Source organism: Nocardioides lianchengensis, assembly GCF_900101465.1.
GTDB classification, from domain to species: Bacteria; Actinomycetota; Actinomycetes; order Propionibacteriales; family Nocardioidaceae; genus Nocardioides; species Nocardioides lianchengensis.
Genome location: NZ_FMZM01000016.1, coordinates 1 through 56,008 on the forward strand (window position 1 = coordinate 1; position 56,008 = coordinate 56,008).

Sequence of the window (56,008 nt, forward strand, 5' to 3'; positions counted from 1 at the left end):
GCTGACGGTGACGGCGACCGGGACGGTCTCCTCACCCGGCGGGTTCAACCGGTGGTCCCGGTTCGACACGTAGACCCGCTGCCGCTCCTCGTCCACCGCGATCCCGTAGCCGTCCTTGCCGAACTGCGGACCCGGCTTGTCCACCAGCAGCTCACCCTTGGCCGCGTCGTAGACCGAGAACCCACCCGAGGACGCCGACACCCCGGTGAAGCCGACGTACAGCAGCCCGTTCGTCGAGTCGAAGTCCACCTGCCGGGCCGAGGCCCGCGTCGGCGACTCCCACACCTGCTTGAAGTTCGCGCCCGCATCGAAGACCTCGACGTTCTTCACGTCCGTCAGCTCCTCGAAGTACGCCACCGCCACGTGCCCACCGACCTCGTCGGCCGCCACGTAGTACGCACCCGTCGTGCCGTTGATCGTGCCCAACGACTCACCCGTCACCGCGTTGAACACCTCCACCCCACGCGCCGGGATCGCCGCATAGACATAACCCAGCTTCGGGTCCACATCGATCGACCGGTTCGACTCACTGATCGGGAACGGACCCCGCACCACCTCACCGAACGACCCGGCCGCGATCGACACCACGACCCAGTTCTTGTTCTGCTGCCCCACGTACAGCAGCTTCCTCGCATCATCGATGCCCAGGTCCCGGATGTTCTCCGGCAACGTCATCGACCGCAGCACCTTGTCCGTCACCGGATCGATCTCCCAGATCGTCCGACCGTTCTGATCACCCAGGAACAACGTGTCCCGCTCCTGCGAGAACACCACCCCCGCCGGCAGCTGCGCCGTCACGTCATCCACCGACACGAGGGACTTCTCGAAGGCGTAGTCGAGGTCACCGACCGGGTCGGTCGGGTCGGTGGGGTCCGTCGGGTCCGTGGGGTCCGTCGGGTTCTCGCAGCCCAGGCACGGGCCGGGGTCGGTCGGGTCGATGACGTCCGGGGCCTCGTCGTCGGTGACGGCCTTGCCGTGCTCGTTCTTCACGATGGTGAAGCCGTCGTAGTACTGACCGTCGGCCGTGCGCGACTCGTAGCGCAGCCGACCGCTGGAGACGTCGATGGCCTGGTAGAGCTGGAGGCCGCCGCCCATCCGGCGCAGGTGCGCGTCGTTGTCGTTCCAGACCCGCGGGCCGGCGCGGTACTGCTTGTCACCCACGACCGAGACCGCGAAGACCGGCCCGGAGTAGCTCCGCTCCTTGTCCCAGCTCGCGGGGTTGCCCACCTCCGCGGCGTCGGTGTTGCCGCGGCCGTAGCCGTGGTCGTGGCCCTGCAGGACCAGGTCGACGTCGTACTTCTCCATCAGCGGCAGCCAGGACTGGCGCAGCGCCCGGTTGTTGCGGCCCTCGTCGAGGGAGAACAGCGGGTGGTGGAAGTAGACGACCGTCCACTGGTTGGGGTTGTCCTTCAGGACGCCGTCGAGCCACGCGGTCTGGATCGCGAGCGGCTCGGCCGAGCTCAGGTTGCTGTTGAGCGAGATGAACCGGACGCCCTGGTAGTCGGTGTAGTGGACCGTCCCCTCCATCGCGTCGTACGCCGGCCCCTGACCCTGCGGCCCGGTGTCGGGGTAGGTGAACTGGGCCTGGAACTGGTCCGAGATCGCCTCCCCCTCGTACTCGTGGTTGCCGGGTGCCATCAGGAAGTTGGTGGTGCCGAGCACGTAGTCGGTGGCGTCGTACACCTCGCCCCACTGCTGGTCGCTCATCGCGTCGTTGACCAGGTCGCCGACCTGCACGACCAGGTCGGCGTCCGGCCGGTCCCGGAAGGCGTTGCGCATGACCCGCGAGGCCTGGGACTTGATGCCGGTCTGCACGTCGCCGAAGTAGAGGAACGAGAACGGGTCGGCGGTGGCCGACTCGGTGGTGAAGTGCTGCCACTCGCTGAAGTTGGTGCGGTCACCGACCCGGTACTGGTACATCGTGCCGGGCTCGAGGCCGGTGAGCCGCGCGCCGTGGAAGGTCTGCCGATAGCCCAGGTCGGCCGTCATCTCGGTCGACCGCTCGGCCGCGAACGTCGTGTTGTCGTTGCGGTAGGTCAGGCTCGAGGCCTCCCGCAGCTCGACGACGGGCTCGGCCACGCCGGTCGAGGTGCGCCAGGTGACGTACTGGCTCGTCGACGGGTCGGCCGTCGGCGTCAGCGTGATCCGGTCCGGGACCCGGGAGGGCGCGTAGAACGCCGCGGCGTCCACCGGGGCCGCCGAGGCGGGAGCCGGTACGACGGCGCCGACGCCGGCCAGCAGCGTGCCGGCCGCGAGGGCCGCGGCGAAGCCGGCGCGGAGCCGGGACCGGCGACCGGACGGGTGGTCGGACGGGTGGTCGGACTGCATGGAGGTCCCTCTCGGGTCGCGGGGGCGGTCGGGGCGGGGAGCGGTCGTCATCGGACCCTCACCACCCGGGCGGCCGAGGTGGAGCCGGCGACGTTCGCGGTCCCGGCGTAGGCGACCGTGATCCGGTGCTTGCCCGGGGCCAGGCGCGGCAGCCGCACCGTGGCCTTCCCGGCCTTCAGCACGACCCGGGCCACGACCCGCTTGCCGTCGCGGACCACCAGGGCGGCGTTCGGGGCGGCGATGCCGGGCACGGAGACCCGGACGGTGAGCCGCCCGCGCTGGCCGGGCCGGACCCGCGCCGGAGCGGTGACCCGGGTGGTCGACCGCGCCTTGGTCACGTTGACCAGGACGGGCGCCGACGTACCACCGCGGACGGCGGTGCCGCGAGGCACGAAGGTCACGGTCAGCGCGTGCCGACCCGCGGACAGGGTGCGCGGGAGCACGGCGGTGGCGACCCCGGAGGCGTTGACGCCGACCCCGGTGGCCACGACGGTGCGGCCGTCGCGGACGACGACGCTGCCGGCCGGGACGACGCCCGCGACCGGGGCGACCCGGGCGGTGACGCGGACCGGCGTCGAGGTGCCGTAGACCTGGCGTGCGGCCCGGTCGGCGGTGACCGTCGGCGTCACGAGCGTCGGCGTCGGGGTGGTCGGCTCCTCGGGCTCCTCCGTCGGCTCGTCGGTCGGTACGGCGCCCGGGACGGCCGGCTCGGGCAGGCTCGGCCGGCCGATGTCGCCACGCGTCGAGCCGGGCCCGGAGGCCCGCGCGGTCGTCTCGGTGGTGACCAGCTTCTTCCCGGCCGACTTGGCGATCGTGAACGCGTCGACCAGGTTGCCGGCGACGTCCCAGGTCTCGACGTGCATCTCGCCGGCCTTCACGTCGACGAGCTGGTAGAGCTGGGTGTCGCGGCCGACCACGCGCAGGTGGGCGCCGTTGGTGACCCAGTTGTTGGAGTCCGCCGGGTCCGGGACGTAGTACTTCGGTCCGGCCACGGAGACCAGGTAGACCGGGCCGGTGTGGCTCTTGTCCTTGGTCGCGCCGGCCGGGAGCCCGGCCTCGTTGGCGAGCAGGTTGCCGCGCCCGTAGGCGTGGTCGTGACCCTGCATGACGATGTCGACGTCGTACTTCTCGAAGAGCGGGAGCCAGGCCTGGCGCAGCGCGGCGTTGTCGCGGCCCGAGGTCACCGAGAAGACCGGGTGGTGGAAGGTGGCGACGGTCCACTGGTTCGGGTTGTTCTTCAGCACGTCCTCCAGCCACGCGGTCTGCGCGGCCATCGCGGCGGTGTCGCCGGGGAAGTTGCTGTTCAGGGCGATGAATCGGACGCCCTGGTAGTCGGTGTAGTAGACGTTCTCGTCGTAGAGCTGGGTGACCCGCTCGTCGGTCGCGGGACCGTTGCCCGGGTACTCGAACTGCGCGCCCCAGTGCCGCGACAGCGTCGGGCCCGGGTAGTACTCGTGGTTGCCCGCCGCGGCGATCACGTTCATCCCGCCGTTGGCGTAGCCGGCGGCCTCGAACCACTGGCCCCACTCGGCGTCGGAGATGTCGGTGTCGATGAGGTCGCCGGCGTGCAGGACGGCCCGGGCGTACGGCCGCGCCTCGGTCGCCGCGCGGAAGGTGCGCGACACGTACGACTTGATGTCGTTCTGCGCGTCGCCCTGCATGATGAACGAGAACGGCTCCGCGGTCGCGGCGGCCGTCGTGAACTCGGCCCACTCGCTCCAGGTGTCGCCGTCGCCCACGCGGTAGACGTAGGTGGTCGCGGCCTTCAGGTCCGTGATCGTCGCCGAGTGGTGCGCGACGTCGTACCCGAGGTCGGTGCGGAAGGTCGTGGTGGTCGCCTCGACCGTGCGCTCGGCCGTGACGACGCCCGGGACGGCGACCGCGAGCTGCAGGCGCGGGGCGCCGGCGGACGTCGAGGTCCGCCAGGACACGCTCTGGGAGACGGCGGGCGTGGCGGTCGGGGTGAGGATCACCCGGTCCGGCACGACCTGCGGGTCGTAGATGGTCGCCGGGTTGACGGCCGGCGGCGCGAGCCCGCCGCCTGCGGCCAGGGAGACGACGCCGGTCGTGGCCACGAGCCCGAGGGCCAGGCTGCCGACGACGAGGCCGGCCCGGGTCGGGCGCCAGCGCGACCGTCCGGGAGTGCGGCCTGGGTCTGCGGGACGGGTGCTGCTGCTTCCGGGGGTGCCGGTGGACATGCCGGGAGGGGCCTCTCGTTCGGGACAGGACGCCGCCCGTCACCGGGCAGCGGGGAGCCTCGGCACCTGCCCGAGAGGTGCCGCTCCGGAGCGGACGCTAGGGGAGCCCGGACCCCCTGCCGGACCACGTGGACGAGCCCGTTCCGCGTCCCGACGGCATCTCGTCCTCGCCCGTCGCCGGCTCTTCACCGAGCGTTGTCCGAGCCGTGGGTGAGGCGTCTAGACCGAGCGGCGCGAAGACGTCACCGGTCCGACGCGGCGTGTTCATCCGCCGGCAGCCCACCCGGCCCCGGACGCGGCGCGACGTCGCGCGGGTCGGTGACCCGGTGCCCGTGCTCGCAGACCAGCGCGGCGTGCACGACGCCCCCGCAGTCGCGGTGGGCGACCTCGACCGGCGGACCGCCGGGGTCGGCGAGGTAACGGTCGCCCCAATCGGCGATCGCCACCAGGACGGGGTAGAGGTCGAAGCCCTTCGGGGTCAGCCGGTACTCGTGCCGCTCGCGCGCCCCGTCGTCGCGGTACGGCGCCCGCCGCAGGATCTCCTGGTCGACCAGGAGGGCCAGCCGGTTGCTGAGCACCTGGCGCGGGATGCCGCTGTGGCGGCGGATGTCGTCGAAGCGGCGCACCCCGTTGAACACCTCGCGCAGCACGACGAACGTCCACCGCTCCCCCAGCACGGCCATCGAGCGACCGACGGTGCAGTTGGCGGTCGACCAGTCGAGAGCGGGCGGGTAGCTCGTGGCCATCCTCACAGCCTACCGCTGCTGAGTCTCGTTGACAGACCCAGCGCGAGTGCGCTTCCCTGAGTCCATGACCGAGACCCAGACTCCGGCGCCCGAGCTCGACCTGGCCGCGATGAGCGGCCTGGAGGTGCTGATGGCGATGCGCGACGGGCTGCTGCCGGCGGCTCCGATCGCCCAGACCCTCGGGATGGTGAACTTCGACGGCGAGCACGGCTCCATCTCGGTCGAGCTCGACCCCGAGCACCGCCACTACAACCCGCTCGGCACGGTCCACGGCGGGGTCATCTCGACCCTGCTCGACACCGCCGCGGGCTGCTCGGTCCACTCCACGCTCGGCCCCGGCGAGGGCTACACCTCGCTCGACCTGACGGTGAAGTTCCTGCGGCCCGCGACGGTCGACTCCGGGCGGCTGCGCGCGGTCGGCCGGGTCATCCAGCGCGGTCGTCGTACGGCGCTGGCGGAGGCGCAGCTGTTCGACGGCCGCGGCAAGCTGGTCGCGCACGCCACGTCGTCCTGCATGATCTTCGCCTGACGCCCCTCTACGGTGGGCGCGTGAGCGCACTCGCGGGACTGGTCGACCAGGGTCTGATGGCGCCGGACTGGGCCGAGGCCCTGGCGCCGGTGGACGAGCAGGTCGCGGCGATGGGGCGGTTCCTGCGCGAGGAGATCGCGGCGCACCGGCCCTACCTGCCGACCGGCGAGAACGTCTTCCGCGCCTTCCGCCGCCCGCTCGCGGACGTGCGGGTGCTGATCGTGGGCCAGGACCCGTACCCGACGCCCGGCCACCCGATCGGCCTGAGCTTCGCGGTCGAGGCGCACGTGCGGCCGATCCCCCGGAGCCTGGCCAACATCTACACCGAGCTCGGCGACGACCTGAACCTCGAGATGCCCGCCCACGGCGACCTGACCGCGTGGGCCGACGCGGGCGTGATGCTGCTCAACCGGGTCCTCACGGTGCAGCCCGGCGCCTCGGCGTCGCACCGCGGCAAGGGCTGGGAGCAGGTGACCCAGCAGGCCATCGAGGCCCTGGTCGCACGGGGCGGTCCGCTCGCCGCGATCCTCTGGGGCCGCGACGCCCAGAGCCTCAAGCCGATGCTCGGCAGCACGCCGTACGTCGAGTCGGTGCACCCGTCCCCGCTCTCCGCCAGCCGGGGATTCTTCGGCTCGCGGCCCTTCAGCCGGGTCAACGCCCTGCTGGTCGAGCAGGGCGGCGAGCCGGTCGACTGGCGGGTGCCCGCGTGAGCCGGCGTCGCCGCCTCGCGGTCGTCGCGGGCGTCCTGGTGGTCCTGGCCGGCGCCCTCGTCGGTACGGCGAACGCGGTCGTGCTCGCCCGCACCGACGACCTGGTCCTGACCGACCCCGACGACGTCCCCCACGCCCAGGTGGCGATCGTGCCGGGCTCGATGGTGCGCCCCGACGGCACCCTCGGGACGATCGTGCAGGCCCGGGTCGACGCGGCGGTGGCGCTGCACGACGCCGGCACGGTCGACAAGATCCTGCTCTCCGGCGACAACGGCACCCGCGCGTACAACGAGCCCGACACCATGCGCGACGCCGTGCTCGCGGCCGGCGTACCGCCCGAGGACGTGTTCACCGACTACGCCGGCTTCAACACCTGGTACACCATGCGCCGCGCGCGACTGGTCTTCGAGGTCGACTCGGCGGTCGTGGTGACCCAGGCCTTCCACGTCGCCCGCGCGGTCGACCTCGGCCGGGCCGCCGGGCTCGACGTCCACGGCCTCGCGGTCGACAGCGCCGGGCGGCTGCGGGTGCGGGCGCGGGAGGTGCTCGCGCGGGTGCGCGGCTTCGGCGAGGCGACGGTCCGTCCCGACGTCACCCTGGGCCCGACGCTGCCCATCACCGGCGACGGCCGGAGCTCGTGGGCGGAGCCGAAGCCCTGACAGGCCGGCCTCCGATGGAATAAAGTTGAAAGTGAAACCATTGGAGGAGACATGGCCGCTGTCGACACCCGCATGCCCGCGCTCTACATCGGGCACGGCGCTCCCCCGCTCCTCGACGACGCCCTCTGGTCCGGGCAGCTCGCCGAGCTGTCCGCGGACCTCCCGCGGCCGACGGCGATCCTGATCGTCAGCGCGCACTGGGAGTCGGCACCGATCAGCCTGAGCGCCAGCGGGGCGCCGCTCGTCTACGACTTCGGCGGCTTCGACCCGAAGTACTACGAGATGACCTACCGCACCCCGGACGCCTCCGACCTCGCACGCAAGGTGGCGGCCCTGATGCCGGCCACCCAGCCGGTCCACCAGCACGCGACCCGCGGTCTGGACCACGGAGCGTGGGTGCCGCTGACGATCATGTACCCGGCGGCCGACGTACCCGTCCTGCAGATGTCGCTGCCCACCGAGGACCCCGGCACCCTGCTCGAGATCGGCCGGCGGCTCCGGCCGCTGCGCGACGAGGGCGTGCTGATCATCGGCTCGGGCTTCCTCACCCACGGCCTGCGCTACCTGCGCGAGTTCCGCATCGACGCGCCCGCGCCGGGCTGGTCCACCGAGTTCGACCACTGGGCGTCGGAGGCGATCGCCCGCGGCGACGTCGACGCCCTCGCCAACTTCCGCGAGCTGGCGCCCGGCATGCCCTACGCGCACCCCACGGTCGAGCACTACACGCCGCTCTTCGTCACCCTCGGCGCCTCCGTCGACCCCAGCACCCCTGCCGAGCAGATCATCGACGGGTTCTGGATGGGGCTGTCGAAGCGGTCGTTGCTCGTGGCGTGAGGTGCTGGCGGGCCGATTGCATGATTCACCGGCCGGCCGGTGACGTTGGCACTGGACGGCCGAGCCATCCACGGGGTCGGCGCCGCACGCGGAGGAGTGGGAAAGGAGACGCGCCAGCACCGGCCCGCGGCCCGGCCGATCCCTCCGGCCCGTCACTTTCCTCCTCGCCCGTGACCCGGCCCGTCACTTTTCTCACGACCCCGCCCGGCAGCACCCAGCTCCTCAGGTACGACGCCCCGCGTCCGATGTGAACGGCACACCGGACGCGGACGCCGTCGCCATGGGGCGGCGGCGTACGCGCACGTCGACCACTCGCGTCAGCCGGCGGTGATCTCGTCCAGCTCGACCAGGTCGGCCTCGGTCGGGTCCCAGCGCAGCGCGGCGGCGTTGCGGCGCACCTGGTCGCCGGAGGTCGCACCCGAGATCACCGAGGCGACCGCCGGCTGCGCGGCGAGGCCGGCGATGGCCACGTCGAGGATCTCCAGGTCGCGGGCGGCGGCGTACGCCTCGAGGGCCTCGATCCGGTCCCAGTCGGCGCCGTCGAGCCAGCCGGACCGAGTGGGGTCGAGCGCGGCCCGGGAGCCCTCGGGGGCGCCGGCGCCGCGGCGGTACTTGCCGGTCAGCAGGCCGTACTCCAGCGGGAAGAACGGCAGGACGCCGAGGCCGTAGGTCTCGCACGCGGGCACCACCTCGTCCTCGATGGACCGGTCGAGCAGCGAGTAGCGGTTCTGCACGGAGACGAAGCGCTCCAGGCCGGCCGAGCGGGAGGTCCAGTCGGCATCGGCGACCTGCCAGCCCGCGAAGTTGGAGCAGCCCAGGTAGCCGATCTTGCCCTCGTGGACCAGGTCGGTCAGCACGGCCAGGGTCTCCTCGACCGGCGTGACCTCGTCCGGGGTGTGCAGCTGGTAGAGGTCGATGTGGTCGGTCCGCAACCGGCGCAGCGACGCCTCGACGGCACGCCGTACGTAGCGGCGCGACGCGCGTACGCCGTGGTCCGCCCCAAGGGCGCCACCCATGTCCATGCCGAACTTGGTGGCCAGCACGAACTCGTCGCGCCGGCCCTGCAGCGCCTCGCCGAGCAGCTCCTCGCTGCCGCCGGCCGGGGCACCATAGATGTCGGCGGTGTCGAGCAGCGTCACGCCGGTGTCGCTCGCCGCGTCCAGGATCCCCCGGACGCCGTCGAGGTCGACGCGGCGGCTGAACGCGTTGCAGCCGATCCCGACCGCGCTCACCATCAGGCCCGAGTCGCCCAGCGGGCGGTAGGTCATCTCGCTCATCCGTACGACGCTATCCGCCAGTGGGTCAGCGCATCCGGGTCTTCCGCATCATCTTCAGGCCGGACAGCATCGACTTCACGTAGGCGTCGTAGTCCTGGCCGGGCCGCGCGCCCATCACCTGCTTCTTCAGCACCGCGAGGTTCTGGACGTCGGTGTACTTCAGCAGGCCGTAGTCGCCGTGCCGGGCACCGACGCCGGACTGCTTCACCCCGCCGGACGGCGTGCCCTTGGAGGCGAAGGCGGTGGCCAGGATGTCGTTGACGTTGACGTTGCCGGACTCGATGCGGCGCGCGACGGCGCCGGCGGCCTCGACGTCACCACCCCACACGGAGGCGTTGAGGCCGTAGTCGGTGTCGTTGGCCAGCGCGACGGCCTCGTCGACGGTGCGGTAGCGGTGCAGCGCGACCACCGGCCCGAAGGTCTCGGTGACGCCGCAGAGCATGTCCTTCGTGACGCCCTCGAGGATGGTCGGCTCGAAGAACGCGGGCCCGAGGTCGGGACGGGCCTTGCCGCCGGTCACCACGGTCGCGCCCTTGGCGATCGCGTCGTCGACGTGGGCCTGGACGCGCTCCTTGTGGTCGGGCGAGACCAGCGAGCCCATCTCGGGCCCGAAGTCGTACGACGCCCCGACCCGCAGCCTCTCCGCAGCCGCCACGAAGCGGGTCTTGAAGTCGTCGTAGCGCGACTCGGGCAGGTAGATCCGCTCGATGTGCATGCAGATCTGGCCGGTGTTGCCGAACACCCCGAAGACCGCGCCCTGCACGGCCTCGTCTAGGTCGGCGTCCTCGAGCACGATCATCGGGTTCTTGCCGCCGAGCTCGAGGCAGCAGCCGATCAGGTTGCGCCCGGCGCGCTCGCCGATCACCCGCCCGGTGTTCGTCGAGCCGGTGAACATGACGTAGTTGGCGTTGTCGATCAGGGTCGGTCCGACGTCCGGCCCTTCGCCGCAGACGACCTGGAACAGGCCCTTCGGCAGGCCCGCCTCCTCCAGCATCGAGATGCCCCACAGCGGCGACAGCGCGGTCTTGTTGTCGGGCTTGAGGACGATCGCATTGCCGGCCATCAGCGCCGAGATGGCATCCGAGATGCCGGTGGCGAAGGGGAAGTTCCAGGGCGCGATGATGCCGACGACGCCCTTGGGCTGGCGGATCTCCGTCGACGTGGTCAGGAACGGGACCGGGCCGCCGCGCTTCACCGGGGCGAGCAGCTTGGGCGCCCGCTTGAGGTAGTGGCTCATCACCATCGGCGGGTCGCAGGTCTCCTCGATCGCCATCCGCCGGTTCTTGCCGCTCTCGACCTGGATCAGGTCGGCGGTCTTCGCGGCGTTGTCGACGAAGAGGGTGTGCGCCTTCTTGAAGACCTTCAGCCGCTTGGCCAGCGGCCAGGCGGCCCACTCCTGCTGGGCGGCCCGGGCCGCGGCGAAGGCCCGCTCGATGTCGGCCGGCGTCGACTGTGGGAGCTCGACCAGCACCTCGCCGGTGTAGACCTCGGTCAGCTTCCAGCTGCCGCCGCCGGTCGACGGCACCCGCGCGACCAGGCGCTGCAGGAAGGCGTCGGTGACCGACGCGGGGCGGGCGATCCGCTGCGGGGTGAGGGTCATGACTCAGCCCCGCCCCAGGACCAGGTCCGCGCCGCGCTCGCCGATCATGATCGCCGGCGCGTTCGTGTTGCCGCCGGTGATCGACGGCATGATCGAGGCGTCGCAGACCCGCAGGCCCTCGATGCCGCGGACCTTCAGGTCCGGCCCGACGACCGCGAGCTCGTCGACGCCCATCCGGCAGGTGCCGACCCCGTGGTAGACCGACGTCGCACGGTTGAGGATCGCGTCGCGGAGCGCCTGGCCCTTCAGGTTGGTGCCGGGGTGGATCTCCTCCTTGACCGCGCCGCCGAAGGCCCCGCCGGCCATGATCTCGCGGACCATCTCCGAGCCCTCGCCGAGCAGCTCGACGTCGGCCGGGTCGGCGAGGTACTGGAAGTCGATCAGCGGCGCGGCGGTCGGGTCCGACGAGGCGAGCCGCAGAGTGCCTCGGCTGCGCGGGTAGATGAGGGTCGTCAGCACCGTGAGCGACGGCCGCGGGTCGACGTCGTGGCGGATCGGTGCGTCCTGGTTCGGCGAGACGTACGACCAGGGCAGCAGGTGCAGCTGCAGGTCGGGTACGTCGGTCGCCTGCGAGGTCCGGACGAAGCCGACGGCCTCGAAGACCGAGTTGGCCAGGAACGTCGTACCGGGACGGAGGACCTCCTTGGCGATCCCCTTGGCGAAGAAGAAGGCGTTGCCGCGCATCTTCGAGGTCGTCGTGTGGAAGGTCATCGCGTGGAACATGTGGTCGTGCAGGTTGTCGCCGACCGGCAGGTCCGCGACGACGTCGATGCCGTGGTCCTTGAGGTGCTGCGCGTGGCCGATGCCCGACAGCATCAGGATCTGGGCCGAGCCGACGAACCCCGCCGAGAGGATGACCTCCTTGCCGGCGCGGATGGTGCGCTGCGAGCCGTCCTTGTCCGTGACCTCGACCCCGGTCGCGCGGCCGTTCTGCAGGACCACCTTGCGGACCAGCACCTCCGACTGCAGCTGCAGGGTCGGCGGCGCGAGGTGGTGGATGTAGCCGCGCGAGGCGCTGTAGCGCAGGCCCTCCGCCGCGTTCTGCTGCATCCGGCTGACGCCCTCCTGCGACTCGCCGTTGTAGTCGTCGAGCACCTTGACCCCGAGGGTGTCGGAGGCGGCCTGGAGGAACTGGAGCGTGCCCTCCTGCGGGGTGGCGTTGCGGGTGACCCGGATCGGCCCGCCGGCGCCGCGGAAGGCGTTCTCGCCGTCCTCGAAGTCCTCCATCCGCTTGTAGGCCGCGTTGACGGTGTCGGCGTCCCAGCCGGCGTTGCCCTCGGCGGCCCAGGAGTCGAAGTTGGCCCGGTTGCCGCGCACGTAGACCATGCCGTTGATCGAGCTCGACCCGCCGACGACCTTGCCGCGCGGGACCGGCATCTTGCGGTCGAGGAGGTGCTTCTGCGGGGTGGAGTAGTAGCCCCAATCGACCCGCTTCTTGATCTCGGGGACCGCGTGCATCGGCCCGATCATCCCGGGCTTCTTCACCAGGAACTGATCGTCGCTCTTGCCCGCCTCGAGGACGATGACGCTCGCCCCCGACTCGGCCAGGCGGCCGGCGATCGCGGCGCCGGAGCTCCCGGATCCGACGACCACGTAGTCGGCTTCGCTGCGGTAGGGGGTCTTGGCCATGTCTCAACCTCGGCGTTCACATACTCCGGGAATGTGTCAGCGCTCACCCTACGACATCAACTGCAACCTGTTCTAGTTCTGTCGGGGTCCATGATGGGGCCGTGCAGATCCTGTCCATCCAGTCCTCGGTGGCCTACGGCCACGTCGGCAACTCCGCCGCCACCTTCCCGCTGCAGCGGATCGGCCACGAGGTCTGGCCGGTCCTGACCGTCCACTTCTCCAACCACACCGGGTACGGCGCCTGGCGCGGCCCGCTCCTCGCGCCCGCCGACGTGGCCGACGTGATCGCCGGCATCGAGGACCGGGGGGTCCTCGGCCAGGCCGACGCGGTGCTGTCCGGCTACCAGGGCGACCCGGCGGTCGGGGCGGTGATCCTGGACGCGGTCGCCCGCGTGAAGGCGCTCAACCCGTCGGCCGTCTACTGCTGCGACCCGGTGATGGGCGACGTCGGCCGCGGCATGTTCGTGCGTCCCGGGATCCCCGAGTTCATGCGGGACACGGTCGTCCCGCAGGCCGACATCGTGACGCCGAACCACTTCGAGCTCGACTTCCTGGCCGGCCGCACGACCACCACGCTCGACGAGGTCCTGGACGCGGTGGACGCCGTACGGGACCGCGGGCCGCGGGACGTGCTGGTGACCAGCGTGCTGACCACCGAGGGGCTGGCCGACCACCTCGACGTCGTCGCCGTCTCCGACGCCGGCGCCTGGGTCGTCACGACCCCCCTGCTCCCGATCAGCCCCAACGGCTGCGGCGACGTCACCGCCGCGCTCTACCTCGCCCACCTGCGCACGACGGGCTCCCCCGCCACCGCCCTGGAGCGGACCACGTCGTCGGTCTTCGCCATCCTCGAGGCGACCATCGCCGCCGGCACCCGCGAGATCCAGCTGGTCGCCGCCCAGGACGCCATCGCCGACCCGCCGGCGACGTTCACGGCGCGGCAGCTGCGCTGAGGCGGTCGTCCTCCTGACCCGGATCACCGGGGAAGGAGGACGTTCCCGGGCAGAACATCGGCCCAGAACGTCGAGGAAGGGCTGAGAAACCCTCCGTGGAGCCGGTGACAGGAGTCGAACCCGCGACATCCTCTTTACAAGAGAGGCGCTCTACCTACTGAGCTACACCGGCGCGGCCCCGCGGGGCCGGCCGCTCATGCTAGTGGCCGGGCCTCGCCCGCGCCGCAGCCGAGGGGGAGAAGAACTGACGGCCCAGCACTGCTGGACCGGCCTCCCGCGGGCGCCGACGCGTCAGTTTCCCGGGCGACAGCCCGGCCACCGACCACCTCAGCTGAAGAAGCTCCCGCCACCGTCGACGCTCAGCGTCACCCCCGTGACGTACGACGAGTCGGGGCCGGCGAGGTAGACCGCGGCCCGGCCGACGTCGGACTCGGCGTCGCCGAGCCGCGGGACGGAGAGCGACTTCAGCACGATCTTCTCCAGCTCCTCGGGGCGCTCGTCGAAGTAGGACCGGGCGCCGTCGCTCAGCACGAAGGGCGCCAGGTTGTTGACCGTGATGCCGTGGCGACCCCACTCGCGGGCGGCGACCCGGGTGAGGCCGCCGACGGCGGCCTTCGAGGCGACGTACGCGCCGAAGCCGGCCATCCCCTGCGGCTCGGAGCCGGAGCGCAGGTTGATCACCCGACCGCCGCCGGCGGAGTCGCGCAGGTGCGGGAAGCAGGCGCGCATGAAGTAGAGGGTCGCCTTCGGGCCGGTGTCGAGGACCCGGTCCAGCTCGTCGTCCGTGGTGTCCTCGAAGCGCCCGGAGGTCGCGTCGATGGCGTTGTTGACCAGCACGTCGACCGAGCCGAACCGCTCCACGACGGCCGCCACGCAGGCGTCCACCTGGGCGGAGTCGCGGATGTCGCAGGCGTACGACGCGGCCGCGCCGTACGACGACAGCTCGGTGACGACGCGCTCCGCACCCTCGGTGTCGAGGTCGACGACCGCGACGTGCGCGCCCTCCTTGGCGAACGCCCGGGCGATGCCGGCGCCGACGCCGCGGGCCGCGCCGGTGACGATCGCGACGCGCCCCTCCAGGACCCTCCCGACGCCGGCCATGCTCAGCTCATCAGCCCGTCGATGGCCAGCACCGTGCCGGTGACGTACGCCGCGGCCGGCGAGGCGAGGTAGCCGATCGCCGCCGCGATGTCGCCGGGCGGGATCGCGCCGGGCATCTGCATGAACAGCCGCTCGGAGATCCGCGGCTCGAGGTCGGTCGGGTAGGACTCCGCGACCTTCGAGACCATCGGGGTGTCGATGGTGCCCGGGCAGATCGCGTTCACCCGGACCCCGGTCGGCACCAGCTCGAGCGCGAGGTTCTTGGTGAGCTGGGTCAGCCCACCCTTCGAGGCGCCGTACGCCGCGGCGTACGGCTGCGGGACCCGGCCCGCGACCGACGACACGTTCACGACGCAGCCCTTGGCCGCCTTCAGGTGGGGCAGCGCCGCCTGGGTCAGCAGGAACGGGCCCTTCAGGTTCACCGCCAGCACCCGGTCGTACTCGGCCTCGTCGATCTGCTCGAAGCGCCCGAACTGGACGATGCCGGCGACGTTGGCGAGCACGTCGATGCGGCCGTACTGGGCGCAGACCGCGATCGCCGCGTCCACGGACGCCTTGATGGCCACGTTGGTCTCGACGTAGGTGACGCCGTCGGGGACGGTCGGGTTCACGTCGAGGGCGAACACGACATCGCCGGCGTCGCGGAACATCGTGGCGGTCGCGTGACCGACGCCGGAGGCGGCGCCGGTGACGACGACGACGCGCTGGTTCTCACTCGGGGTGCTGGTCATGGCCGGACGCTAGCGCAGAACTAGAACTCGTTCTAGGTCTCGATACACCTCGCTCGTCCCTCGCGAGGCACTCGACCACCGACCCCCACACCTAGCTCGCCCCACGCGAGGCACTCGACCACCGACCCCCACACCTGGCTCGCCCCCACGCGAGGCACTGGACCACCGACCCGGCCTCGTCGGTCGAGTAGCCCGCGAGGAACGAGTGGGCGTATCGCGACCCCCGCAGCACCTGCCCTGTGCGCAAGGTCAACTTGAAGCAGGCTTGAACCTCCGCGAGGCTGGGCGGGTGACCCAGCTGACGATCGGACACCTGGCCGAGCGGGCCGGGGTGGCGACCTCGGCGATCCGGTTCTACGAGTCGCGCGGGCTGATCCACTCGGTGCGCACGGCCGGCAACCAACGGCGCTACGAGCAGCACACCCTGCGCCGGATCGGCTTCATCCGCACCGCCCAGCGGATCGGGCTCACCCTCGACGAGATCGCCGAGGCGCTCGCGACGCTGCCCGACAACCGCACCCCGACGAAGTCCGACTGGCACCGGCTCAGCAAGTCCTGGCGCCCGCGCCTCGACGAGCAGATCCGGCGCATCGAGCTGCTGCGCGACCGGCTCGACGGCTGCATCGGCTGCGGCTGCCTGAGCATGAAGAGCTGTGCCCTGACCAACCCCGGCGACGAGGCCGCGGCGTACGGCACCGGCGCCGTCTGGCTCGACCCACGAGGAGGATCCCGATGACCCACCTGCTGCACGAGCCCCACCACGACGGCTCCCCGACGTACCTCTCCGACGAGGCGCCGGCCCTCGGCTGGCCGGTGAAGGTGCGGCTGCGCACCTGGTCCGGCGACCCGGTCGAGTCGGTCTGGATCCGGACGACGTACGACGCCGAGCCGACCTTCCACGCCTGCGCCGTGGTCGAGCGCGACGAGCACGCGACCTGGTGGGAGGGCGACCTGCCGGTGCACAACCCGGTGACCCACTACCGCTTCCTGCTCGCCGACGCCGCCGGCGACCAGCGCTGGCTGACCGCCGCCGGCGTGGTCGACCACGACGGTCCGGACACCTTCGACTTCCGAGTGACCGTGCACGAGCCGGCGCCGGACTGGGGCCGCGACGGCGTGGTCTATCAGGTGTTCCCCGACCGCTTCGCCCGCTCGGCCGCGGCGGCCGACCGACCCACGCCCGACTGGGCGGTGCCGGCGGAGTGGGACGACGAGGTGGTCTTCGAGGGCAGTGACCCGCGCACGCCGTTGCAGTACTTCGGCGGCGACCTCGACGGCGTCGTCGAGCACCTCGACCACGTCGCCGAGGCGGGCGCGACGATCCTCTACACGACCCCGGTCTTCCCGGGCGAGAGCAACCACCGCTACAACGCGTCCACCTTCCTGCGTGTCGACCCGCTGCTGGGCGGGGACGAGGCGTTCGCGCGACTCAGCACCGCCGTGCACGAGCGCGGCTGGCGGCTGCTCGGCGACCTGACCACCAACCACACCGGCGACACCCACGAGTGGTTCGCCCGGGCCTCCTCGGACCCGGCCTCGCCGACCCGGGGCTGGTACTACTTCAACCACGACGGCAGCTACGAGTGCTGGATGGGCCACGGCACGCTGCCCAAGCTCAACTTGGCCGACGCCTCGCTGCGGGCCGCGATGGTCGAGGGGCCGGACTCGGTGGTGGCCCGCTGGCTGCGGCCGCCGTACGACGTGGACGGCTGGCGCATCGACGTCGCCAACATGACGGGCCGGCTCGGCGCGCTCGACGTCAACCACGACACCGCCCGTGCGGTCCGTCGTACGGCGGCCGCGGAGCGGGCCGACCCGCTGGTCATCGGCGAGCACAACCACGACGCGTCGGGCGACCTCGACGGCGACGGCTGGCACGGGACGATGAACTACTCCGGCTTCTCGTGGCCGGTCTGGTCGTGGCTGCGCGACCCCGCCTCCCCCGCGCGGGCCTTCGGCCGGCCGCTGCCCGTGCCGGTGCGGCCGGGGCCGCTGGTGGTGCAGACCCTGCGGGAGTGGTCGGCGCGCTACGGCTGGCTCGCCGCGGCGACCTCGTGGAACATCCTCGGCTCCCACGACAGCGCGCGCATCCGCACCGTCACCGGGTCCGGCCCGCTCCACCGGGTCGCCGCCGGGCTGCAGTTCACGCTGCCCGGCGTCCCGATGATCTTCGCGGGCGACGAGATCGGCCTCGAGGGTGTGCTCGGCGAGGACTCCCGCCGCCCGATGCCCTGGGACCGCCCGGAGACCTGGGACCGCGCCACCCTCACGGCGTACGGCGCCCTCGCGGCGGCCCGCCGCGACCACGAGGCGCTGCGCCGCGGCGGCCTGCGCTGGGCCCACGTCGACGACGACGCCCTGGTCTTCCTGCGCGAGCACCCGACCGGCTCGGTCCTGGTCGCCGCGCGCCGCGCCGCCGGCCCGGCGATCGACCTGCCCGCCGGCCCGCTGGGCCTCACCGACGGGTCGCTGCTGCTCACCACCGCCGACGGGCGGGTGGGTGAGCTGAAGGAGAAGCGGGGCGTCGTACGGCTGGCCGCCGGCGGGCCGGGGCTGTCGGTCTGGCGGGTGTGAGGGCGGCCGCAAAGGTTCATCGGCCAGCCGATGAAACTCACGCCTGGACGACAAAGGTTCATCGTCCCGCCGGGAGGTTCATCGGCCAGCCGATGAAACTCTCACCGGCCGCCCCGCAGCACCTCCACCAGCATTCACCGCCAGCCCAGCGCCGGCGCGACGTGGGTGAGCAGCGCCTCGAGGACGTGGGCGTTGTAGTCGACGCCCAGCTGGTTGGGCACGGTCAGCAGCAGGGTGTCGGCGGCGGCGATGGCCTCGTCCTCGGCGAGCTGCTGGACGAGCTTGTCCGGCTCGGCGGCGTAGGTCTTGCCGAAGCGGGCGGTGGTGCCGTCGATGATCCCGACCTGGTCCTGACTGCCGCCGTCGCGACCGAAGTACATCCGGTCGCGGTCGTCGACGATCGGGAAGATGCTGCGGCTGACCGACGTGCGCGGCGTCCGCTCGTGGCCGGCGGCCTTCCAGGCCTCGTGGAACAGGGCGATCTGCTCGGCCTGCAGCTGGTGGAAGGGGACGCCGGTGTCCTCGGTGAGCAGGGTCGAGGACATCAGGTTCATGCCCTGCTCGGCGGTCCACTGCGCGGTCGCCCGCGAGCCGGCGCCCCACCAGATCCGGTCGCGCAGTCCCTCCGAGTGGGGCTCGACGCGCAGCAGCCCGGGCGGGTTCGGGAACATCGGGCGCGGGTTGGGCTCGGCGAAGCCCTCGCCCTTCAGCACCTCGAGCAGGACCCGGGTGTGCTCGCGCGCCATGTCGGCGTGATCGGTGCCGGGAGCCGGCTCGTAGCCGAAGTAGCGGTAGCCGTCGATGACCTGCTCCGGTGACCCCCGGCTGATGCCGAGCTGCAGTCGCCCACCGGAGATGAGGTCGGCGGAGCCGGCGTCCTCGGCCATGTAGAGCGGGTTCTCGTAGCGCATGTCGATGATGCCGGTGCCGATCTCGATCCGGCTGGTGCGCGCACCGACGGCGGCGAGCAGCGGGAACGGCGACGCGAGCTGCCGGGCGAAGTGGTGGACGCGGAAGTACGCGCCGTCGACGCCCAGCTCCTCGGCCGCGACCGCGAGGTCGATCGACTGCAGCAGCGCGTCGGACGCGGACCGCGTCGCCGACTGCGGCGACGGCGTCCAGTGCCCGAAGGACAGGAACCCGATGTTCTTCATACCGCCCCAACATTGGTTGAAAGGTGAATCTTCCCGACAGGTCTAGGGTGACACGCATGGCGCTGCGCATCGTCGCCAGCCGACCGGACCCCGCGATCATCACGCTCCCGTGGTCCCAGCCGCTGGAGGAGTGGGACGACCGGTACGTCGTACCCCTGCCGCGTGGCCTCTCGCGCCACGTCGTGCGGATCGTCCGGCTCCGCGAGCGCACCTACGCGGTGAAGGAGACGGTCGAGGAGATCGCCTTCCGCGAGTACCGGCTGCTGCGCGACCTGCAGCGGATGGGCCTGCCGGCCGTCGTCCCGCAGGGGGTCGTGACCGGCCGGGTCGATGCCGACGGGGAGGAGCTGCCGGCGGCGCTGCTCACCCAGCACCTGCAGTTCTCGCTGCCCTACCGCAGCCTCTTCGCCCACGGCATGAGCGCCGAGGCCCTGCCGTCCCTGGTCGACGCGCTGGTCGTGCTGCTGGTGAGGCTGCACCTGGCCGACTTCTACTGGGGCGACGTCTCGCTCTCGAACGTGCTCTTCCGCCGCAACGCGGGCGGCTTCGCGGCGTACCTCGTCGACGCCGAGACCGGGGAGCTGCGCCCAACACTGTCGCGGCAGATGCGCGAGTACGACCTGACCATCGCCACCGAGAACGTCTTCGCCGAGCTGCTCGACCTGCAGGCCAGCCACTCCCTCGACACCGAGGTGCAGGCGCACGCGATCGTGGTCCTCCTCCAGGAGCGGTACGACGCGCTCTGGGCCGAGCTGACCGACGTCGAGGAGTTCTCCGCCGAGGAGATGTGGCGCATCGAGCAGCGCATCGAGCGGCTCAACGACCTCGGCTTCGACGTCGACGAGCTCGACATCGTCACCGACTTCGACGGCGACGAGGTGCGGATCCAGCCCAAGGTCGTCGAGCTCGGCCACCACCGCCGCGAGCTGCAGGCGCTCACCGGGCTCAACGTCGAGGACGGCCAGGCCCGGCGGCTGCTCAACGACATCGCCGCGTTCACCGCCCACCACGACCTGGGCCGCGAGGACCGCAGCCTGGTCGCCAACCGCTGGCTGACCCGGATCTACGAGCCGCTGGTCGAGATGATCCCGCCCGACCTGCGCGGCAAGCTGGAGCCGGCGGAGTTCTTCCACGAGGTGCTGGTGCACCGGTGGTACCTCTCCGAGCGGGCCGGTCACGAGGTCGGCATCTTCGACACCGCCCGCGACTACATCGACACCGTGCTCGTGACCAAGCCGGACGAGGTCGTCGCCGCGAGCGACGACGAGTGACCTCGGCCCGGGCGCGCGGCCCCCGGTCTAGTCCGGCGACCGGGCGCCCGTAACCCCGGGGCTCGGGCCCCCGTTGGTCCCCCATGGCGATCATGCCGATGCCGGGACTGGGGCCGGCGAGGGCGCGGAGCACCCGCCGCGCCTGGCGGCGCGCCAGCTCACGCGCGGAGGCGATCAGCCTCACGCCGACCGAGGAGGCGCAGCTGACGGCGCTCTTCGCCGACGAGCTGGCCCGGGGGTGGATCCCGAAGGAGTCGGACATCCGGGACGCGCTCGGCGCCCTGCGCGCGGCGATCGACGACTGAACCAGCCGGCGACTGAGGCGACCGTCACCGTCGTACGGCGAGCCGGCCGCCCATCGGCCCACCCGCGGTCGTCGTCCGTTCACCGACCGGTGTCGGTCGCTTCCTAGCGTCACCGGCATGACCCCCTCCCCGTCCTGGTCCCGCCGCGCCGTCGTCACGGTCGGCGCCGCGTCCGCGGGCGCGCTGGCCCTCGCCCCCGCGCTCCTCTCCGGCTCCGCCTCGGCCCGGACGGCGCGGGTGCTGTCGACCGCCCGCGCGGGCACCCTCGGCCTGCTGACCGACCCGTTCCTGCAGGCGCCGACCGCCGACGGCGTCTCGGTCGTCTGGATGACCGAGTACGCCGGCGCCCGCCACACGCTGCTCGTGGGCGAGGCCGTCGAGGCCCTCACCGACGCGCAGCTCGTCAGCGCGGCGACCGGCACCCCGCCGGCCGGGATCCGGGCCTTCGCCGCGACCTCGTTCCGGCTCTCCCGGGTGGTCGAGGACGCCGCGTCCAACGTGGCCGACAAGCCGACGACGATGACGCCCCGGGAGGTGCACCGGCACGAGGCGGTCGCGACCGGACTGGGCGCGCGGACGCCGTACCGGATCGTCAGCACCGACGGCGGCGCGTTCGCGGCCTCGGGGACCTTCGAGCTGGCGCCGGCGCCGAAGCCGGGCCAGGACCTCACGATCATGCTGACCAGCGACCACCAGGCGATGGTCAACACCCCGGCCAACCTGGCGCTGGCCAAGGCCACCCTCGGCACCATCGACGCGGTGTTCCTCGCCGGCGACCTGGTCAACGTCCCCGACCGGGCCTCGGAGTGGTTCGACGACACCCGGGGCAGCGGCTTCTTCCCCGCTCTCCAGGGCCGCGGCGGCCGGGTCTCCACCGGCGGCCGCTCGTACGCCGGCGGCGAGATCGTCCAGTCGGCCGTGCTCTACCCCTCGATCGGCAACCACGAGGTCCAGGGCCGGGTCGACGGCCTGACCGCGCTCAACCTCAACAACTGCGTGCCCGTCGAGATCGCCGAGCGCCGCTACGAGCAGGTGAAGGCGAGCGTCAACCCGGGCGGCGACCCCGCGATCAAGGCGCAGTGGCTCGAGGACAACTCGTGGAGCACCACGACGTACGAGGAGATCTTCTCGCTGCCGGAGGACTCGCCGGGCGGCAAGCGCTACTACGCGACCACCGTCGGCGACGTCCGGCTGGTCAGCCTGTTCTCGACCCGGATCTGGCGCGGGACCAACGCCAACACGCTGCCCGCCGACCGCACGGTCGTGAGCCGCTACCAGGAGTCGGCGGCGGCCCTCCCCGACCCGATGGCCCAGGGGTACGGCGAGTTCGTGTTCGAGTCGCTCGCGGCCGGGAGCGAGCAGTACGAGTGGCTGAAGGAGGAGCTCGCGAGCGAGGCCTTCCAGGGCGCCGCGATCAAGGTCGTGGTCCTGCACGAGGGGCCGCAGGGCCTCGGCGACAACGTGATGCCGGTCTTCGCCGAGCCCGACCGGATCGAGACCCGCGACGCCGCCGGCGCGCTCACCTCGGTGCGCTACGAGTACCACCCGCGCGACAACATGCTGCTCCACGACCTGCAGCCGCTGCTGGAGGAGGCCGGCACCGACCTGGTGCTCAACGGCCACAGCCACCTGTGGAACCGGTTCCGCTCCGCGAGCGGCACCAACTGGCTGGAGACGTCGAACACCGGCAACACCTACGGCGCCTTCGACAGCCTCTCGAGCCGGACCCGCCCGCTGCCGCCCGCGCCGTGGAACGCGGACAACTACCTCGCGCTCGGCAACCCCGGCGGACTCGAGCCGATCCTGCCGACCGTCGCCCCGTTCCTGAACCCCGACGGCGTGCCGCTGCCCTTCGTGCAGAGCAACGACCTGTGCGTCTTCACCGCGCTCGACACCGGTACGCGCACCGTCACCAGCTGGGTGTACGACGTCCGCCAGCCCGACACCGCCCCGTGGGTCCTCGACGAGTTCACGATCGGTCGCGGCGCCACCAACCTGACCGCGCACGCCGTGATCACCGGCACCGACGGTGTCCGCATCGCCGGCACGGTGCGCTCCGAGACCGCGGCGACCGGCACCGTCGTCCTCACCGCGGAGGGTCGCGAGCTGGCCCGCGCCACGGTCACCGGCGGCGTCTTCTCGGTCACCCTGCCGGCGGGCCTGCTCGACGTCGGGACGCACGCCGTCGGGCTGGCTTTCCCCCGCACCCGCACCCACCTCGCGACCTCGATGACCCTCGCGGTCACCGTGCCCGACCCCGACGCGGTCGTCGTACCCCCTGCCCCGGCCGCGCCGGCCCGGGCCGTGGTCACCGCGCGCGTGCTGAAGGTGCTACGCTCGCGGGTCCGGGTCGCGATCCGCGTGGACGTGCCGCGCGGGCACGCCACCGGCCGGGTGGAGATCCGGCGCGGCGACGGCACCCTGGTCCGCCGGGCGACGCTGCGGCGCGGCCGGGCCACCGTGAACGTCCCCCGCCGCAAGCTCCGCGCCGCCGGCCAGACCACGCTCCGCGTCGTCTACCCCGGTACGGCGTCGGTCGCGCGCTCGGTGGGGACCGTCACGTTCCGGCTCGGGCGGCGCTGAGGCCGTCGTCCCGCTGATCGGGGACAGCGCCGCCGCGGCCGCGACCTCGTTCTAGATTCGCGCCGTGACCGACAGCGCGCGCGAGATCGAGGACCTGCTGCTCAGCTACGCCGAGCGCATCGACGCGGGTGACTTCGCCGGCGTGGGCGCGCTGTTCGCGCACGGGACGCTCGCCGGCCAGCGCGGCAGCGAGCGGGTGCAGGCGCTCTACGAGGCGACCACGCGGCGCTACGACGACGGCACCCCGTTGACCCACCACGCGGTCACGAACCTGCGCGTGCGGGTCGACGAGGAGGCCGGGACGGCCGTCGCGTCGTCGTACTTCACGGTGACGCAGGCGACCCCCACCCTGCCGCTGCAGGTGGTGGTGACCGGTCGCTACGCCGACACCTTCCGACGCCGGGACGACGGGTGGTGGTTCGACGAGCGGGTCATGCACGTCGACCAGGTCGGCGACGTCTCCCAGCACCTGCTGATCGACCCCGCCCTCCTCCGCGCCTGACCCTGCCCCCGCCCTGCGTCGGCCGGGGAGAGGGGCTCAGGGGCGGCAGACGCGGCAGGGGGTGAGGCTCGGGTTGTCGCCGGCCGGGCGGAGGTCGTCGCGGTGGGCGACCAGGGCGCAGTCACGGCGGTGCAGGGTGGTGCCCTCGCCGGCGGTGACCGGGATGGCGGCGACGTCGACGCCCTGGTCGTTGATCGCGGCCGAGCGCGAGGTCACGTCGGCGAGCACGAGCAGGGTGTCGGCCAGCCGCTTGGAGGACTCGCGGCCGTCGTCGGCGATCCGGGCCAGCCAGGCCCCGAAGTAGAGGAACCCGCCGACGAAGGTCAGGCCGAGGCCGAGCAGGCCGCCGGAGACCAGGTAGGACAGCTGGTCGTACTGGTACGGCGTGTTGGCGGCGCCGTACCAGCCGAGCACGATCACCACGAGCCCGAGCGGCAGCAGGATCGCCCCGGCCCAGAACAGCACGACCTGGAGCAGCTGGTAGTGGTTGTTCTTCAGCGGGGCCGCGCCGCCGGAGGACGGCCGGGCGCCGGCCCGCGGGAGGGCCGCGCGGGTGCCGGGCAGGCTGGTGGGCTGCGAGGTGGGGTGCAGCGTCGTCATGGTCACGCCTTTCGGAGGTCGGGCAGGCCGCTGTCGAGGCCGTGCGAGCAGGAGGCGCCGCCGCCGAGGGCGGCCGCGCCGAGCCGGCGCAGGTAGCTGCCGGCGACGGCGGCCAGGGCGATGCCCCCGAGGAGCAGCAGGCCGGGGATGGAGAAGAGCGGGGGCAGCCCGGCGGCGGCCGGGGCCGAGGGCGGCAGGTCGCCGGCCGCGGACGCGTCGGCGTCGGTCGGGGTCGTCGGCGCCCCCGTCCCACCCGGAGGTACGGCGGACCCGCCGCCGGCTCCGGCTCCCGACCCGGCGCCGGCCGCGGGCTGGTCGGCCCCCTCGCCGCCGGGGGCCGCCGGCGTCTCGGGCGTGGTGGCCGGGACGTCCGGCGGGACGATGCCCTGGACGGTGTCGACCTCGCTCTCGGCCGACCCGAGGGTCAGCACGACGCGCGGCGCCAGGTTGGGCAGGGCACCGAGCAGGCTCTTCAGGACGGCCGCCTCGGGCGGGAACGGCACGTTGGCCAGGATCGTCGCGAGCGGGAGCTGGCGGAGCACCGGCGAGAGGACCGCCGTGTCGATCTCGACCTGCAGGGCGGCCAGCGCGGTGGACGCCTTGTCGCCCTCGACGACCTTCTCGGGCGTCGGCAGGGTGAGGGTGATGCCGAGCATCTTCAGCGCCTTGGCCGCGTCGTCGGGCAGCCCGGGGATCGTCCCCGACCGACCCACCGCGGTGTAGCCGTCGGGACCGAAGGCGAACTCCTGGCCGGCGATCGTGATGGTGCCGAACCGGGCCGCGCCCGCGGGCACGCCCAACTTCCCGTCACTGGAGGACGTCGCGGTGGCGTGGATGCCGGAGATGGTCACGATGCCGCCGAGCAGCCGGACGTCGCCCAGCGAGGCGCGCGACGTGGTGACGACCTGACCGTCGGCGACCTCCGACTTCGAGCTCGAGACGTAGCCGCCGAGGTCGACCAGCGCGCTCAGCGCGGGCGGAATCTGGCAGGCCGCCGTCTCCTCCGCGACCGGCTCGTCGGCCGCGGCCGGCTCGGAGGCCTGCGCCGCGGGCGGCTGGTTGGTGGTGGCGCTGCTGGTGCTCAGGCCGGGCAGCGCCGCGGTCAGGGCGCCGAGACCGCCCGGGAGCTCGGGCAGCGGCAGCGCCGGGAGCCCGGGCAGCGCCGGGAGGCCCGGAAGACCCGGCAGGCCCGGTGCGCCTCCCCCGCCCGATGCCGGCGCCGAGACGTCGCAGTCGGACGAGAACCCGGTGGAGGCGCTGACCGCGCCGTCGCCGGAGGTGGTGCGCATGACGGTGCCGGGGAACGGCTCGTCGGTCTCGCTCTCGGGCCCGGCCGGGAACTGCGAGTTGACCTGCACCGGGTAGCCCTGGGCCGCGATCGGGCCGGCCAGCTCCGGCGGCAGGCCGAGCTGCTCGACGATGGTCTTGAGCCCCTCGCCGACCGGGTCGCCCGGCCAGAGGTAGCTCGACCGGCCCTGCGAGCTGCTCGAGTCGGCCTCGACGGTGCTGTAGCCGAACGACAGCTCCAGCTGGGGCGTGGCCGGCACCGGGATGGTCGGCTCGTAGATCTCGAGCTTCACCGGCGTCGCCTTCGCGGAGGTGCTGTAGCCGCTGAACGGCTTCTTCTCCTCGGCGGCCGCGGGACCGGCGCCCCACGGGAGAACGGCGGCCACGAGGCCGGCGGCCAGGAACGGTACGACGAACGGCTTCATGCCGCGCCTCCCAGGATGACGTCGGACATGGTCTCGAGGATCTCGGCGGGCTCGCCGGTGGCGACCACGCGGCCGCCGGACATGACGGCGGCGTAGTCGGAGACCCGCAGCGCGGTGCGGGCGAACTGCTCGATGCAGAGGATGGAGACGCCCGACGCGGCGATCTGGGCGACGGTCTCGTAGAGCTCGTCGACGATCAGCGGCGCCAGGCCCATCGACAGCTCGTCGAGCAGGAGCAGCGCCGGGTCGGAGGCCAGCGCGCGGGCCATCGCCAGCATCTGCTGCTCGCCGCCCGACATGGTGCCGGCCAGCTGGCCGCGGCGCTCGAGCAGGCGGGGGAAGTAGGCGAACGCCGTCTCGAGGACCGCCTCGGCCGGGACGCCGGCGTACGACATCAGGGTGAGGTTCTCCTGCACGGTCAGGTTGGGGAAGACCGAGCGCCCCTCCGGCACCGTGCACAGCCCGAGCCGGGCGAGCTCCTCGGGCGGGGCGCCGCGCACGTTGACGCCGCCCAGGTGGACGTCGCCGCTCGTCGGCGACTTCACGCCCGAGATCACCTTGGTCAGCGTGGACTTGCCGGCGCCGTTGGGCCCCAGCAGGGCCATCACGGCGCCCTTGGGGACGACCAGGTCGACGCCGCGCAGCACCTCGATGCGACCGTACGCCGCGTGCAGGTCGACGATCTCCAGGATCGGCACGCCGCTCATCGGACCTCCTCGTGGACCACGGGCAGCACCTGGGTGACGGTGGCGGGATCGTCGGCGCTGTCAGCGCTGTCAGCGCTGTCAGCGGCGTCCTCGACGTCGGAGTAGCCGAGGTAGGCCTGCTGCACGGCCGGGTCGGAGCGGATCAGCGACGGCGGGCCGGAGGCGATCACCGAGCCGAAGTCGAGCACGTGGATGTCGTCGCAGACGCCCATCACCAGGTCCATGTCGTGCTCGACCATCAGGATCGCCCGCCCCTCGGCGGCGAGCTCCTGCAGGAGCTCGCCGAAGGCGTCGGTCTCGGTCTCGTCGAGGCCCGACGACGGCTCGTCGAGGAGCAGCAGCTTGGGCTGGCCGGCCAGGCAGCGGGCCAGCTCGAGGAGCCGGGCGGTGCCGGTGGGGATCGAGTCGGCGCGCTCGCCGGCGTACGACGCGATGCCGACCCGCTCCAGCAGGGCGTCCACGTCGGCGGACGACGGGCGGATCCAGCCGATCGGCCCACGGTGGATGTCGAAGGCGACCCGGACGTTCTCGCGCACCGACAGCGACCCGAACGCCTCGAGGCGCTGGAAGGTGCGGCCCATGCCGCGCTTGGAGCGGCGGTGCACCGGCAGCCGGGTGACGCCGCGGCCGTCGAAGCGCACCTTCCCGCGGGTCGGGCGCTGCAGACCGCTGATCACGTTGAAGCAGGTGGTCTTGCCGGCGCCGTTCGGCCCGATCAGGCCGGTGATCCGGCCCGCGTGCGCGGCGAAGCTCGCGTGGTTGACCGCGGTCACCCCGCCGAACTGGACGACGACGTCGTCGACCTCAAGGAGCGACATGGGCGGGCACCTTCCTGCTGTCGGGCCGGGAGTCGGGACGCTGGTCGGCCAGGCCGGGTACGACGGCCTCCGCGGGCGCGTCGACCTCCCCGCGCTCCGGGAGCCGCGGCAGCCGCTCCCGGACCTGCGGGAGCAACCGGGTCTCGGCGAGCCGCCCGACCCGGAACAGCTGGTTGGCCAGCCCGTTCGGGTCGCGGCCGGCGGCGACCGCGCCGAAGCCGATGACGGCGAAGATCAGCCCGGCGATGCCCGGGTGGTCGCTCTGCATGACCGGGAGCAGCATCAGGCCGATGCCGCCGAGCGTCGCGCCGGTCACCGAGGTGACGCCGAAGACGACCGCCAGCAGGAGCAGCGGCAGGCTGTTGAAGAACTGGAAGTCGGCCGCGCCGATGGTCTGCCGCAGCCCGGCGTACAGGGCCCCGGCGAGGCCGGCCATGCCGGCGGAGAGCCCGAAGAGCGCGACCCGGAACCAGCGCAGGTCGAGGCCGAGGGTGCCGCACGCGGCCGGGCTGTCGCGCATCGCGATGAGCAGCCGGCCGACCGGGCCGCGGCGCAGCAGGAGCAGCGCCAGCGCGGTCAGCACGAAGAAGACGGCCATCAGCATGACGTAGCCGCCGGTGCTGGTGATCGAGGTGCCGAGCACCGACATCCGCTCGGCCGGCAGGGTGCCGTTGAAGCCGAACGCGAATTCGGCCTGGAAGACCATCTTGTCCATCAGGTAGGCGAAGGCCATCGTCGACAGCGCGAGGTAGAGCCCCGTCAGCCGCAGCACCGGCAGCGCCACCAGCGCCCCGACGCCGGCCGCGATCAGGGCCGAGAGGGCCAGGCCGTAGAGGTTGGGCTCGTCGAGCTTGGCGTAGGCCAGCGCCCCCACCCCGGCGAAGGTGAGCTGGGCCAGCGAGACGTGGCCGCCGTACCCGGTGAGCAGGACCAGCGAGAGCATCACCATCGCGTACGTCGCCGCGGTGCCCACCAGCAGCAGGTCGGAGTCGGCGAACGAGCCGGCGAGCAGCGCCACCACGAGCAGCAGCGCAGCGCCCCAGCCGACCGACTTGGTCATCGACGGCAGCGGCGCGGAGACGATGCCCTTGACCTGGCCGATCCGCAGCTGGGCCTGCGGCATCAGCACGATCACCAGGAACAGGAACAGCGCCGGGATGACGTTGCGGACGCTGTTGAGCAGCCCGTCGGTCGGCAGGTAGCCCGAGGCGTACGACGTCGCCAGCCCGAGCGCCATCGCGCCGGCGAAGGTCATCGGCAGGCTCTTCAGCCGACCCAGCATCGCGGCGGCGTACGCGTTGATGACCAGCAGCGTCAGTGCGTAGTAGTCGAGGCCGACCTGGGAGACGAGCAGTACGCCGGCCAGCGCGGCCAGCGCGACCCCGATCGCCCAGGAGAGCGCGGCCGCGGTGTCGGGCTTGCCGCCGAAGAGGCGCAGCAGCTCGGGGTTGTCGACCGAGGCCCGCATGGCCGTGCCGATGCGGGTGCGGTTGAGCAGCAGGTAGAGGCCGAGCGCGGTCGCGGCCGAGAGCACGATGGTGAGCAGCTGGTGGCCGGTGATGATCACCCCGCCGACCTCGAAGGACGTGGTCGGGAAGAACGGGAGGACCGAGCGCGCCTCCGGCGGCCAGATCTGGGTGGCGAAGCCGATGCACCCGACCAGCAGCCCGACCGTCACGACCAGCGCCACGCTGACCGGGCCCTCGCCCAGCCCGCGGGTGACGAAGCGCTGCAGCAGCCAGCCGGTCGCCGGGGCGACGACCAGCAGCACCAGCACCAGGGCCAGCCAGGTCGGCAGTCCCTGCCGGACGCTGAAGTCCCAGAAGACGAAGGACATCACCATGCCGAGCGCGCCGTGGGCGATGTTGAAGACCCGGGTCGTGGTGTAGGTCAGCACCAGCCCGCTGGCCGCGATGGCGTACGCCGCGCCGCTGAACAGGCCGAACACGGTGAAGGCCAGGAACGTGGTCACATCAGCCTCCCAGGCCGGTGTCGGTGAGCGGTCCGCAGAGGTACTTGCCGGGGGAGACCTTCTTCCAGGCGCCGCCCTGCTGCCGGATGATCGAGACGCAGTTGGTAGTGGTCTCCGCGCCGACCTGCTGGGGCGCGTGGATGCCGTTGCCGGTCCAGTCCTTGACCTTGGCCAGCGACTGCACCAGCGTCTGCCGGTTCAGCCGCCCGCCGAGCGCGACGGCCTGCTGGACGAACAGCCGGGCGGCCGACCAGGCGTAGACGCCGTAGGTGTTGGGCTCGGCGTCCGGGTCGACCTGCGCCAGCCAGGCCCGGTAGAGCTCCATCTCCTTGTTGCTGAAGTCGTCGAACAGCCCGGTCTGCGAGTAGACGTAGACGCCGTCGGCGTACTCCCCCGCCTCGTCGACGTAGCGCTGGTCGTGGATGGTCGCGTCCTGCAGGAAGATCTGCGGCTCGAACCCCTGCTGGGCCATCGCCTGCTGCAGGCGCACGGTGAACTGGTAGGGGCCGGTGTAGTTGACCAGCTTCACGCCCTTGTCCTTCAACTGCTGGACGTAGGGGGCGTAGTTGAACTCCGAGGTGTCGATGCCCTGGAAGACGGTGACGTTCCAGCCGTTCTTCTTCCACGCGGCCCGGAAGTTCTCCGCGTTGTCGGGGGCCGCCCCGGCGTTGACGTAGAGCATGCCGACGCTCTTCACGGCGTCGGGCGCGGTCTTCTTGAAGTACTGCGGCATCGCCGAGGGCACCTGGTTGGGCTTGACGGCGTACGCCGCGAAGCAGGTGCGGCAGGCCGTGCGCTCGGCGGAGACGGAGTAGGAGCGGACGTCGGGCAGGCCACACTTCTCGGCCGCCGCCGCGCCGCCGTAGTCGAAGGCCGACTGGGACCCGACCGCGGCGAACGACTTCTCGCAGGCGGTGGTGTACGCCTGGTTGTCGGCGCCGGCGTCCGCGCGACTGTCGAGTGCGGCCACCTTCAGCTTGCGCCCGCAGATGTCGCCGGTGCTGTTGAAGTAGGCGACGTAGGCGCGGGTCGCCTGCTGGGCGGACTCGAAGATGCCGGGCACCGGGCCGGAGATGTCCGAGGCGTTCGCGATCGTGATCGTGTCGGCGGTGATGCCGGTCTGGTTCTTGAAGCCCGCGCAGCCGCCGGCCTTGGTGCCGCCGTCCGCCGCGTTCTCGCCGGATCCGCTCGTGCCGCCGCCGCCCGGGGCGGCGGCCTGGCCACCACCGCCGGAACCAGCACCGCCGGCCGGCGCGGAACCGGACCCGGACCCGGCGGGCGCCGAGGCCGCCGGATCGGCACCCGGGACCGGGGCCTCGACGCCCTCCGGGACCGTGCCGTCCGCGGCGGCCCCGCCGGAGCCGGTGGCCCCGGTGTCGGCGCCGGTGCGGGCCACCGTGTCGGGATCCAGCCGGGAGCCGCAGGCCGCGAGGGCGAGCGAGAGGGTGAGCGCGAGCAGGGTGGCGCCGACGGCGGCCCGGCGGGCCCTCGTCGTACGCCCATGTGACCGTCCGAGACCGGTCGTCATGGCGTCCTCCAGGAAGTAGAACACGTACCAGTAACGAGTCACGGTGCCAAAGGTGACGGGGGCCACACAAGGATTTCGGACGAGAAACGTCCGATCACTGGCTCAGCCCACGGAGGTGATGCCGGAGCACTGGTACTTCGTGCCGCCGACCGGCTTCCAGGCGCTGCCCTTGAGCTGGATGAAGCGCCAGCACTCGCCGGTCTGCTTGGCGCCGACCTGCTGCGGGGAGTGCAGGTCGTTGGCGGTCCAGTTCTTCACGCCCTTGACCTGGGCGATCAGCCCGGCCCGGTTCAGCTTGCCGCCGAGGGCGATCGACCGCTCGACGAAGAGCCGGGCCGCCGACCACGAGAACAGGCCGAAGAACGACGGCGTCGCGCCGGGCTTCACCTGGTCCAGCCAGCCGAGGTAGAGCGCGAGCTCCTTGTTCTTCGCGGCCTCCTCGAACGGCGTGAAGTTCGTGAACACCACGGTGCCGTCGACGGCGTCGCCACCCTCGGAGACGTACGCCGGGTTGTAGTCGGTCGGGTCGCGCAGGTAGAGCTTCGGCTGGTAGCCCTGCTGCTGCATGGCCTGCCGGAGCCGGACCGACTGCTGGTAGGCGCCGGTCCAGAAGACGACCTCGACCTTCTTGTCCTTCAGCTGCTGGACGTACGGCGCGTAGTTGAACTCGGTGATGTCGATGCCCTGGACGACGTCGAACTTCATCCCGCGCTTGCCCATCGCCTTGGCCTGGACCACGGAGTTCTGGGCGGCCGCGCCGGCGTTGATGTAGAGGAACCCGGCGTGCTGGCCGGCCGAGCCGTAGTTCTTCAGCACGAAGTCGGCCACGGCGTTCTGGTGCTGGCCGGTGTTCGTCGACTGGGCGCCGAAGCAGGTGCTGCAGGCGCTCCGCTCGCGGGTCACGGCGGCCGAGCGGAGGTCCGGCAGGCCGCACTTCTCCGCGGTGGCGGCACCGCCGGAGTCGAAGGCCGACATCGAGCCGACCATCGCGAAGGTCTCCTCGCAGGCCTTGGCGTAGGCCTGCTGGTCGGCGCCGGCGTCGGCGCGGGTGTCGTAGGTCTTGAGCGCGAGCTTGCGACCGCAGACGTCGCCGGTGCTGTTGAAGTAGGCGACGTAGGCGCGCACCGCGTCCTGGCTGGCCTCGAAGATGCCGGGCACCGGCCCGGAGATGTCGGAGGCGTTGCCGATGGTGATGGTCTTGTCGGTGATCCCGGGGCCGTTCTTGAAGCCGTCGCAGGTCGCCCCCTTGACCCCGCCGCTGGCGCTGTTGGCGCCCTTGCCGCCGTCGGTGCTGCCGGCCTTGCCGCCGCCGCCGGCCGCACCCGCGCCCCCGGACCCGCCGGCGGCCGCACCGCCGCCCCCGGACGCGCCGGCACCCCCGGCCGCGGCCTCGCCGCCGCCCGCGGTCGCCGCCCCGGGCACCTCGCCCGCCGGGACCTCGCCGGCGGCGGGCACGCCACCGTCGGCCGTCGTACCGGCTCCCCCGGCGCCGCCGTTGACCTGGGACACGGTCTGGGGATCGAGCTGCGAGCCGCACGCCGCGAGGAGCAGGGCGAGCAGGCTGACGAGCAGGGCCGAACAGCGTCGGGACACGACGATCTCCCTCGAAGTAGAACAGGTACCAGTTCTTCAACGAGGTCCCGCGGCAAAGGTGACGGCGGCCACACGTGGGCGGCGGGCCGTAGGTTGCTGCCCATGGCTGAGCGCGTGACCCGACCGGTGACCGTCGAGGACTTCGAGCCGTCCGTGACCCTGGGCCTGGAGGCCTTCGGGACCCCGCCGGCGGGGACGTCGGTCCCGACGGCCGCGGAGTTCCCCTACCCCGGCCGGCACAGCTTCGGGACCTTCGAGGACGACCGACTGCTGGCCCGGCTGATCGGCCGGGAGTACCACTCGTGGTTCCGCGGCGTCGAGGTGCCGACCTGTGGGATCGCCGGGGTGACGGTGGCGGCCGAGCACCGCGGCGAGGGCCTCCTCGGTGACCTGCTCGGAGCCGTGCTGGCGGACGGGCGCACCCGCGGCGAGGTGATCTCGACGCTCTACCCGACCGCGCCCGGCATCTACCGGCCGTTCGGCTACGAGGTCGTCGGCTCCTACGACACCGTCGAGGTCCCGACCGCCGGCTTGGCCCAGGTGCGCCCGCCCGTCGACGTCACGGCCCGTCGCGCGACCCTGGACGACCTGCACGCCGTCCGGGAGGTGTACGACGCCTGGGCCGCGCAGCAGAACGGTCCGCTGACCCGCCGCGGCCCGTCGTTCCCCACGACCGACGAGGAGCTGCTCGCCGGCTTCACCGGCATCACCGTGGCCGTCGACGCGGACGGGGCGGTCGTCGGCTACGCGTCCTGGGACCGCGGTCAGGGGTACGGCGCCGCCGCGCGACTGGAGGTCTTCGACCTGATCGGCCTGACCCCGGACGCGTGCCGCGCCCTGTGGCGGGTGCTCGGCAGCTTCGCCACCGTCGTCCCGGCCGCCCGGGTCCGCACCTCGGGCGCCGACCTGGCCCGGCTGGTGCTGCCCTTCCTCACGTGGAGCGTGGTCGAGACGCACCCCTACATGCTCCGCGTCGACAACGTCTGTCGGGCGTTCGAGGCACTGCCGCTGGCGGGCGCGGCCGTCGTACCGCTGCGGGTGGTGGGTGACCGGCTGAGCGTCCTGGACGGCGACTACCGGCTGGAGGTCGGCCCGGACGGCGTCCGCTGCACGCCGTCCGCCGCCGACCCGGCCGCGACCGTGCTGACCCCGCACGGCCTGGCCCTGCTCTGGTCGGGCGCCCAGTCCTGCGGCAACCTCCGCCTGGCCGGCCACCTCACCGACGGCTCACCCGCGGACGACGCCGCACTGGACGCCCTCCTGGGCGGCCGCCAGCTGCACGTGCGGGACTACTTCTAGAGGCCCCACCTATCTCCGGGCGCGCGCCTCGGAGATCGCGTAGAGGGTGACGCTGGCGGCGACTCCGGCGTTGAGCGACTCCAGTTGGTTGGCCATCGGGATGGAGACCAGCTGGTCGCAGGTCTCGGCCACCAGGCGCGAGAGGCCGCCGCCCTCGGCGCCGACCACGACCACGAGCGGGCCGTCGCCGAGTCCCTCGGGCGCGACCAGCTCGGGCAGCGTGACGTCGCCGTCGGCGGCCAGGCCGACGACCATCAGGCCGGCGTCCTGGAAGGCCTTCAGCTGCCGGACCAGGTTGACGGTCTGGGCGACCGGGATCCGGGCGGCGGCGCCGGCGCTGGTCTTCCAGGCCGAGGCGGTCATGCTCGCGGCCCGGCGCTCGGGGATGACGACGCCGTGGGCGCCGAAGCCGGCCGCGCTCCGGACGATGGCCCCCAGGTTGCGGGGGTCGGTCACCTGGTCGAGGGCCACGATCAGCGGCGCCTCGGCGTTGGCCGCGGCGGCGTCGACGAGGTCGTCGGGGTGGGCGTACTCGTACGGCGGGATCTTGGCCGCGAGCCCCTGGTGGACCGCGCCGTTGGTCAGCCGGTCGAGCTCGTTCTTGCTGACCTCGAGCAGGCTGATCCCGGCGTCGGCGGCCAGCGCGAACGCCTCGCGCAGCCGGCCGTCGCGCTCGGCGCCGGCGGCGACGTACACGCCGGTGACCGGCACGCCCTCGCGGAGCGCTTCGACCACGGAGTTGCGGCCGGCGATCCACTCGATGTCGCTGCTGGAGCGCTTCCGCGGACGGGTCGCCGCGGCCTTCTCGGCGCGCTTCACCGCCTTGTGGGCCTGGTGGTAGGGCCGGTCCTTGGCCTTCGGCGTCGGGCCCTTGCCCTCCAGGCCGCGCTTCACGCGGCCGCCCGACCCGGCGGTCGGCTTCTTGGCGGTCTTGCGGATGGCGCCCTTGCGGCTGGAGTTGCCTGGCACGTCAGTGCTCCTTGGATCGGTGGTCGAGTGGCTCGCGAGGGACGAGCGGGCGTGTCGAGACCCCTGGCATCTAGATCAGCGTCCACTTCGGTCCGGTGGGGGTGTCCTCGACCTCGATGCCGGCCGCCTTGATCCGGTCGCGGATCGCGTCGGCGGCGGCGAAGTCCTTGGCGGCGCGCGCGTCGGCACGGGCCTCGAGGAGGCCGGCGACGAGGGCGTCGACGGCACTGGTCAGCTTGGCGTCGTCGCTCGACGCGGCGCCCCAGGCGGGGTCGGCCGGGTGCAGGCCGAGCACGTCGAGCATGGCGAGCACCTGCCCGGCGTACGGCGTGGGGTCGTCGGCCTTGTTGCCCTCGCGCACGGTGTCGTGCAGGACGGCGACGGCCGCGGGCGTGCCGAGGTCGTCGTCCATCGCGGCGACGAACGCCGCCGGCAGCTCACCGGGCTCGACGTCGCCGGCCCGCTCGAGGAAGCCCTCGATGCGCCGGAACCCGACGGCGGCCTCCTCGAGCGCCTCGAAGCTGAACTCGACGTGGCTGCGGTAGTGGGCGGCGACGAGGTAGAACCGCAGCTCGATCCCCCGCACCCGCTTCAGGACCTCAGGGATGAGCAGCGAGTTGCCGAGCGACTTGCTCATCTTCTCGCCGGCGGTGGTGATCCAGGCGTTGTGGAACCAGTACGACGCGAACGCGTGCCCGGCCGCCCGCGACTGGGCCTGCTCGTTCTCGTGGTGGGGGAAGCGCAGGTCGACGCCGCCGCCGTGGATGTCGAAGGCGGTGCCGAGGTACTTGCCGGCCATGGCGGAGCACTCGATGTGCCACCCGGGCCGCCCCGGGCCCCACGGGCTCGGCCAGGACGCGGTCTCCGGCTCGGACTCCTTGCGGCCCTTCCAGAGGGCGAAGTCGCGCGGGTCGCGCTTGCCGCGCGGGTCGGCGTCCTCGGCCGCCTCCATGTCGTCGAGGCGCTGGCGCGTGAGCTCGCCGTACGACGACCAGCTCCGGACGTCGAAGTAGACGTCGCCGGAGCCGTCCTCGGCGGCGTAGGCGTGCCCGCGCGAGATCAGCCGCTCGATGAGCGCCAGCATCTCCGGGACGTGGCCGGTCGCGAGCGGCTCGTAGGTCGGCGGGTCGACGTTGAGCGAGGCGTACGCCGCGTCGAGCTCGCGCTTCATGGCCGCGGCGAGGTTGTACCAGGGCCGGCCCTGGGCGGCGGCCTTGGTGATGATCTTGTCGTCGATGTCGGTCACGTTGCGGATGAACGTGACGTCGTGGCCGGTGTGCCGCAGCCAGCGCTGCAGGACGTCGAAGTTGACCGCCGACCGGACGTGCCCGACGTGCGGCTCGGACTGCACCGTCAGGCCGCAGAGATAGAGGCCGACCTTCCCCTCCTCGAGGGGGACGAAGTCACGGACGTCGCGCGTGGCGGTGTCGTAGAGCCGGAGGGTCACCCCCCGAGTCTAGAGATCGCGGGCCCGCGCGGCGGCATCCGCGGATCCTGTGACTGCTGGGACGGATGGGACTCACCGGCGTATCGTGGCCGGGTGCGTCTTCCCCTCGCCGTCGTGCTGACCTCCGCTGCCCTGCTCGCTGCTCCGCTGACCGCCGTACCGACGGCCTCGGCGGCGCCCGCCCGGGCCACCGCCCGCACCGTCCTCCACACCGGCTGGGACACCACCGCCGAGCTGCGCAAGGGCACGGTCAAGGGGGCCAAGGTGCGCGCCGGCCGGGTGGTGCTGACCAAGCCGACCGCCACCCGCCGCTACGCCGGCAAGACGTACGACGCCGCCAGTTGGACCTCGCCGTGGGTGAAGCCGCGCTTCGGGCTGACCCAGCTGATCCCCTCGTGGTCGGCCACCACCCCCGGCGACTCGTGGATCGAGGTCAAGGTGCGCGGGAAGGCCGCTGACGGCGCCCGGTCGAGCTGGGACGTGCTCGGACGCTGGACCTCCGGCGACCGCTACCTCAAGCGCACCAGCGTCTCCGGCCAGGACGACGACCTGGCCGACGTCAACGTCGACACCTGGGTGGCCTCGAAGGCGGCCGGCCTGACCTCCTGGCAGGTGCAGGTCGTCCTGCTGCGCAAGACGGGCACCACCAAGGCGCCCTCCCTCGACGCGGTCGGGGCGGTCGCGTCGCGGCTGCCCGGCACCGCCCCGGCGACGTCCAAGCCGGGCGTCGCGCGCGGCATCGTGCTCGACGTCCCCCGCTACTCGCAGATGATCCACGACGGTCACTCCCCTCAGTGGGGCGGCGGCGGCGAGGCCTGGTGCTCGCCGACCTCGACCTCGATGGTGCTCGGTTACTACAAGTCGCTGCCGCGGGCCAAGGCCTACTCCTGGGTGCCCCAGCGGCACACCGACCCGTTCGTCGACCACGCCGCGCGCTCGACGTACGACCGCGACTACCGCGGCACCGGCAACTGGCCGTTCAACACCGCGTACGCCGCTCCGCTGGCCGGCCACGCCTTCGTCACCCGGCTCACCTCGCTGCGCCAGGCCGAGCGGCTGATCAAGGCCGGCATCCCGGTCGTCGCATCGATCTCGTTCCCCCGCGGCGGGCTGTCCGGCGCGCCGATCTCGTCGACCAACGGGCACCTGCTGGTGATCGTCGGCTTCACGGCCACCGGCGACGTGGTGGTCAACGACCCGGCCGCCTCGACCCGGGCCGGCGTGCGTCGTACCTATGACCGCGGCCAGTTCGAGAAGGCCTGGCTGCCGACCTCCGGCGGTCTGGTCTACGTCATCCACGACGACGAGCACCCGCTGCCGGCGGGTGGCGCGGGGGCCTGGTAGCCGCCGCTCAGACGCCGTAGCCGCCGTCGACGTCCAGCTTCTGCCCGGTCACGAAGCCGGCCCGGTCGGAGGCGAGGAAGCAGACGGCCTCGGCGACGTCGGCCGCGGTGCCGAAGCGGCGCAGCGGGATGTTGCGGCGGGTGATCGCGAGGGCCTCGTCCGACAGCTCGCCGTCCGCGATCAGCCGGGCGGCCATGCCGTCGGTGAGCATGCCGGGGCCGACCGCGTTGACGCGGACGCCGTACCGGCCCTCCTCGGCGGCGAGGGCGCGGACCATCGCCTCGACGGCGGCCTTGGGGGCCGAGGACAGTCCGTCGCGGACGGGGAAGCGCGCGGTGGCGGCGGTGGTGACCGCGACGACCGAGCCCCGCGAGGTCCGCAGGTGCGGGAGGGCGGGCTGGACGGCGGCGAAGAACCCCGCCGCGTCGGCGGCCAGCTGGGCGGCCATCGCGGCCGGTGGTACGGCGGACAGGTGGGTCATCGGGACGTGCGGCCCGGCCGCGTAGACCAGCGTGTGCAGCCCGCCGAGGTCGGCGACGACGGCCTCGATCACGGCGGCCGCGTCGGCGGCGACGCTCGGCGCCCCCAGGTCCAGCCCGTACGACGGCCCCGGCGCCTCGGTCGGTCGGTTCGAGCGGTAGGTCAGCGCGACGGCCGAGCCCCGGTCCGCGAGCATCCGGACGATCGCCAGCCCCAGCCCGCCGCTGCCCCCGACGACCAGGGCGCCCCCGGTCCGGCCCGCGAAGTCGCTCACTCGTCGCTCACCGAGATCTGGATCTCGTGCCAGCCGGTGGCGCCGTCCGGGACGGGCTGCGCGACCACGCCGGTCTGCACGGTCCCGTCGCGATCGGTCGCCCGGACCCGCAGCACGTGGTCGCCAGGCTCGAGGTCGACGTGGGCGACCCACTGGACCCAGGTGTCGACGCCGGGGGTCGGGGCCAGCTCGGCCTCCTGCCACGCCTCGCCGTCGACCGCGACCTCGACCGTGCGGATGCCGGTGTGCTGGGCCCAGGCGACGCCGGCGACCGCGACGTCGCCCGCGGGGACGTCGTCGCCCGAGGACGGCACGTCGATCCGTGACGAGAGTTTGATCGGCCCCAGCTCGGACCAGCCCTTCTCGGTCCAGAAGGCCTCGAAGTCGTCGAAGCGGGTGACCTCGAGGTCGACGACCCACTTGGTGGCCGACACGTAGCCGTAGAGCCCCGGGACCACGGTCCGGACCGGGAAGCCGTGGTCGATGGGCAGCGGCCGCCCGTTCATCGCGACGGCCAGCAGCGCGTTGCGGTCGTCGGTCAGCGCCTCCAGCGGCGTCCCGCAGGTCCAGCCGTCGTGGGAGGTCTGCTTGACCGCGTCCGCCCCCGCCCGTACGCCGGCCTCGGCGAGCAGGTCCGCGACCCGGACGCCGCTCCACCAGGCGTTGCCGATCAGCTCGCCGCCGACCTCGTTGGACACGCAGGCCAGGGTCACCCAGCCCTCGGTGAACTCGCGCGAGACGAGGTCCTCGTAGGTCAGGACGAGCTCGCGGTCGACCATCCCGTGGATGCGCAGCGACCAGTCGTGAGGCTCGATCGCCGGCACGCTGATGCCGGCGTGGATCAGGTAGAAGTCGTCGCTGTGGGTCTGCCAGGGAGTCACTCCCTTGACGCCGATCCGGGCGCCGTCGGGCACCGCGGGCGAGGTGACGCCGTTCAGCTTCAGCAGCTGGCGGGTCTGCTCGACCTGGCGGCGGCCGCGGCCGACCACCCGCCCCAGCAGGCCGACGGCCATCGCGCCGCCGGCGACCAGGCCGGCCCGGATCAGGAAGGTACGACGGTGGTGGCCGCCGCTGGGCGCGACCTCCTCGGGGTGCCCCGCGAAGGTCCGCAGCGGGTCGGTCACCAGCGACAGGCAGACCAGCCAGGTGACCAGCCCGACCGCGACCGGCACGAAGTCGACCAGCTGCTGGTTGCGGAGCGCGGCGACCGCGCCCGCCCCGGCTGCCGCCAGCGCGCCGAAGACGATCGTCGGCGCCCACCAGCTGCGCCGGGCCAGGCGACCGGCCCAGGCGAAGACCAGCGCGAGCACGACGATGACGCCCAGCACCAGCAGCGGCTTGTCGGCGCGGCCGAGCCGCTGGATGGCCGCCTCCGCGATGACGCCGGGGGTGAACCGGATGACCAGGTCGGCCACGGCCACCAGCGGGGAGGACTTCACGTGCAGCGCGTTGGCCGCGGCATAGCTCGTGGCGAGGCCGGCCAGGCCGGCCGCGAGGCCGGCCAACGACCACGAGCGCGAGGTGTCCACGCGCTGATTGTCGCGCACGGCATGATCGGCACGTGGCCACCGTCCCTCCCGCCGTCAGTCCCGTCCCGTTCCGCACCGGCATCGGCACCGACGTGCACCGCCTCGTCCCGGGTGTCCCGATGCACCTGGCCGGGCTCTCCTGGCCCGACGAGCCCGCCGGGCTGGAGGGCCACTCCGACGCCGACGTCGCCGCCCACGCGGCCTGCGACGCGCTCCTGTCGGCCGCCGGCCTGGGCGACCTCGGCTCGAACTTCGGTACGGCGGAGCCGCAGTGGGCCGGCGCCTCCGGGGCGACCCTGCTGGCCGAGACCGCCCGCCGGGTCCGCGAGGCGGGCTACGAGATCGGCAACGTCGCCGTCCAGGTCCTCGGCAACCGCCCGAAGGTCGGCCCGCGCCGCGCCGAGGCCGAGGCGGCCCTCTCCACGGCGATCGACGCGCCGGTGAGCGTCTCGGCCACCACCACCGACGGCCTCGGGCTGACCGGGCGCGGGGACGGCGTCGCCGCGGTCGCGACCGCCCTGGTGGTCCTGCGGTGAGGACCTTCGACGGCCTGCGGCTGCACGTGGCGCCGTACGGCCCGGTCGAGGCGCCGGTGACCGTCGTCCTGGCCCACTGCTGGACCTCGGACGCCGAGGACTGGCACTACCAGGTGCGCGACCTGCTGGCCCGGTTCGGGCCCGGCGTCCGGATCCTGACCTGGGACCTGCGCGGGCACGGGCGCTCGGACGCCGCCCCCGAGAGCGCCTGCACGATCGAGAACCTGGCCCGCGACCTCGGCGACCTGGTCGACGTCCATGCCCCGCACGGCCGCCTCGTGGTCGCCGGGCACTCGATCGGCGGGATGACCATGACCGCCCTGCCTCGGGTGCGGCCCGACCTGGTGGAGCGGATCGCCGGACTGCTGTTCGTCGCGACGTCCTCCGGCCGGCTCGACACGGTCACCCTGGGCCTGCCCGAGGTCGGCCCGGCCGTCCGCAACCGGCTGCCCGTCGTGCTCGCGACCCGCGCTCGACTGCTCAACCGGCGTACCCGGCGCCGCTCCCCCAGCATCGAGCGCGCCGTGGTCAACCGGTTCCTCTTCGGCGAGCCGCTCCGGCTCCGCGACGCCGGTCTGGTCGTCGACCAATTGATCTGCTGCCCGCCGGCGACCATGTCGGGCTTCTACCGCGACTTCATGCGCCACGAGCGCACCGCCGACCTGGCGGCGTACGACGGCATCCCCACCCGGGTGCTGGTCGGCGACCGTGACCTGCTCACCCCGCCCGAGCACGCCCGCCGGATCGCCGGCGCCATCCGCGGCGCTCGGCTCCTGGTCGCGCCCGGCGCCGGCCACATGCTGCCGCTGGAGCGCGACAAGCTGGTCTCGGGGCAGCTGGTGGAGCTGGTCGAGGAGGCGCTGGTCCCCTCAGGCCGCTGAGGCCTGGGCGGAGATCCGGAACCGCCGCGCGACCAGGTCGGCGACGAACCGGTGCGCGCCTATCACGTCGGCCACCACCGCGGCGCCGGCGGCCAGCGACTGCTCCCGGACCCGGGTCGCGTCCGACCCCGGCGTGAGCAGGTACGGCGAGACCACCACGCCCCGCCGTACGACGTCCTCCGGTCGGGCCCCACGACCCTCGAGCGTCGCGAGCTCGACCGGGCCGGTCCAGCTGTCGGCCAGCAGCAGCGCCGCCCGCTCGAGGTGCCGGTCGACCGACGGGTCGCTCGACCCGAGGGCCACCATCACCACGGGCTGGCCCGGCCGGGCACCCGCGGCGATCAGCCGCGAGGCCTGCGCGGCGGCGACCAGCGGGTGCGGGCCGAGGGCCGGCGTGACCGACACGTGGTGGACCGACGAGGCCGCGACCAGCGGCAGGTCGTGCAGCAGGTGGTGGGCGGTCGAGAGCAGCAGCGGCACCACCACGCTCGACTCGCGGGCCGCGTCCACGACCGCCTGGAGCGACGGCGCGCGGTCCTCGACGTACGAGACGATGCCGGGCACGCCCAGCGTGGACGCCGCCCGGTCGGTGATCTCCTGGGCGACCTCCGTGGCCCGGCCGGCTCCACGTGCGACGGTGACGAGACAGCTCATGGCGGGGTCTCCCAGGCTCAGGCGGCGGTGTCCTGCTTGCGGTGACCGACGAGGACGACGCCCTCGACGACCTTGACGTCGTACGCCGGGACCGACACGTGGCCGTCGTCCAGGCACTTCCCGGTGCGCAGGTCGAACGCGTGCTTGTGGGCCGGCGACGCCACGAACGGGACCTCGCCCCGACGACCCACGATCCCGCGGGCGATGAACGACCCCTTGGCGAACGGGTCGTGGTTGCCGAGCGCGTAGACCGTGTCGTCCGGCGTGCGGAAGATGGCGATCGCCTGGCCGTGCACGAGAGCGGTGGCGCCGCGCTCGACCTCGAGCTCCGCCACCCGGCAGACCGGCTGCCATTCCTCCGTGCTGGCCGGACGCGGTGTCGTCCGCGTCGTCCGGGTCATCGACGATCCTGCGACGACCGGTTGAGCGACTTCACGTGGGACCCCGTCATCCCGCGCCTCCTCTCGGCACCTGTGACGCTAGGTGTCGCGTGTTCGAGGCCTGTTTCGGGATGTAACAGCCAGGAAAACGTTCCCTCTCCGCGGCGCCGGTCCCGGCGGTCGGTAGCGTGCCCGGGTGACCCCTCCCGCCACCGCCGTCGTCGTGCTCGCCGCGGGCTCCGGGTCCCGGGTCGGCGCGGACCGCAACAAGGTGCTGCTGCCGCTCGGCGACCGGCCGGTGCTGGCCTGGTCGCTGACCGACGTGCTGGCGCTGCCCGCCGTACGACGCGTGATGCTGGTGGTCCGGCCGGGCGAGGCCGACGCCGTGGGGGCCGCCGTGGCGCCGTACCTGGGGGACCGGGAGGTGCACGTGGTCGACGGCGGCCCGACCCGGCATGCCTCGGAGTGGCAGGCGGTCCGGGTCCTCGCGCCCGCCATCGACGCCGGCGAGCTCGACCTGGTCGCGATCCACGACGGGGCCCGCCCGCTCGCCGGCGCCCCCTTGTGGGGGTCGGTCCTGGCGGCGGCGGCCGAGCACGGGGGTGCGATCCCGGTCGCACCCCTGGCCGGGCTGGTCACCACCGGGCTGCGGGCGGTCCCGGGCGAGCTGGCAGGGGTGCAGACCCCGCAGGCCTTCGCCGCCCGGGAACTCCTGGCCGCCTACCGGGCCGCCGACGCGGACGGGTTCGAGGCCACCGACACCGCCGGCTGCCTGGCGCGCTACACCGACGTGCGGATCGCCGCGGTGCCCAGCGGACCGGGCAACCTGAAGATCACCTTCGCCGAGGACCTCGGGCTAGCGACCGCTCTGGTCTAGCGCCTCGAGGAGCCGTACGTCGTCGACCGAGCCGACCCGGCGCCCCGCGGGCGGGGCCTCGACGGTGCGGACGGCGAAGCGCTCGGCGAGCGCGGCGACCAGGGTGGCGAAGTCGTTGCTCGGCAGGTCCTCGAGCGCCGTGACGACACTGGCGGGCAGCACGACCGGCGAGGCCACGGCCAGCAGGTCCGCGCGGTCGACGGTCGCGCCGACGTACCCGCCCTCGACGTGCTTGACCGTGTCGGTGACCGGCCGGACGCCGACGACCACCGCGTCGTGCTCGACCGCCTCCTCCAGGCACGCCCGCAGGAACGCCGGCGGGGTCAGCGGGCAGAGCGCGTCGTGCAGCACCACCGGCTCGCCGGCATCGACCAGCCCGGCCCAGGCGGTGCCGAGGTCGAACGGGGTCACCCCCGACTCCCCCAGGGCCCACGAGGCGCAGGCGACCAGCGCCTCCCCGTGCAGCAGCGCGAAGGGCAGCGACCCGCGGTCCTGCTCCACCACCGCGCCCAGGGCGGCCACCGGCTCGTCGTACTCCACGGGCACGACCCTACAAATGCAACGAGGCCCCCGGACGCTGGGTCCGGGGGCCTCGATCGCTGATCAGGAGGCGAGCACCTCGTCGAGGAGGGCCTCGGCCTTGTCCTCGTTGGTGCGCTCGGCGAGCGCCAGCTCGGAGACCAGGATCTGGCGGGCCTTGGCGAGCATCCGCTTCTCACCGGCCGACAGGCCGCGGTCACGCTCGCGGCGCCACAGGTCGCGCACGACCTCGGCGACCTTCATGACGTCGCCGCTGTGCAGCTTCTCCAGGTTGGCCTTGTAGCGGCGCGACCAGTTCGTGGGCTCCTCGACGTGTGCGGCTCGCAGCACGTCGAACACGCGGTCGAGACCCTCCTTGTCGACGACGTCACGCACGCCGACCAGGTCGAGGTTCATGGCCGGCACGCGCACGACCAGGTCCTGCTGGGCGACGATCCGCAGGACGAGGTACTGCCGGTCCTCTCCCTTGATGGTCCGCATCTCGATGTCCTCGATGACAGCGGCCCCGTGATTCGGGTAAACAACCGTTTCGCCGACGGTGAAAGTCATATGTCAGGTACCCCTTCCTAGGGAGCCAGTCTAACACGTGTCAGACCGACTCAGAACGACGTTTCCGCAGGTCAGCGCCACAATGGGGTATTGACAGATGCCGCGAGGCCGTGCTGGAGCCGGGTCGCGAAGGACCCTCCCGACGCGGAAAACCGCTGGTGAACGGGGGTGTTCGGGCCGTTCGGGACGGCCCCGTGGTCGATACTGCACCGCATGCCGACCGAGCCCGCGAGCAGCGCTGCCGACGAGCCCGTGACCACCGTGGAGCAGGTCCCGACGCCCGATCCGGCCCCCGAGTCGACGACCGGCGCGGCTCCCGCGGAGACGCCCGGGCCGAACGCGGCCCCGTCGTACCTCACGCCCGTCCTGCTGCTCCGCGCCGCCCATCCGCGCCAGGCCCTGCTGACCGCGGTCGGCGTGGCCGCGGCCGCCGCACTGGCCGGCCGGCCGACCCGGGAGGTGCTGGTCGTGCTCGCGACCGTGCTGGTGGGCCAGACGATCCTGGGCTGGCACAACGACATCGTCGACCGCGAGCGCGACCGGCGGCACGACCTGCCCGGCAAGCCGATCGCCCAGGGCCGGCTCGACCCCGGCACGGTCTGGTTCGCCCTGATCTGTGGCGTGCTGCTCCTCGTCCCGCTCTCGATCGCGACCGGCATCACCGCGGGCTGCCTCTACCTCGCGTCGGTGGCCATCGGGCTGCTCGGCAACCTGGTGCTCCGCGAGGGCGTCCTGTCCTGGCTGCCCTGGGCGGCGTCGTACGCCCTGCTCCCGGGCTACCTCTCGTACGGCGGCTGGGGCGGCGAGGCCGTCGGCGACCCGCCCGAGCCGGCGATGGTCGCGCTGGCGGCCCTGCTCGGCGTCGGGATCCACTTCCTGCGGGCGCTGTGGGGCCTCGTCCCCGACCACGCCGACGGCTGGACCTACCTGCCGCTGCGGCTGGGACTGCGACTCGGCGCGAGCCGGCTGCTCGCGGTCGCCTCGGTCTACACCGCGCTGGTCGTCGTCGGCCTGGCCGTGACCGGCACCTACGTGGGGCTCAGCTGAGGCTCGACGCTAGGCTGTGGCCGTTCGTGCCGCTCTCCCGTGAGGCCTCCCAGATGCTGCTCCGCCGCAAGATCGCGCTCGCCGTGTGCGCCACGGCGATCACCGCCCCCGTCCTGAGCTCCTGCGGCTTCAACTACGCCACGGACCAGCCCTACGACCCGGCCGCGGGCACGAACAACCGCGACGCGCGGGTCGACGTACTCGCCGCCGTCGTGGTGGCCGGGCAGGACGACCGCGGCACGCTCGTCGCCGGTCTGGCCAACAACGACGACGAGCCGATCTCGCTGACCAGCGTCGTGGGCGAGGGCCTCACGGCCGAGTTCGACCCGATCGAGGTCCCGGCGTCCGGCTACGTCAACCTGGCCGACGAGGAGGTCCACGTCGAGGGCAGCTTCGCCGCCGGCGACGTCCTGAAGCTCAGCCTCGACCTCGACAACGGCGAGTCGGTGGCCCTCGAGGTCCCGGTCGTCACCAACTGCGACGAGTTCGCGGGCTTCGACACCTCCACCGGGGAGGGCGCCGAGTCCGAGGACCCGGCGTACAGCTGCGAGTACGCCGAGCACGAGGGTGGTCACTGATGACGTCGACGCTGATCCTGCTCCGCCACGGCGAGAGCGAGTGGAACGCCAAGAACCTCTTCACCGGCTGGGTCGACGTGGCCCTGACCGACAAGGGTCGGGCCGAGGCCGCCCGCGGCGGTGAGCTGTTGAAGGCGGCCGACCTGCTCCCGGACGTCGTCCACACCTCCCTGCAGCGACGGGCGATCAACACGGCCGCCCTCGCGCTCGACGCCGCCGACCGCCACTGGATCCCGGTCAAGCGCTCCTGGCGCCTCAACGAGCGCCACTACGGCGCCCTGCAGGGCAAGGACAAGAAGCAGACGCTGGAGCAGTACGGCGAGGAGCAGTTCATGCTCTGGCGCCGCTCCTTCGACGTACCCCCGCCGCCGCTGGCCGACGACGACGAGTTCTCCCAGGCCGGGTTCCCGCAGTACGCCGACCTCGGCGACGAGCTGCCCCGCACCGAGTGCCTCAAGGACGTCATCGCGCGCTTCCTGCCGTACTGGGAGTCCGACATCGTCCCCGACCTGCGCGCCGGCAAGGTGGTGCTCGTCGCCGCCCACGGCAACAGCCTCCGCGCGCTCGTCAAGCACCTCGACGGCATCAGCGACGAGGACATCGCCGGCCTGAACATCCCCACCGGCATGCCGCTGCGCTACGAGCTCGACGACGAGCTGGTCCCGGTCGTCAAGGGCGGGACCTACCTCGACCCCGAGGCCGCTGCCGCCGCCGCCGCGGCGGTGGCCAACCAGGGTCGCTGAGCGGGCTCGGCGGGGCGCCGCAAAGGTTTATCGGCTAGCCGATGAAACTCACGCCTGGACGATGAACCTTTGTCGTCCGGGGATGAGGTTCATCGGCTAGCCGATAAACCTTTGCGGGCCGCATCGGCGACCCCGGACCAGCCCGGATCAGGCCCCGACGGCCCGCGGGTTCTCGCCGGTGACGACGAAGACGACCCGGTTGGCGACCGACACGGCGTGGTCGGCGATGCGCTCGTAGTAGCGGCCGAGCAGGGCGACGTCGACTGCGGCCTCGACGCCGTGGGTCCAGTCGTCGGCGAGCAGCTCCGCGAAGGAGGTACGACGGAGCCGGTCCATCTCCTCGTCGGCGCGACCGAGGGCGATCGCGGCCTGGACGTCGCGGCCGGTGATGATCCGGGAGACCTTGGAGACCATCTCCTCGGCGACCTCGGCCATCCGGGAGACGGTGGGCCGGACCTCGTCGGGGACGGCCACGAACGGCGTCCGGAGGCGGGCGATCTTGGCGACGTGGACGGACAGGTCGCCCATCCGCTCCAGCTCGGTCACCATCCGCAGCGTGGCGACCACGACCCGCAGGTCGCCGGCCACCGGCTGCTGGAGGGAGAGCAGCTCGAACGCGGTCTCCTCGACCCGCTCGCGGGCCCGGTCGATCTCGACGTCGGCGCTGATCACCCGCTCGGCGATCTCGGCGTCGCCGGTCAGGAGGGCTTCGGTCGCGAGCCGGACCGCCTGCTCGACCTCGCCGCAGATGGTGGCGAGGTCGCCGAAGACGGAGTCGAGCTGCTCATGGAACACATCACGCATGACCAGGACCCTACGGGGCCCGAGTGACCACACGGGGTGGACGCGTGAACGGGTGGTGAACACTCGGAAGCCGGTGCCCAGGAGGCGAACTCCAGGTGAATCCCGCCGTACTCTTGCCGCCGTGGACCCGACGATGCAGGCGTTCCTCGCCGCGGTCATCGGAGCCGTGGTGGCAGGGGGAGCCGTGCTTGCGTGGGCCGTCAGCGACCGCCAGCAGCACCAGCTCCCGGTCCACGAGGAGCCGGTCGTGCCGGCCGGGGTCGCCACGGTGCTGTCGGTGCTGCGCAGCAGCGCGGTCGTGGTCGACGACGCCGACGTGGTGCTGAAGGCCTCGGCGCCGGCGTACGCCCTGGGCCTGGTGCGCGGCACCCGCCTGGTGGCCGACGACCTCGCCGAGCTGGTCCGCCAGGTCCGCCGCGACGGCCAGATCCGCGAGACCGAGCTGGTCATGTCGCGCCCCGGCGTCCCCTCGCGCCACGTCACCGCCCGCGTCGCCCCGCTGGGCTCGCGCCTGGTCCTGGCCCTGGTCGAGGACCGCACCCGCGAGCGCCGCGTCGAGGCCGTACGACGCGACTTCGTGGCCAACGTGAGTCACGAGCTGAAGACGCCGGTCGGCGCGATCCGGCTGCTCGCGGAGGCCATGCACGACGCGTCCGAGGACCCGGAGGCGGTCAAGCGGTTCGCCGACCGGATGCACATCGAGAGCGACCGGCTCGCCCAGCTGGTCCAGCAGATCATCGAGCTGTCCCGACTGCAGGCCGACGACCCGCTGGAGACGCCGGCGGCGGTCGCCCTCGACGACGTCATCGCGGTCGCGGTCGACACCAGCGCCATCGACGCCGGCTCCAAGCGCATCGAGATCCTCACCGGCGGTACGCCGGGCCTGCAGGTCTACGGCAACGAGGAGCAGGTGACCGCGGCGGTCAGCAACCTGGTCGCGAACGCGGTGTCGTACTCCGAGAGCGACTCCACGGTCCTGGTCACCACCAAGGTCGACGAGGGCTCGGTCGAGATCTCGGTCGTCGACCAGGGCATCGGCATCCCGTCCGACGAGATCGACCGGATCTTCGAGCGCTTCTACCGCGTCGACCCGGCCCGACACCGCTCCACGGGTGGCACCGGGCTCGGCCTGTCCATCGTCAAGCACGTCGCGGCCACGCACGGCGGAGAAGTCCGGGTGTGGTCAGTCGAGGGCCAGGGGTCTACGTTCACCCTGACCCTCCCCCAGTACTTCGGGGCAACCCCGAGAGAAGACACGAAGCAGGAGGACCGCCCGTGACCCGGGTACTCGTCGTCGAGGACGAAGAGAGCTACAGCGAGGCACTCGCCTACATGCTGCGCAAGGAGGGGTTCGAGGTCGCCATCGCGGCCGACGGCAACTCCGCACTGACCGAGTTCGACCGCAACGGTGCCGACATCGTGCTGCTCGACCTGATGCTGCCCGGGCTGCCCGGCACCGAGGTGTGCCGGCAGATCCGGCAGACGTCGAGCGTGCCGGTGATCATGGTCAGCGCCAAGGACGACGAGGTCGACAAGGTGGTCGGCCTCGAGCTGGGCGCCGACGACTACGTCACCAAGCCCTACTCCCCGCGCGAGCTGGTCGCCCGGATCCGCGCCGTGCTCCGGCGCGGGACCGAGCCCGACCTGGCCCCGGCCACCCTCGAGGCGGGTCCGGTGCGGATGGACGTCGAGCGGCACGTCGTGACGGTCGACGGGAACGAGCAGCGGCTGCCGCTCAAGGAGTTCGAGCTGCTGGAGATGTTCCTGCGCAACCCCGGCCGGGTGCTGACGCGGGGCCAGCTGATCGACCGGGTCTGGGGCTCCGACTACGTCGGCGACACCAAGACCCTCGACGTCCACGTGAAGCGGCTCCGGGCCAAGCTCGAGCCGGACCCGGGCGAGCCCAAGTTCCTGGTCACCGTCCGTGGCCTGGGCTACAAGCTCGACCTCTGACGACGCAGGAGTCAGAGGTCGAGCGCGCCGGCGGCCCAGCCGCGCGCGAGGAACGAGCGCGTGGCGTGGGGGCCGCCGGATCGAGCAGCCCCGCCGATGAGGAACGAAGCGGCGACGGGCATGTCGAGATCTCGAACCGGGGTTGCGTGCCCACTCACCCCAGCACCGGCAGCCGCGAGTCGTCGCTCGGCAGCCGCCCCGTGCCCCGCAGCACCGCCTCGACGTCGTCCCACGCCGCCGGCAGCGGCCCGCCGTACGACGCCTCGAGGACGCCGCGGGTGTGCGCGAGCGCTCCCGGCGGCGGGGTCGCGCCGACGTCCAGGTCGAGCAGGTGGACCGTGGCCTCGACGACCAGCGTGGAGACCAGGTCGGCGACCGTGAGCACGTGGCCCTGCGTGGTGACCAGTGCCCCGGGGTCGGCGGCCGCGGCCGCCCGCGCCGCCGCGGCCGAGGTGCTGCTCCACTGGTCGACCAGGCCGGTCGCGCCGTCGTACGCCGCAGCCGCGCGCTGCACGAACCGCGCGTGCGCCGTACCGCCGTCGCCGCGGTCGGGGTGGAACGACGCCCAGTAGCTCACTGCGTCGACGTCGGCCGGTCCGGCGGCCGGGGACGCCAGCGCCACCAGGGCGCGCTGGGCGTCGAGCAACTGGTGGAACAGCAGCTCCCGGACGTCCCACTCGGCGGTGCGGGTACGACGCCCGAACGCCGCCTCGTCGAGCCCGGTCAGCGCGGTCGTGACCGCGGCCCAGCAGCCGGTGAGCAGGTCCATGGGCAGGCCCGTACCCACCCGTGGCGGGATCTCGCGCAACGGCGTCCGAAAACCGCGTGTCGACCGTCGGTGGGCGTCCCTACGCTGGGCCGGTGACGAGCACCGTGCCCTCCCCGACCCCCACCTCTCCCTCGGCGCCCAGCGCTCCGCCCACCTGGCTCCCGGTGGCGGCGGTCGCGGTGACGCTGGTCTTCTGGGCCTCGGCCTTCGTCGCGATCCGCCACCTCGGCCAGGACTTCTCGGCCGGCGCCCTCTCGCTGGGGCGGTTGCTGGTCGGCTCACTGTGCCTGGCCGCGGTGGCGCTGCCGCGCGGCCTGCCCCGCCCGACCGGGCGGCAGTGGGTGACGATCGTGACCATCGGGGTGCTCTGGTTCGGGATCTACAACGTCGCCCTCAACGAGGGCGAGCGACGGGTGGACGCCGGCACGGCCGCGATGCTGATCCAGGTCTCCCCGGTACTGATCGCGCTGCTCGCGACCCTCTTCCTGGGCGAGCGGTTCACGGTCTGGGTGGGCCTCGGGCTGGCCCTCGCGTTCGGGGGCGTCGCGCTGATCGGGCTGTCGACCTCCGACGGCAGCGACCGCGACCTGCTCGGCGTCGTGCTCTGCCTGGTCTCGGCGGTGGTCTACTCGGTCAGCGTGGTGCTGCAGAAGCCCCTGGTCGCGCGGCTGCCCGCGGTCCAGATCACCTGGCTGGCCTGCACCGTCGGCGCGATCGTCTGCCTGCCCTTCACGGGCCAGCTCCTCGACCAGGCCGCCGACGCTCCCACGTCGTCGATCCTGTGGGTGGTCTACCTCGGGGTGTTCCCGACGGCGATCGCCTTCACGACGTACGCCTACGCGCTGCGCCACATGAGCGCCAGCAGCCTCGGGATCACCACCTACCTGGTGCCGCCGCTGACCATCGTGCTCGGCCTGCTGCTCCTCGACGAGGCACCGCCGACGATGGCGTACGCCGGCGGCGTGCTCGCCCTGGTCGGGGTCGCGGTCGCGCGCCGCAAGCCGCGCCCGGTCGACCGGCCCGCGCCGGCGTAGCTACGCCTCGCCGAGGGCCGGCGCGCCGCCGCCCGCCGGGATCCGCACGGTGACCGTCGTGCCGGCCGCGCGGTCGGAGGTGAGGACGCACTCGCCGCCGTGGGCCTCGACGACGGCGCGGACGATGGTCAGCCCCAGACCCACGCCCTGGACCGCGTTCCGGCGTGCGGAGGCGGCCCGGTAGAACGCGTCGAAGGCCCGTTCTCGCTCGTGGCCGCGCATGCCCGACCCGGTGTCGCTGACGATCAGCTCGACCCCGCCGACGGCCCGCAGCTCGACCCGGGTGGTTCCGCCCGGCGGCGTGTGCTTGAGCGCGTTGGAGAGCAGGTTCTGGACCACCAGCCCGAACAGGTGCGGGTCCAGCGAGGCGATCACCGGGTCCAGCCGGCCCTCGAGGAGCACGCCCCGGTTCTCGGCGTGCGGGGCCTGCCGCGCCAGCTCGGCGCCGACGAGGTCGGCCACCTGGACCTCGTTGCGCTCGACGACCATCCGGCCCGCCGAGCTGGCCATGAGCAGCTGGCTGATCCGCTCGGAGAGCCGGAGCGCGCTGTCGCGCACGGTGCGCACCGCGTTGCCGTGCGTCGGGTCGCCGCCCAGGTCCTCGACGAGCATGTCGAGGAAGCCGAGCATGCCGTTCAGGGGGGTCCGCAGCTCGTGGGAGAGGGTCGCGAGGAACTCCTCACGAATTCGCACCGCCTCGACCAGCTCGGTGACCTCGTCGGAGACGACGACGACGCCCAGCCGCTCGCCGTGCTCGGTCGTCACCTGACGCGCTGACATCAACGATGCGACGCGTTCGTCCTCCGGACCGGTCCACAGGAGCTCGGGGGCGAACTCCTCGCCGCGCAGAGCCAACCTCAGGGGCTGCTCCTCGTACGGGACCGCCAGCATGCCGTCGGCCCGCCAGACCAGGCTCGCCCGGTACGACGGACCGCGGACATCCACGCCGGCGTGTGAGGCGGCTTCGACGGCCGGACGATTGGCGAAGAGCAGCTTCCCCTCGGGAGTGAAGAAGGCCACGGCGACGTGGACGCTGTCGAGGACCGCCTGGCGGATGTCGAGCTCGCGGCGTACCTGGCGCAGCAGCGCGTCCCGGTCGGCGGCCTGCTGGTCGAGCGCCTGGCGCTGACGATCCATCAGGCTGGACGACGCGAACCCGATGAAGCCCAGCGCGAGCGCGATCGCCGGCAACGCCAGGAGGGAGATCCATTCGGTGCCGGCCTCGGGCAGCGTCCCGGTCCGCAGGTACCACGAGCTCGACACCAGGCAGGCGCCCAGGACGGCGCCGACCAGGCCGGCCCGGCCGAAGCAGAATCCGAGGCAGATGATCGGCACCAGGGCCGAGGTGTTGGTGCCGGCGATCCGGTCGGCGGTCTCGGAGCGGGTGGAGGCGATCGCCACGATGTCGAGGACCGGCACCAGGTACAGCCAACGGACCGGCATCCACAGCGCGACCACCGAGACCACGAGGACCAGACCAGAGCCGAGCAGCACGCCGGCGCTGAGGAGCACGTCCGGAGCGGCGAGCGCCAGGGAGACGTCGAGCGCGATCGTGAGCACGAGGACCGGGACCTGCCAGGCCAGGCACCACGATCGTCGTTCAGCCAGGCTCAGGTCGAACAGCCGGTCCACGCGGTCATCTCCTGCTGGCTCGCTCACGAGGTCGTCGATCCCGGGCGCCTCGAGCGGCCCTTCCGATACGGGACGAAACGATAATTTGGTCAGCCCCCTCTTTTCCCGGGCATGGCAGATTCCATCCAGCCGTCTAGATCGGTTTCTGGTCCGATCGGACCGGGAGACCTGCCATGCTCAGCGGGTGAACGTCGTCGCGAGCGTCCTGGTCGGCCTGGTGGCCGCGCTGCACCTCTACTTCCTGGTCCTTGAGATGTTCCTGTGGACCAAGCCCCTGGGTCGTCGTACCTTCGGCAACGACGTGGAGTTCGCCGAGGCGAGCAAGGTGCTGGCCGCCAACCAGGGCCTCTACAACGGCTTCCTGGTCGCCGGCCTGGTCTGGGGCCTGGTCGCGGACCGCACGGACGTCCAGGTGTTCTTCCTGGGCTGCGTCGTCGTCGCCGGGGTGTACGGCGCCCTCACGGTCAGCGCTCGCATCCTGCTGGTGCAGGCGCTACCGGCCGCCGTCGCTCTCCTAGCCGTGGCGATCGACTCCTAGCCGGCTGAGCGACACCAGGCACGCACGCCGGCTGCGTTGCCGCCGCTCGTCAGACGACCCCGGTATGCCTTCGCGACGGCGCCTTGCCTGCGCACGCGCCTGATGACGCTCAGCTCGACCAGGTCTCGACCGACACGGCTAGCCGTCGGGCTCGCCGCCTGACTCCAGCCAGCCGCGGAACGCCTCGAGGTTCTTCGTGGGCTCGCCGCGCAGCTTGCGCCACTCCCACTCCTTGCGGATCGAGGAGGCGAAGCCGAGCTCGAGGATCGCGTTGAACGACTCATCGGCGTAGGTGAGCACCGAGCCGAGGATCCGGTCGAGCTCGTCGGGCGTGACCGCCGCGAGCGGCAGCCGCGCGTCGAGGTAGATGTCGCCGAGCCGGTCGACCGCGAAGGAGACGGCGTACATCCTCAGGTTGCGCTCGAGGAGCCAGCGGTAGACGCGCTCGTGGTTCTCGTCGGGCTTGCGGCAGACGAACGCGTGCACCCCGAGGGCGTGCTCCCCCAGGTCGAGGCGTACGGCGGTCTGCAGCTTCTTCTCACCCGGCAGCGAGAGCGAGAAGAGGCCGGGGGCGGTCTCCTCGTGCTCGATCCCCGCGTCGGTGAGGTGGTCGCGGACGACCTGCGCCAGGTCCGTCATCCGACCGACTCGCGCATCGCGAGCCGGGCGCGCTCGTAGACCTCGAGCGTCCGCGCGGCGGTGGCCTCCCACGAGAACTGGCGGGCCTGCTCCAGCGCGCCCGCCTCCAGGCGCACGCGCAGCCCGGGGTCGTCGACGATCCGACCCAGGGCGCTGGCCCAGTCCTCGGCGTCGTGGCCGTCGACCAGGAGCCCGCTGTGCCGGTCGCGGACGACGGTGGTCAGGCCGCCGACGGCCGCCGCGACGACGGGGGTCCCGGTGGCCTGCGCCTCGGCGGCCACCAGCCCAAACGACTCGTTGTACGACGGGACGGCGACCGCGGTGGCCGCGGCGTACCAGCGGGCCAGGTCGGCCTGGCTCACCGGCGGCACGAACCGGACGACGTCGTCCAGGCCCAGCTCGCCGGCCAGCGCGGCCAGCGACTCGGGCCGGTCCAGGCCGCTGCCGGACGGCCCACCGACGACGGGTACGACGAGCCGGCCGCGCAGGCCCGGCGAGCGCTCCAGCAGCACCGCCACGGCCCGCAGCAGCACGTCGGGCCCCTTCAGCGGCTGGATCCGCCCGGCGAAGAGCAGCACGTCGGCGTCGGCGGGCAGGCCCAGCTCCGCCCGGGTCGCGGCCCGGTCGAGCGGGCGGAAGAGCCCCAGGTCGACGCCGGGGTGCACGACCTCGACGCGGGCCGGGTCGGCGTCGTACAGCCCGACGAGCTGGCGGGCCTCGAGGTCGGTGTTGGCGATCAGCATGTCGGCGGCCTCGACGACCTGCTCCTCGCCGATGATCCGTGCGGACGGCTCGGGGGTGTCGCCGTCGGCGAGTGCGGCGTTCTTGACCTTGGCCATCGTGTGCATCGAGTGCACGAGCGGCACGCCCCAGCGGTCGCGGGCCAACGCGCCCACCTGGCCCGAGAGCCAGTAGTGGGAGTGCACGGCGTCGTAGTAGCCGACCGGGCGGGAGGCCTCGGCGCGCAGCACCTCGCGGGCGAAGACGCACAGCTGGCCCGGCAGCTCGGCCTTGGTCAGGCCCTCGAACGGGCCCGCGTGCACGTGGTGGACGGCGACGCCGTCGACGGCCGACACCACCGGCTCCAGCGCCGAGCTGGTGGCCCGGGTGAAGATGTCGATCTCGATGCCCTGCGCGGCCAGCCGCTTGGCCAGCTCGATGACGTAGACGTTCATGCCGCCCGCGTCGCCCGTGCCGGGCTGGTCGAGCGGGGAGGTGTGCAGGCTGATCATGGCCAGTCGCCGGACCTGTCCCACGTCGTCCCCCTCTCCTGCTGATGCTCCACGACCGCAACCACGCCGGGTCCCCGTCGATTCCCCGTCGATTCCCTGACGCTCAGGCGGCGTGCGTCCCGAGCCGGGACCGGCGCCGCGCGCGCCTCAGCAGGGGTACCCAGACCAGCACCGCCAGCACGCCCAGGATCCCGTCGACCCGGACCTCGTCGCCCGCCTCGTGCAGCACCATCAGCACGGCCCACGCCAGCACCGGGAAGCACACCGCCACCAGCGCCCGCAGCCAGGCCGCCCCGGCCAGCCCCGCCCCGGCACCGGCGAGCCCGATCGCCAGCAGCGCCAGGCCCGCGCCGTACGTCGACCCGACGACGGTCTCGCTCGCCCCCTGTGCGTCGAGGACCCAGCGCAGCACCCAGGCCAGCCCGCCCAGCGTCCCGCAGAGACGGGCGAGGGTGCGCGGGTCCATGCAGGGTCCTCCGATCGGGTGGTGCGCGACGACGGGCCAGTGTGCCACCGGCCGGCGCGGGCGACCAGAATGACGCCATGACCTCTCGTCGTACCGCCGTCGTGACCGGGGCCAGCAGCGGGATCGGGGCGGCCACCGCGCGTGCCCTGGCCGCCCAGGGCTTCCACGTCTACTGCGCCGCCCGCCGCGAGGACCGGGTG

Annotated in this window: 54 protein-coding genes and 1 tRNA gene (1 of these 55 cut by a window edge); 24 read left to right on the forward strand and 31 right to left on the reverse strand. The window is 72.8% G+C overall.

Annotation, left to right across the window (positions count from 1 at the left end):
* The 3 genes from BLT76_RS22930 to BLT76_RS22940 form a co-directional block, all read right to left on the reverse strand.
* The coding region (locus BLT76_RS22930) for a fibronectin type III domain-containing protein (RefSeq protein WP_090860642.1) at window positions 1-2,328 on the reverse strand (2,328 nt) is incomplete at its 3' end.
* 47 nt (window positions 2,329-2,375) lie between these two features.
* On the reverse strand, window positions 2,376-4,526 hold the full coding sequence (locus tag BLT76_RS22935) for an Ig-like domain repeat protein (protein ID WP_090860643.1): 2,151 nt from the start codon (window positions 4,524-4,526) through the stop codon (window positions 2,376-2,378).
* Window positions 4,527-4,768: 242 nt separating this feature from the next.
* The gene (locus tag BLT76_RS22940) at window positions 4,769-5,272 is read right to left on the reverse strand and encodes a winged helix-turn-helix transcriptional regulator (protein ID WP_090860644.1); all 504 of its coding nucleotides are present in this window, start codon (window positions 5,270-5,272) and stop codon (window positions 4,769-4,771) included.
* A gap of 64 nt (window positions 5,273-5,336) precedes the next feature.
* On the opposite strand from BLT76_RS22940, the gene BLT76_RS22945 reads away from it, so the two are divergent.
* The 4 genes from BLT76_RS22945 to BLT76_RS22960 are packed head-to-tail and all read left to right on the forward strand — an operon-like array spanning window position 5,337 to window position 8,004.
* Window positions 5,337-5,801, forward strand: a complete 465-nt coding sequence (locus BLT76_RS22945) for a PaaI family thioesterase (protein WP_090860645.1) — start codon at window positions 5,337-5,339, stop codon at window positions 5,799-5,801.
* Window positions 5,802-5,857: 56 nt separating this feature from the next.
* Window positions 5,858-6,511, forward strand: coding sequence for a uracil-DNA glycosylase (locus BLT76_RS22950; protein WP_090860749.1), 654 nt, complete (start codon window positions 5,858-5,860; stop codon window positions 6,509-6,511).
* Window positions 6,508-7,170, forward strand: coding sequence for a SanA/YdcF family protein (locus BLT76_RS22955; protein WP_090860646.1), 663 nt, complete (start codon window positions 6,508-6,510; stop codon window positions 7,168-7,170). The genes BLT76_RS22950 and BLT76_RS22955 overlap by 4 nt, the downstream gene beginning before the upstream one ends.
* Before the next feature lie 51 nt (window positions 7,171-7,221).
* Window positions 7,222-8,004, forward strand: coding sequence for a dioxygenase family protein (locus tag BLT76_RS22960; RefSeq protein WP_244509535.1), 783 nt, complete (start codon window positions 7,222-7,224; stop codon window positions 8,002-8,004).
* Between the two features lie 317 nt (window positions 8,005-8,321).
* Here BLT76_RS22960 and BLT76_RS22965 read toward each other — a convergent pair whose 3' ends face one another.
* From BLT76_RS22965 to BLT76_RS22975, 3 genes are read right to left on the reverse strand one after another with little or no spacing between them, the layout of a single operon-like run.
* Window positions 8,322-9,281: an aldo/keto reductase gene (locus BLT76_RS22965; protein ID WP_211753178.1), complete on the reverse strand. Its 960-nt coding sequence runs from the start codon at window positions 9,279-9,281 to the stop codon at window positions 8,322-8,324.
* 25 nt (window positions 9,282-9,306) lie between these two features.
* Window positions 9,307-10,881 carry a succinic semialdehyde dehydrogenase gene (locus BLT76_RS22970; protein ID WP_090860647.1) on the reverse strand — a complete coding sequence of 525 codons (1,575 nt, stop codon included), beginning with the start codon at window positions 10,879-10,881 and terminating at the stop codon, window positions 9,307-9,309.
* Between the two features lie 3 nt (window positions 10,882-10,884).
* Window positions 10,885-12,510, reverse strand: a complete 1,626-nt coding sequence (locus BLT76_RS22975; protein WP_090860648.1) for a GMC family oxidoreductase — start codon at window positions 12,508-12,510, stop codon at window positions 10,885-10,887.
* 101 nt (window positions 12,511-12,611) lie between these two features.
* Between BLT76_RS22975 and pdxY the strand changes: the two genes are divergently transcribed.
* Window positions 12,612-13,463: a pyridoxal kinase PdxY gene (gene pdxY / locus BLT76_RS22980; protein ID WP_090860649.1), complete on the forward strand. Its 852-nt coding sequence runs from the start codon at window positions 12,612-12,614 to the stop codon at window positions 13,461-13,463.
* A 96-nt stretch (window positions 13,464-13,559) separates the two neighbouring features.
* Here pdxY and BLT76_RS22985 read toward each other — a convergent pair.
* From BLT76_RS22985 to BLT76_RS22995, 3 genes are all read right to left on the reverse strand, one after another.
* Window positions 13,560-13,635, reverse strand: a tRNA-Thr gene (locus BLT76_RS22985).
* A 155-nt stretch (window positions 13,636-13,790) separates the two neighbouring features.
* Entirely contained in the window at window positions 13,791-14,564 is a 774-nt protein-coding gene (locus BLT76_RS22990) for an SDR family NAD(P)-dependent oxidoreductase (protein ID WP_090860650.1), read from the reverse strand.
* A gap of 2 nt (window positions 14,565-14,566) precedes the next feature.
* Window positions 14,567-15,295 carry an SDR family NAD(P)-dependent oxidoreductase gene (locus tag BLT76_RS22995; protein ID WP_090860651.1) on the reverse strand — a complete coding sequence of 243 codons (729 nt, stop codon included), beginning with the start codon at window positions 15,293-15,295 and terminating at the stop codon, window positions 14,567-14,569.
* Window positions 15,296-15,584: 289 nt separating this feature from the next.
* Here BLT76_RS22995 and soxR point away from each other — a divergent pair, with 289 nt between their 5' ends.
* Window positions 15,585-16,031: a redox-sensitive transcriptional activator SoxR gene (gene soxR / locus BLT76_RS23000; RefSeq protein WP_090860652.1), complete on the forward strand. Its 447-nt coding sequence runs from the start codon at window positions 15,585-15,587 to the stop codon at window positions 16,029-16,031.
* On the forward strand, window positions 16,028-17,869 hold the full coding sequence (locus BLT76_RS23005; RefSeq protein ID WP_090860653.1) for a glycoside hydrolase family 13 protein: 1,842 nt from the start codon (window positions 16,028-16,030) through the stop codon (window positions 17,867-17,869). The genes soxR and BLT76_RS23005 overlap by 4 nt, the downstream gene beginning before the upstream one ends.
* A gap of 134 nt (window positions 17,870-18,003) precedes the next feature.
* Here BLT76_RS23005 and BLT76_RS23010 read toward each other — a convergent pair whose 3' ends face one another.
* Window positions 18,004-19,023, reverse strand: coding sequence for an LLM class flavin-dependent oxidoreductase (locus BLT76_RS23010; protein WP_090860654.1), 1,020 nt, complete (start codon window positions 19,021-19,023; stop codon window positions 18,004-18,006).
* 56 nt (window positions 19,024-19,079) lie between these two features.
* Between BLT76_RS23010 and BLT76_RS23015 the strand changes: the two genes are divergently transcribed.
* The 4 genes from BLT76_RS23015 to BLT76_RS23030 all read left to right on the forward strand — a co-directional run bounded on the left by BLT76_RS23015 (window position 19,080) and on the right by BLT76_RS23030 (window position 23,684).
* Entirely contained in the window at window positions 19,080-20,294 is a 1,215-nt protein-coding gene (locus BLT76_RS23015) for a DUF4032 domain-containing protein (RefSeq protein WP_090860655.1), read from the forward strand.
* 83 nt (window positions 20,295-20,377) lie between these two features.
* A complete protein-coding gene (locus tag BLT76_RS23020) occupies window positions 20,378-20,599 on the forward strand; it encodes a hypothetical protein (protein ID WP_090860656.1) in 222 nt (73 codons plus the stop codon).
* A 117-nt stretch (window positions 20,600-20,716) separates the two neighbouring features.
* Window positions 20,717-23,182, forward strand: coding sequence for a metallophosphoesterase family protein (locus BLT76_RS23025; RefSeq protein WP_139175818.1), 2,466 nt, complete (start codon window positions 20,717-20,719; stop codon window positions 23,180-23,182).
* A 64-nt stretch (window positions 23,183-23,246) separates the two neighbouring features.
* Entirely contained in the window at window positions 23,247-23,684 is a 438-nt protein-coding gene (locus BLT76_RS23030) for a nuclear transport factor 2 family protein (RefSeq protein WP_090860657.1), read from the forward strand.
* A gap of 36 nt (window positions 23,685-23,720) precedes the next feature.
* Here BLT76_RS23030 and BLT76_RS23035 read toward each other — a convergent pair whose 3' ends face one another.
* The 7 genes from BLT76_RS23035 to BLT76_RS23065 are packed head-to-tail and all read right to left on the reverse strand — an operon-like array spanning window position 23,721 to window position 32,614.
* On the reverse strand, window positions 23,721-24,284 hold the full coding sequence (locus BLT76_RS23035; protein ID WP_090860658.1) for a hypothetical protein: 564 nt from the start codon (window positions 24,282-24,284) through the stop codon (window positions 23,721-23,723).
* 2 nt (window positions 24,285-24,286) lie between these two features.
* Window positions 24,287-25,996, reverse strand: coding sequence for a choice-of-anchor P family protein (locus BLT76_RS23040; RefSeq protein WP_090860659.1), 1,710 nt, complete (start codon window positions 25,994-25,996; stop codon window positions 24,287-24,289).
* Entirely contained in the window at window positions 25,993-26,703 is a 711-nt protein-coding gene (locus tag BLT76_RS23045; RefSeq protein ID WP_090860660.1) for an ABC transporter ATP-binding protein, read from the reverse strand. The genes BLT76_RS23040 and BLT76_RS23045 overlap by 4 nt, the downstream gene beginning before the upstream one ends.
* Complete coding sequence (locus BLT76_RS23050) at window positions 26,700-27,521, reverse strand: ABC transporter ATP-binding protein (protein ID WP_090860661.1); 822 nt, start codon at window positions 27,519-27,521, stop codon at window positions 26,700-26,702. Before BLT76_RS23050 ends, BLT76_RS23045 begins: the two co-directional genes overlap by 4 nt.
* Window positions 27,508-29,493, reverse strand: a complete 1,986-nt coding sequence (locus tag BLT76_RS23055; RefSeq protein ID WP_090860662.1) for an ABC transporter permease — start codon at window positions 29,491-29,493, stop codon at window positions 27,508-27,510. The genes BLT76_RS23050 and BLT76_RS23055 overlap by 14 nt, the downstream gene beginning before the upstream one ends.
* 1 nt (window position 29,494) lies before the next feature.
* Window positions 29,495-31,063: an ABC transporter substrate-binding protein gene (locus tag BLT76_RS23060; RefSeq protein ID WP_139175820.1), complete on the reverse strand. Its 1,569-nt coding sequence runs from the start codon at window positions 31,061-31,063 to the stop codon at window positions 29,495-29,497.
* A gap of 60 nt (window positions 31,064-31,123) precedes the next feature.
* Entirely contained in the window at window positions 31,124-32,614 is a 1,491-nt protein-coding gene (locus tag BLT76_RS23065) for an ABC transporter substrate-binding protein (RefSeq protein ID WP_090860664.1), read from the reverse strand.
* A gap of 102 nt (window positions 32,615-32,716) precedes the next feature.
* Here BLT76_RS23065 and BLT76_RS23070 point away from each other — a divergent pair, with 102 nt between their 5' ends.
* Complete coding sequence (locus BLT76_RS23070; RefSeq protein WP_090860665.1) at window positions 32,717-33,913, forward strand: GNAT family N-acetyltransferase; 1,197 nt, start codon at window positions 32,717-32,719, stop codon at window positions 33,911-33,913.
* Window positions 33,914-33,922: 9 nt separating this feature from the next.
* Here BLT76_RS23070 and rlmB read toward each other — a convergent pair whose 3' ends face one another.
* Both rlmB and cysS read right to left on the reverse strand, forming a co-directional pair.
* Window positions 33,923-34,882 (reverse strand): 23S rRNA (guanosine(2251)-2'-O)-methyltransferase RlmB, encoded by a 960-nt coding sequence (rlmB, locus tag BLT76_RS23075; RefSeq protein WP_090860666.1) that lies wholly within the window; start codon window positions 34,880-34,882, stop codon window positions 33,923-33,925.
* Window positions 34,883-34,952: 70 nt separating this feature from the next.
* A complete protein-coding gene (cysS, locus tag BLT76_RS23080) occupies window positions 34,953-36,329 on the reverse strand; it encodes a cysteine--tRNA ligase (protein WP_090860667.1) in 1,377 nt (458 codons plus the stop codon).
* Between the two features lie 93 nt (window positions 36,330-36,422).
* Here cysS and BLT76_RS23085 point away from each other — a divergent pair, with 93 nt between their 5' ends.
* The gene (locus BLT76_RS23085; RefSeq protein ID WP_090860668.1) at window positions 36,423-37,673 is read left to right on the forward strand and encodes a C39 family peptidase; all 1,251 of its coding nucleotides are present in this window, start codon (window positions 36,423-36,425) and stop codon (window positions 37,671-37,673) included.
* Window positions 37,674-37,680: 7 nt separating this feature from the next.
* Here the strand turns inward: BLT76_RS23085 and BLT76_RS23090 are convergent, their stop codons facing one another.
* Together BLT76_RS23090 and BLT76_RS23095 are read right to left on the reverse strand one after the other, a co-directional pair.
* Window positions 37,681-38,427: an SDR family NAD(P)-dependent oxidoreductase gene (locus BLT76_RS23090; RefSeq protein WP_090860669.1), complete on the reverse strand. Its 747-nt coding sequence runs from the start codon at window positions 38,425-38,427 to the stop codon at window positions 37,681-37,683.
* Window positions 38,424-39,956 (reverse strand): molybdopterin-dependent oxidoreductase, encoded by a 1,533-nt coding sequence (locus BLT76_RS23095; RefSeq protein ID WP_090860670.1) that lies wholly within the window; start codon window positions 39,954-39,956, stop codon window positions 38,424-38,426. Before BLT76_RS23095 ends, BLT76_RS23090 begins: the two co-directional genes overlap by 4 nt.
* Before the next feature lie 32 nt (window positions 39,957-39,988).
* On the opposite strand from BLT76_RS23095, the gene ispF reads away from it, so the two are divergent.
* Together ispF and BLT76_RS23105 are read left to right on the forward strand one after the other, a co-directional pair.
* The gene (gene ispF / locus BLT76_RS23100) at window positions 39,989-40,492 is read left to right on the forward strand and encodes a 2-C-methyl-D-erythritol 2,4-cyclodiphosphate synthase (protein WP_090860671.1); all 504 of its coding nucleotides are present in this window, start codon (window positions 39,989-39,991) and stop codon (window positions 40,490-40,492) included.
* Window positions 40,489-41,373, forward strand: coding sequence for an alpha/beta fold hydrolase (locus BLT76_RS23105; protein WP_090860672.1), 885 nt, complete (start codon window positions 40,489-40,491; stop codon window positions 41,371-41,373). The genes ispF and BLT76_RS23105 overlap by 4 nt, the downstream gene beginning before the upstream one ends.
* On the opposite strand, the gene BLT76_RS23110 is transcribed toward BLT76_RS23105, so the two are convergent.
* Both BLT76_RS23110 and nirD read right to left on the reverse strand, forming a co-directional pair.
* On the reverse strand, window positions 41,362-42,027 hold the full coding sequence (locus tag BLT76_RS23110) for a sirohydrochlorin chelatase (protein WP_090860673.1): 666 nt from the start codon (window positions 42,025-42,027) through the stop codon (window positions 41,362-41,364). The two genes, BLT76_RS23105 and BLT76_RS23110, sit on opposite strands and share 12 nt — an antisense overlap.
* Before the next feature lie 17 nt (window positions 42,028-42,044).
* Window positions 42,045-42,428, reverse strand: coding sequence for a nitrite reductase small subunit NirD (nirD, locus tag BLT76_RS23115; RefSeq protein WP_090860674.1), 384 nt, complete (start codon window positions 42,426-42,428; stop codon window positions 42,045-42,047).
* Between the two features lie 175 nt (window positions 42,429-42,603).
* Between nirD and BLT76_RS23120 the strand changes: the two genes are divergently transcribed.
* A complete protein-coding gene (locus tag BLT76_RS23120; RefSeq protein ID WP_090860675.1) occupies window positions 42,604-43,284 on the forward strand; it encodes an IspD/TarI family cytidylyltransferase in 681 nt (226 codons plus the stop codon).
* Here the strand turns inward: BLT76_RS23120 and BLT76_RS23125 are convergent.
* Window positions 43,264-43,824: a 2-C-methyl-D-erythritol 4-phosphate cytidylyltransferase gene (locus tag BLT76_RS23125; RefSeq protein WP_244509537.1), complete on the reverse strand. Its 561-nt coding sequence runs from the start codon at window positions 43,822-43,824 to the stop codon at window positions 43,264-43,266. The two genes, BLT76_RS23120 and BLT76_RS23125, sit on opposite strands and share 21 nt — an antisense overlap.
* A 63-nt stretch (window positions 43,825-43,887) precedes the next feature.
* Window positions 43,888-44,373 carry a CarD family transcriptional regulator gene (locus BLT76_RS23130; RefSeq protein ID WP_090860676.1) on the reverse strand — a complete coding sequence of 162 codons (486 nt, stop codon included), beginning with the start codon at window positions 44,371-44,373 and terminating at the stop codon, window positions 43,888-43,890.
* Between the two features lie 213 nt (window positions 44,374-44,586).
* Between BLT76_RS23130 and BLT76_RS23135 the strand changes: the two genes are divergently transcribed.
* The 3 genes from BLT76_RS23135 to BLT76_RS23145 are packed head-to-tail and all read left to right on the forward strand — an operon-like array spanning window position 44,587 to window position 46,741.
* Complete coding sequence (locus tag BLT76_RS23135) at window positions 44,587-45,420, forward strand: UbiA family prenyltransferase (RefSeq protein ID WP_090860754.1); 834 nt, start codon at window positions 44,587-44,589, stop codon at window positions 45,418-45,420.
* A 26-nt stretch (window positions 45,421-45,446) separates the two neighbouring features.
* Window positions 45,447-45,998, forward strand: coding sequence for a hypothetical protein (locus BLT76_RS23140; protein WP_090860677.1), 552 nt, complete (start codon window positions 45,447-45,449; stop codon window positions 45,996-45,998).
* Window positions 45,998-46,741, forward strand: coding sequence for a phosphoglyceromutase (locus BLT76_RS23145; protein ID WP_090860678.1), 744 nt, complete (start codon window positions 45,998-46,000; stop codon window positions 46,739-46,741). The genes BLT76_RS23140 and BLT76_RS23145 overlap by 1 nt, the downstream gene beginning before the upstream one ends.
* 147 nt (window positions 46,742-46,888) lie before the next feature.
* Here the strand turns inward: BLT76_RS23145 and phoU are convergent, their stop codons facing one another.
* On the reverse strand, window positions 46,889-47,545 hold the full coding sequence (phoU, locus tag BLT76_RS23150; RefSeq protein ID WP_090860679.1) for a phosphate signaling complex protein PhoU: 657 nt from the start codon (window positions 47,543-47,545) through the stop codon (window positions 46,889-46,891).
* Between the two features lie 121 nt (window positions 47,546-47,666).
* Between phoU and BLT76_RS23155 the strand changes: the two genes are divergently transcribed.
* Together BLT76_RS23155 and BLT76_RS23160 are read left to right on the forward strand one after the other, a co-directional pair.
* On the forward strand, window positions 47,667-48,824 hold the full coding sequence (locus BLT76_RS23155; protein WP_090860680.1) for a sensor histidine kinase: 1,158 nt from the start codon (window positions 47,667-47,669) through the stop codon (window positions 48,822-48,824).
* Entirely contained in the window at window positions 48,821-49,498 is a 678-nt protein-coding gene (locus BLT76_RS23160; protein ID WP_090860681.1) for a response regulator transcription factor, read from the forward strand. Before BLT76_RS23155 ends, BLT76_RS23160 begins: the two co-directional genes overlap by 4 nt.
* Before the next feature lie 154 nt (window positions 49,499-49,652).
* Here the strand turns inward: BLT76_RS23160 and BLT76_RS23165 are convergent, their stop codons facing one another.
* On the reverse strand, window positions 49,653-50,267 hold the full coding sequence (locus BLT76_RS23165) for a maleylpyruvate isomerase N-terminal domain-containing protein (protein ID WP_090860682.1): 615 nt from the start codon (window positions 50,265-50,267) through the stop codon (window positions 49,653-49,655).
* Between the two features lie 92 nt (window positions 50,268-50,359).
* Between BLT76_RS23165 and BLT76_RS23170 the strand changes: the two genes are divergently transcribed.
* Window positions 50,360-51,301 carry a DMT family transporter gene (locus BLT76_RS23170; RefSeq protein ID WP_244509538.1) on the forward strand — a complete coding sequence of 314 codons (942 nt, stop codon included), beginning with the start codon at window positions 50,360-50,362 and terminating at the stop codon, window positions 51,299-51,301.
* Here the strand turns inward: BLT76_RS23170 and BLT76_RS23175 are convergent, their stop codons facing one another.
* The gene (locus tag BLT76_RS23175; protein ID WP_090860683.1) at window positions 51,302-52,933 is read right to left on the reverse strand and encodes a sensor histidine kinase; all 1,632 of its coding nucleotides are present in this window, start codon (window positions 52,931-52,933) and stop codon (window positions 51,302-51,304) included.
* Window positions 52,934-53,117: 184 nt separating this feature from the next.
* Between BLT76_RS23175 and BLT76_RS23180 the strand changes: the two genes are divergently transcribed.
* Complete coding sequence (locus BLT76_RS23180; protein WP_090860684.1) at window positions 53,118-53,471, forward strand: DUF1304 domain-containing protein; 354 nt, start codon at window positions 53,118-53,120, stop codon at window positions 53,469-53,471.
* Between the two features lie 138 nt (window positions 53,472-53,609).
* Here the strand turns inward: BLT76_RS23180 and BLT76_RS23185 are convergent, their stop codons facing one another.
* From BLT76_RS23185 to BLT76_RS23195, 3 genes are all read right to left on the reverse strand, one after another.
* Complete coding sequence (locus tag BLT76_RS23185; protein ID WP_090860685.1) at window positions 53,610-54,110, reverse strand: type III secretion system chaperone family protein; 501 nt, start codon at window positions 54,108-54,110, stop codon at window positions 53,610-53,612.
* On the reverse strand, window positions 54,107-55,366 hold the full coding sequence (gene mshA / locus BLT76_RS23190) for a D-inositol-3-phosphate glycosyltransferase (RefSeq protein WP_425287102.1): 1,260 nt from the start codon (window positions 55,364-55,366) through the stop codon (window positions 54,107-54,109). The genes BLT76_RS23185 and mshA overlap by 4 nt, the downstream gene beginning before the upstream one ends.
* 79 nt (window positions 55,367-55,445) lie before the next feature.
* Window positions 55,446-55,808 (reverse strand): hypothetical protein, encoded by a 363-nt coding sequence (locus BLT76_RS23195; RefSeq protein WP_090860686.1) that lies wholly within the window; start codon window positions 55,806-55,808, stop codon window positions 55,446-55,448.
* A 77-nt stretch (window positions 55,809-55,885) separates the two neighbouring features.
* On the opposite strand from BLT76_RS23195, the gene BLT76_RS23200 reads away from it, so the two are divergent.
* Window positions 55,886-56,008 carry the beginning of an SDR family oxidoreductase gene (locus BLT76_RS23200; protein ID WP_090860687.1) on the forward strand. 624 nt of this gene lie beyond the right edge of the window, so the window shows 123 of its 747 coding nt (coding positions 1-123); it begins with the start codon at window positions 55,886-55,888; its stop codon lies off the right edge, out of view.

Excerpts from the sequence above, each read along its gene's own strand:
- BLT76_RS23020 (WP_090860656.1), top strand. The coding sequence starts at position 20,378 with ATGGCGATCATGCCGATGCCGGGACTGGGGCCGGCGAGGGCGCGGAGC.
- BLT76_RS22940 (WP_090860644.1), bottom strand. The coding sequence starts at position 5,272 with ATGGCCACGAGCTACCCGCCCGCTCTCGACTGGTCGACCGCCAACTGC.
- BLT76_RS23070 (WP_090860665.1), top strand. The coding sequence starts at position 32,717 with ATGGCTGAGCGCGTGACCCGACCGGTGACCGTCGAGGACTTCGAGCCG.
- BLT76_RS22990 (WP_090860650.1), bottom strand. The coding sequence starts at position 14,564 with ATGGCCGGCGTCGGGAGGGTCCTGGAGGGGCGCGTCGCGATCGTCACC.
- BLT76_RS23010 (WP_090860654.1), bottom strand. The coding sequence starts at position 19,023 with ATGAAGAACATCGGGTTCCTGTCCTTCGGGCACTGGACGCCGTCGCCG.
- BLT76_RS23145 (WP_090860678.1), top strand. The coding sequence starts at position 45,998 with ATGACGTCGACGCTGATCCTGCTCCGCCACGGCGAGAGCGAGTGGAAC.
- BLT76_RS23025 (WP_139175818.1), top strand. The coding sequence starts at position 20,717 with ATGACCCCCTCCCCGTCCTGGTCCCGCCGCGCCGTCGTCACGGTCGGC.
- BLT76_RS22960 (WP_244509535.1), top strand. The coding sequence starts at position 7,222 with ATGGCCGCTGTCGACACCCGCATGCCCGCGCTCTACATCGGGCACGGC.
- phoU (WP_090860679.1), bottom strand. The coding sequence starts at position 47,545 with ATGCGTGATGTGTTCCATGAGCAGCTCGACTCCGTCTTCGGCGACCTC.
- BLT76_RS23045 (WP_090860660.1), bottom strand. The coding sequence starts at position 26,703 with ATGAGCGGCGTGCCGATCCTGGAGATCGTCGACCTGCACGCGGCGTAC.
- BLT76_RS23165 (WP_090860682.1), bottom strand. The coding sequence starts at position 50,267 with ATGGACCTGCTCACCGGCTGCTGGGCCGCGGTCACGACCGCGCTGACC.
- BLT76_RS22995 (WP_090860651.1), bottom strand. The coding sequence starts at position 15,295 with ATGACCAGCACCCCGAGTGAGAACCAGCGCGTCGTCGTCGTCACCGGC.
- BLT76_RS22975 (WP_090860648.1), bottom strand. The coding sequence starts at position 12,510 with ATGGCCAAGACCCCCTACCGCAGCGAAGCCGACTACGTGGTCGTCGGA.
- BLT76_RS23035 (WP_090860658.1), bottom strand. The coding sequence starts at position 24,284 with ATGACGACGCTGCACCCCACCTCGCAGCCCACCAGCCTGCCCGGCACC.
- BLT76_RS23110 (WP_090860673.1), bottom strand. The coding sequence starts at position 42,027 with ATGAGCTGTCTCGTCACCGTCGCACGTGGAGCCGGCCGGGCCACGGAG.
- BLT76_RS23130 (WP_090860676.1), bottom strand. The coding sequence starts at position 44,373 with ATGACTTTCACCGTCGGCGAAACGGTTGTTTACCCGAATCACGGGGCC.
- nirD (WP_090860674.1), bottom strand. The coding sequence starts at position 42,428 with ATGACCCGGACGACGCGGACGACACCGCGTCCGGCCAGCACGGAGGAA.
- BLT76_RS23195 (WP_090860686.1), bottom strand. The coding sequence starts at position 55,808 with ATGGACCCGCGCACCCTCGCCCGTCTCTGCGGGACGCTGGGCGGGCTG.
- BLT76_RS22935 (WP_090860643.1), bottom strand. The coding sequence starts at position 4,526 with ATGTCCACCGGCACCCCCGGAAGCAGCAGCACCCGTCCCGCAGACCCA.
- BLT76_RS23040 (WP_090860659.1), bottom strand. The coding sequence starts at position 25,996 with ATGAAGCCGTTCGTCGTACCGTTCCTGGCCGCCGGCCTCGTGGCCGCC.
- BLT76_RS23050 (WP_090860661.1), bottom strand. The coding sequence starts at position 27,521 with ATGTCGCTCCTTGAGGTCGACGACGTCGTCGTCCAGTTCGGCGGGGTG.
- BLT76_RS22965 (WP_211753178.1), bottom strand. The coding sequence starts at position 9,281 with ATGAGCGAGATGACCTACCGCCCGCTGGGCGACTCGGGCCTGATGGTG.
- BLT76_RS22945 (WP_090860645.1), top strand. The coding sequence starts at position 5,337 with ATGACCGAGACCCAGACTCCGGCGCCCGAGCTCGACCTGGCCGCGATG.
- BLT76_RS23005 (WP_090860653.1), top strand. The coding sequence starts at position 16,028 with ATGACCCACCTGCTGCACGAGCCCCACCACGACGGCTCCCCGACGTAC.
- BLT76_RS22970 (WP_090860647.1), bottom strand. The coding sequence starts at position 10,881 with ATGACCCTCACCCCGCAGCGGATCGCCCGCCCCGCGTCGGTCACCGAC.
- BLT76_RS22950 (WP_090860749.1), top strand. The coding sequence starts at position 5,858 with ATGGCGCCGGACTGGGCCGAGGCCCTGGCGCCGGTGGACGAGCAGGTC.
- BLT76_RS23185 (WP_090860685.1), bottom strand. The coding sequence starts at position 54,110 with ATGACGGACCTGGCGCAGGTCGTCCGCGACCACCTCACCGACGCGGGG.
- BLT76_RS23135 (WP_090860754.1), top strand. The coding sequence starts at position 44,587 with ATGCCGACCGAGCCCGCGAGCAGCGCTGCCGACGAGCCCGTGACCACC.
- BLT76_RS23015 (WP_090860655.1), top strand. The coding sequence starts at position 19,080 with ATGGCGCTGCGCATCGTCGCCAGCCGACCGGACCCCGCGATCATCACG.